This window comes from Mammaliicoccus sp. G-M28, from assembly GCF_022386595.1.
GTDB lineage: Bacteria > Bacillota > Bacilli > Staphylococcales > Staphylococcaceae > Mammaliicoccus > Mammaliicoccus fleurettii.
The window spans coordinates 115,344-173,014 of the sequence record NZ_JAJNIF010000001.1; the positions used below are offsets into that span (position 1 = coordinate 115,344).

At 30.6% G+C, this 57,671-nt stretch carries 55 protein-coding genes (1 of these 55 only partly in view); 9 read left to right on the top strand and 46 right to left on the bottom strand.

What is annotated here, in order from left to right; all coding sequences use genetic code 11:
* On the top strand, positions 1–47 hold the 3' portion of the coding sequence (locus LQ609_RS00535; protein ID WP_078356313.1) for a phosphoribosyltransferase domain-containing protein. It extends 1,351 nt beyond the left edge of the window; the window shows 47 of its 1,398 coding nt (coding positions 1,352–1,398); its start codon lies off the left edge, out of view; its stop codon occupies positions 45–47.
* Positions 48–107: 60 nt separating this feature from the next.
* Here the strand turns inward: LQ609_RS00535 and LQ609_RS00540 are convergent, their stop codons facing one another.
* From LQ609_RS00540 to LQ609_RS00555, 4 genes are all read right to left on the bottom strand, one after another.
* Positions 108–914, bottom strand: a complete 807-nt coding sequence (locus tag LQ609_RS00540) for a Cof-type HAD-IIB family hydrolase (protein WP_078356312.1) — start codon at positions 912–914, stop codon at positions 108–110.
* A 70-nt stretch (positions 915–984) separates the two neighbouring features.
* Positions 985–1,896, bottom strand: a complete 912-nt coding sequence (thrB, locus tag LQ609_RS00545; protein ID WP_078356311.1) for a homoserine kinase — start codon at positions 1,894–1,896, stop codon at positions 985–987.
* Positions 1,893–2,957, bottom strand: coding sequence for a threonine synthase (gene thrC / locus LQ609_RS00550; RefSeq protein WP_115337496.1), 1,065 nt, complete (start codon positions 2,955–2,957; stop codon positions 1,893–1,895). The genes thrB and thrC overlap by 4 nt, the downstream gene beginning before the upstream one ends.
* 1 nt (position 2,958) lies before the next feature.
* Positions 2,959–4,236 (bottom strand): homoserine dehydrogenase, encoded by a 1,278-nt coding sequence (locus LQ609_RS00555; protein ID WP_078356309.1) that lies wholly within the window; start codon positions 4,234–4,236, stop codon positions 2,959–2,961.
* Between the two features lie 197 nt (positions 4,237–4,433).
* Here LQ609_RS00555 and LQ609_RS00560 point away from each other — a divergent pair, with 197 nt between their 5' ends.
* Entirely contained in the window at positions 4,434–5,807 is a 1,374-nt protein-coding gene (locus tag LQ609_RS00560) for an aspartate kinase (RefSeq protein WP_239734220.1), read from the top strand.
* A gap of 382 nt (positions 5,808–6,189) precedes the next feature.
* Here the strand turns inward: LQ609_RS00560 and LQ609_RS00565 are convergent, their stop codons facing one another.
* From LQ609_RS00565 to LQ609_RS00580, 4 genes are all read right to left on the bottom strand, one after another.
* Positions 6,190–6,783: a hypothetical protein gene (locus LQ609_RS00565; protein WP_078356306.1), complete on the bottom strand. Its 594-nt coding sequence runs from the start codon at positions 6,781–6,783 to the stop codon at positions 6,190–6,192.
* Between the two features lie 81 nt (positions 6,784–6,864).
* Positions 6,865–7,194 (bottom strand): nucleoside triphosphate pyrophosphohydrolase family protein, encoded by a 330-nt coding sequence (locus LQ609_RS00570; RefSeq protein ID WP_239734221.1) that lies wholly within the window; start codon positions 7,192–7,194, stop codon positions 6,865–6,867.
* Between the two features lie 4 nt (positions 7,195–7,198).
* On the bottom strand, positions 7,199–8,083 hold the full coding sequence (locus LQ609_RS00575) for an NAD(P)-dependent oxidoreductase (protein WP_239734222.1): 885 nt from the start codon (positions 8,081–8,083) through the stop codon (positions 7,199–7,201).
* 148 nt (positions 8,084–8,231) lie between these two features.
* Positions 8,232–8,771, bottom strand: coding sequence for an N-acetylmuramoyl-L-alanine amidase (locus LQ609_RS00580; RefSeq protein WP_239734223.1), 540 nt, complete (start codon positions 8,769–8,771; stop codon positions 8,232–8,234).
* Positions 8,772–8,900: 129 nt separating this feature from the next.
* Here LQ609_RS00580 and LQ609_RS00585 point away from each other — a divergent pair, with 129 nt between their 5' ends.
* Positions 8,901–9,824 carry a diacylglycerol/lipid kinase family protein gene (locus LQ609_RS00585; RefSeq protein WP_239734224.1) on the top strand — a complete coding sequence of 308 codons (924 nt, stop codon included), beginning with the start codon at positions 8,901–8,903 and terminating at the stop codon, positions 9,822–9,824.
* A gap of 139 nt (positions 9,825–9,963) precedes the next feature.
* Here the strand turns inward: LQ609_RS00585 and LQ609_RS00590 are convergent, their stop codons facing one another.
* The 4 genes from LQ609_RS00590 to LQ609_RS00605 all read right to left on the bottom strand — a co-directional run bounded on the left by LQ609_RS00590 (position 9,964) and on the right by LQ609_RS00605 (position 12,035).
* Positions 9,964–10,167, bottom strand: a complete 204-nt coding sequence (locus LQ609_RS00590; protein ID WP_078356303.1) for a TM2 domain-containing protein — start codon at positions 10,165–10,167, stop codon at positions 9,964–9,966.
* A gap of 185 nt (positions 10,168–10,352) precedes the next feature.
* The gene (locus tag LQ609_RS00595; protein ID WP_078356302.1) at positions 10,353–10,562 is read right to left on the bottom strand and encodes a hypothetical protein; all 210 of its coding nucleotides are present in this window, start codon (positions 10,560–10,562) and stop codon (positions 10,353–10,355) included.
* Positions 10,563–10,758: 196 nt separating this feature from the next.
* Positions 10,759–11,499: a sulfite exporter TauE/SafE family protein gene (locus LQ609_RS00600; protein WP_078356301.1), complete on the bottom strand. Its 741-nt coding sequence runs from the start codon at positions 11,497–11,499 to the stop codon at positions 10,759–10,761.
* A gap of 47 nt (positions 11,500–11,546) precedes the next feature.
* Positions 11,547–12,035, bottom strand: coding sequence for a GNAT family N-acetyltransferase (locus LQ609_RS00605; RefSeq protein WP_239734225.1), 489 nt, complete (start codon positions 12,033–12,035; stop codon positions 11,547–11,549).
* A gap of 131 nt (positions 12,036–12,166) precedes the next feature.
* Here LQ609_RS00605 and LQ609_RS00610 point away from each other — a divergent pair, with 131 nt between their 5' ends.
* Positions 12,167–12,649 (top strand): MepB family protein, encoded by a 483-nt coding sequence (locus LQ609_RS00610; RefSeq protein WP_239734226.1) that lies wholly within the window; start codon positions 12,167–12,169, stop codon positions 12,647–12,649.
* Between the two features lie 42 nt (positions 12,650–12,691).
* Here the strand turns inward: LQ609_RS00610 and LQ609_RS00615 are convergent, their stop codons facing one another.
* From LQ609_RS00615 to hflX, 5 genes are all read right to left on the bottom strand, one after another.
* A complete protein-coding gene (locus LQ609_RS00615) occupies positions 12,692–12,931 on the bottom strand; it encodes a hypothetical protein (RefSeq protein ID WP_115337499.1) in 240 nt (79 codons plus the stop codon).
* Between the two features lie 174 nt (positions 12,932–13,105).
* A complete protein-coding gene (glnA, locus tag LQ609_RS00620; protein WP_078356297.1) occupies positions 13,106–14,446 on the bottom strand; it encodes a type I glutamate--ammonia ligase in 1,341 nt (446 codons plus the stop codon).
* An 18-nt stretch (positions 14,447–14,464) separates the two neighbouring features.
* Positions 14,465–14,821, bottom strand: a complete 357-nt coding sequence (locus LQ609_RS00625) for a MerR family transcriptional regulator (RefSeq protein WP_016912283.1) — start codon at positions 14,819–14,821, stop codon at positions 14,465–14,467.
* Between the two features lie 87 nt (positions 14,822–14,908).
* Entirely contained in the window at positions 14,909–16,156 is a 1,248-nt protein-coding gene (locus LQ609_RS00630) for a methionine gamma-lyase family protein (protein WP_239734227.1), read from the bottom strand.
* Between the two features lie 11 nt (positions 16,157–16,167).
* Positions 16,168–17,406: a GTPase HflX gene (gene hflX, locus LQ609_RS00635; protein WP_239734228.1), complete on the bottom strand. Its 1,239-nt coding sequence runs from the start codon at positions 17,404–17,406 to the stop codon at positions 16,168–16,170.
* A 108-nt stretch (positions 17,407–17,514) separates the two neighbouring features.
* Between hflX and LQ609_RS00640 the strand changes: the two genes are divergently transcribed.
* Entirely contained in the window at positions 17,515–17,988 is a 474-nt protein-coding gene (locus LQ609_RS00640) for a glutathione peroxidase (RefSeq protein ID WP_078356294.1), read from the top strand.
* A 67-nt stretch (positions 17,989–18,055) separates the two neighbouring features.
* On the opposite strand, the gene hfq is transcribed toward LQ609_RS00640, so the two are convergent.
* The 18 genes from hfq to LQ609_RS00730 all read right to left on the bottom strand — a co-directional run bounded on the left by hfq (position 18,056) and on the right by LQ609_RS00730 (position 40,030).
* The gene (gene hfq, locus LQ609_RS00645) at positions 18,056–18,283 is read right to left on the bottom strand and encodes an RNA chaperone Hfq (RefSeq protein ID WP_078356293.1); all 228 of its coding nucleotides are present in this window, start codon (positions 18,281–18,283) and stop codon (positions 18,056–18,058) included.
* 13 nt (positions 18,284–18,296) lie between these two features.
* Entirely contained in the window at positions 18,297–19,226 is a 930-nt protein-coding gene (gene miaA / locus LQ609_RS00650) for a tRNA (adenosine(37)-N6)-dimethylallyltransferase MiaA (RefSeq protein ID WP_078356292.1), read from the bottom strand.
* The gene (locus LQ609_RS00655; RefSeq protein ID WP_158079015.1) at positions 19,219–20,166 is read right to left on the bottom strand and encodes an alpha/beta hydrolase; all 948 of its coding nucleotides are present in this window, start codon (positions 20,164–20,166) and stop codon (positions 19,219–19,221) included. Before LQ609_RS00655 ends, miaA begins: the two co-directional genes overlap by 8 nt.
* Before the next feature lie 169 nt (positions 20,167–20,335).
* Complete coding sequence (locus LQ609_RS00660) at positions 20,336–22,012, bottom strand: glycerol-3-phosphate dehydrogenase/oxidase (protein WP_078356290.1); 1,677 nt, start codon at positions 22,010–22,012, stop codon at positions 20,336–20,338.
* A gap of 116 nt (positions 22,013–22,128) precedes the next feature.
* A complete protein-coding gene (glpK, locus tag LQ609_RS00665; RefSeq protein ID WP_107509961.1) occupies positions 22,129–23,622 on the bottom strand; it encodes a glycerol kinase GlpK in 1,494 nt (497 codons plus the stop codon).
* A gap of 26 nt (positions 23,623–23,648) precedes the next feature.
* Complete coding sequence (locus LQ609_RS00670; protein WP_078356288.1) at positions 23,649–24,467, bottom strand: MIP/aquaporin family protein; 819 nt, start codon at positions 24,465–24,467, stop codon at positions 23,649–23,651.
* A gap of 195 nt (positions 24,468–24,662) precedes the next feature.
* On the bottom strand, positions 24,663–25,196 hold the full coding sequence (locus LQ609_RS00675) for a glycerol-3-phosphate responsive antiterminator (protein ID WP_078356287.1): 534 nt from the start codon (positions 25,194–25,196) through the stop codon (positions 24,663–24,665).
* A gap of 9 nt (positions 25,197–25,205) precedes the next feature.
* Positions 25,206–27,206, bottom strand: coding sequence for a DNA mismatch repair endonuclease MutL (gene mutL / locus LQ609_RS00680; RefSeq protein WP_078356286.1), 2,001 nt, complete (start codon positions 27,204–27,206; stop codon positions 25,206–25,208).
* 14 nt (positions 27,207–27,220) lie between these two features.
* Positions 27,221–29,746, bottom strand: a complete 2,526-nt coding sequence (gene mutS / locus LQ609_RS00685; RefSeq protein ID WP_078356285.1) for a DNA mismatch repair protein MutS — start codon at positions 29,744–29,746, stop codon at positions 27,221–27,223.
* A 117-nt stretch (positions 29,747–29,863) separates the two neighbouring features.
* Positions 29,864–30,295, bottom strand: a complete 432-nt coding sequence (locus LQ609_RS00690; protein ID WP_078356284.1) for a YlbF/YmcA family competence regulator — start codon at positions 30,293–30,295, stop codon at positions 29,864–29,866.
* Complete coding sequence (miaB, locus tag LQ609_RS00695) at positions 30,296–31,831, bottom strand: tRNA (N6-isopentenyl adenosine(37)-C2)-methylthiotransferase MiaB (RefSeq protein WP_078356283.1); 1,536 nt, start codon at positions 31,829–31,831, stop codon at positions 30,296–30,298.
* A gap of 96 nt (positions 31,832–31,927) precedes the next feature.
* Positions 31,928–32,437 (bottom strand): GNAT family N-acetyltransferase, encoded by a 510-nt coding sequence (locus LQ609_RS00700; RefSeq protein WP_239710357.1) that lies wholly within the window; start codon positions 32,435–32,437, stop codon positions 31,928–31,930.
* Between the two features lie 13 nt (positions 32,438–32,450).
* A complete protein-coding gene (locus LQ609_RS00705) occupies positions 32,451–34,295 on the bottom strand; it encodes an ABC transporter ATP-binding protein (RefSeq protein WP_078356281.1) in 1,845 nt (614 codons plus the stop codon).
* The gene (locus LQ609_RS00710) at positions 34,292–36,016 is read right to left on the bottom strand and encodes an ABC transporter ATP-binding protein (RefSeq protein WP_239734229.1); all 1,725 of its coding nucleotides are present in this window, start codon (positions 36,014–36,016) and stop codon (positions 34,292–34,294) included. The genes LQ609_RS00705 and LQ609_RS00710 overlap by 4 nt, the downstream gene beginning before the upstream one ends.
* A 127-nt stretch (positions 36,017–36,143) precedes the next feature.
* Entirely contained in the window at positions 36,144–36,434 is a 291-nt protein-coding gene (locus LQ609_RS00715; RefSeq protein ID WP_078356279.1) for a thiamine-binding protein, read from the bottom strand.
* Positions 36,435–36,508: 74 nt separating this feature from the next.
* A complete protein-coding gene (locus tag LQ609_RS00720) occupies positions 36,509–37,375 on the bottom strand; it encodes a 2-oxoacid:ferredoxin oxidoreductase subunit beta (protein ID WP_107510023.1) in 867 nt (288 codons plus the stop codon).
* A complete protein-coding gene (locus LQ609_RS00725) occupies positions 37,376–39,133 on the bottom strand; it encodes a 2-oxoacid:acceptor oxidoreductase subunit alpha (protein ID WP_078356277.1) in 1,758 nt (585 codons plus the stop codon).
* 105 nt (positions 39,134–39,238) lie between these two features.
* Positions 39,239–40,030 (bottom strand): TIGR00282 family metallophosphoesterase, encoded by a 792-nt coding sequence (locus LQ609_RS00730; protein ID WP_078356276.1) that lies wholly within the window; start codon positions 40,028–40,030, stop codon positions 39,239–39,241.
* 172 nt (positions 40,031–40,202) lie between these two features.
* On the opposite strand from LQ609_RS00730, the gene LQ609_RS00735 reads away from it, so the two are divergent.
* Positions 40,203–40,421 (top strand): hypothetical protein, encoded by a 219-nt coding sequence (locus LQ609_RS00735; RefSeq protein ID WP_078356275.1) that lies wholly within the window; start codon positions 40,203–40,205, stop codon positions 40,419–40,421.
* A 63-nt stretch (positions 40,422–40,484) separates the two neighbouring features.
* Here LQ609_RS00735 and LQ609_RS00740 read toward each other — a convergent pair whose 3' ends face one another.
* The 4 genes from LQ609_RS00740 to LQ609_RS00755 form a co-directional block, all read right to left on the bottom strand.
* A complete protein-coding gene (locus tag LQ609_RS00740; RefSeq protein ID WP_239734230.1) occupies positions 40,485–42,791 on the bottom strand; it encodes a CDP-glycerol glycerophosphotransferase family protein in 2,307 nt (768 codons plus the stop codon).
* A gap of 234 nt (positions 42,792–43,025) precedes the next feature.
* A complete protein-coding gene (locus tag LQ609_RS00745) occupies positions 43,026–43,187 on the bottom strand; it encodes a hypothetical protein (protein ID WP_239734231.1) in 162 nt (53 codons plus the stop codon).
* Between the two features lie 151 nt (positions 43,188–43,338).
* Positions 43,339–45,210, bottom strand: a complete 1,872-nt coding sequence (locus LQ609_RS00750; protein ID WP_239734232.1) for a glycosyltransferase family 2 protein — start codon at positions 45,208–45,210, stop codon at positions 43,339–43,341.
* Between the two features lie 13 nt (positions 45,211–45,223).
* Positions 45,224–46,291: an acyltransferase family protein gene (locus LQ609_RS00755; protein WP_078356272.1), complete on the bottom strand. Its 1,068-nt coding sequence runs from the start codon at positions 46,289–46,291 to the stop codon at positions 45,224–45,226.
* Positions 46,292–46,624: 333 nt separating this feature from the next.
* On the opposite strand from LQ609_RS00755, the gene LQ609_RS00760 reads away from it, so the two are divergent.
* Genes LQ609_RS00760 through LQ609_RS00770 form a run of 3 tightly spaced genes read left to right on the top strand, consistent with a single transcriptional unit; the run spans position 46,625 to position 47,894 of the window.
* Positions 46,625–46,951, top strand: a complete 327-nt coding sequence (locus LQ609_RS00760; RefSeq protein ID WP_078356271.1) for a hypothetical protein — start codon at positions 46,625–46,627, stop codon at positions 46,949–46,951.
* Positions 46,938–47,348 carry a YolD-like family protein gene (locus tag LQ609_RS00765; protein WP_078356270.1) on the top strand — a complete coding sequence of 137 codons (411 nt, stop codon included), beginning with the start codon at positions 46,938–46,940 and terminating at the stop codon, positions 47,346–47,348. The genes LQ609_RS00760 and LQ609_RS00765 overlap by 14 nt, the downstream gene beginning before the upstream one ends.
* Positions 47,349–47,372: 24 nt before the next feature.
* Positions 47,373–47,894 carry a GNAT family N-acetyltransferase gene (locus LQ609_RS00770; protein ID WP_078356269.1) on the top strand — a complete coding sequence of 174 codons (522 nt, stop codon included), beginning with the start codon at positions 47,373–47,375 and terminating at the stop codon, positions 47,892–47,894.
* A 121-nt stretch (positions 47,895–48,015) separates the two neighbouring features.
* Here the strand turns inward: LQ609_RS00770 and LQ609_RS00775 are convergent, their stop codons facing one another.
* From LQ609_RS00775 to pgsA, 7 genes are all read right to left on the bottom strand, one after another.
* Complete coding sequence (locus LQ609_RS00775; RefSeq protein ID WP_078356268.1) at positions 48,016–50,175, bottom strand: bifunctional glycosyltransferase/CDP-glycerol:glycerophosphate glycerophosphotransferase; 2,160 nt, start codon at positions 50,173–50,175, stop codon at positions 48,016–48,018.
* Between the two features lie 24 nt (positions 50,176–50,199).
* A complete protein-coding gene (locus LQ609_RS00780; protein ID WP_239734233.1) occupies positions 50,200–51,687 on the bottom strand; it encodes a glycosyltransferase in 1,488 nt (495 codons plus the stop codon).
* 160 nt (positions 51,688–51,847) lie between these two features.
* Positions 51,848–52,639 (bottom strand): HAD family hydrolase, encoded by a 792-nt coding sequence (locus LQ609_RS00785; RefSeq protein WP_239734234.1) that lies wholly within the window; start codon positions 52,637–52,639, stop codon positions 51,848–51,850.
* Between the two features lie 167 nt (positions 52,640–52,806).
* Positions 52,807–54,366, bottom strand: coding sequence for a ribonuclease Y (gene rny, locus LQ609_RS00790; protein WP_078356186.1), 1,560 nt, complete (start codon positions 54,364–54,366; stop codon positions 52,807–52,809).
* A 216-nt stretch (positions 54,367–54,582) separates the two neighbouring features.
* Entirely contained in the window at positions 54,583–55,623 is a 1,041-nt protein-coding gene (recA, locus tag LQ609_RS00795) for a recombinase RecA (protein ID WP_237687696.1), read from the bottom strand.
* A gap of 211 nt (positions 55,624–55,834) precedes the next feature.
* Complete coding sequence (locus LQ609_RS00800) at positions 55,835–56,983, bottom strand: CinA family nicotinamide mononucleotide deamidase-related protein (protein ID WP_115337516.1); 1,149 nt, start codon at positions 56,981–56,983, stop codon at positions 55,835–55,837.
* 57 nt (positions 56,984–57,040) lie between these two features.
* Positions 57,041–57,622 (bottom strand): CDP-diacylglycerol--glycerol-3-phosphate 3-phosphatidyltransferase, encoded by a 582-nt coding sequence (gene pgsA, locus LQ609_RS00805; protein WP_078356183.1) that lies wholly within the window; start codon positions 57,620–57,622, stop codon positions 57,041–57,043.
* Positions 57,623–57,671: the final 49 nt, after the last annotated feature.

Genomic DNA, 57,671 nt, shown 5'->3' on the forward strand with positions numbered 1-57,671 from the left:
TCGTTATAGAAATGACTTCAATTTCATTTAATGAAGATCGATATTAATAGACAAAAATAAAAATACAGATAAAACCATTGTTAATTTATGGTTTTATCTGTATTTTTTTATTGATTCAATAATTTTTCTAATGCTGTTACAATACCATCATGGTCATGATCATCTGTTACTACATCAGCTATATCTTTTATCGTATCGTTAGCATTACCCATTGCTACACCTACAGCTGCTTTTTCTAACATATCTGAATCATTTAAACTGTCACCAAAAGCGATTACTTCTGAGAAATCTGCATTGATTTGGTCAAATAGTTTCTGTAATGATTTACCTTTTGATACTTGTCCATCCATAAATTCTAAAAAGTACGGTTTACTTATTGTAGAAGAAACTTGATTATTGAATTTACCATTAAGTTCACTGTTCGCTTTTGCAATATTTTCTACATAATCTACGCCCATTACTTTAGGTACATCTCCATCAATAACCTCTTTAATATCTTCAACTTTTTTCATTGGTAGTCCTGTTAACTCACTTTCAATATTCATATAGTCATGCGTTCTATCATGTATAATTTGATCATTTAAATATGTTAAGTAAAAGAAATTATGCGTTCTACAATAGTCGATAATTTGGTATGCATCATCCCGACTAATTGTTTGTTTAAACACAACTTCGTTATCTTGTGCATCGATTACGTAAGCTCCATTATAGCTCACAATATATCCACCATTATTTTTTAAATCAAGTGCGTCAGCATGCTTCATCATACCGGCTGTAGGTCTACCAGAAGCAAGTATCAATTTCATACCTTGTTTTTGTTTTTCTTTTAAATATGTACTAGTTTTTTCACTTATTTCATTTTTTGAAGTTAAGAGTGTATCATCCATATCCATTATTATGTATTTATAAGCCATGTTTATCTCCTTAAAATATAATGATGCTTACATTCTATCATATATAGAATATAAGCATCTCAATTATCGTCTATAAGTTAATTATTTTTTGACTAACTCCATATCGATTGATAGTTACTAATTCTGATTCACAATCTTGGAATCTATTTTGTAATTCTCTTACGAGTTTACCACTCAATTCTTTTTTAATTAAAGTTAACACAGTAGGTCCTGCACCACTAATGACAGTTGCATAAGCTCCATATTGTAGAGCAAGTTCTTTAATGTTTTCAAAGTCAGGAATTAAATGTTGTCTATATGGCTCATGAAATCCATCTTTCATCATCATTTTGCCTGCTAACTCATAATTATGCTGAATTAAAGCACTAATCATCGTATTGCTAATTGCACTATATTTAACAGAGTCTTTTAAAGTTAAAGTTTCAGGTAAGACTTTACGCGCTTTTTCCGTTGATAATTCATATTCTGGAATAGTTGCAATAACATCGACTTTAGGAATATCAATATATGATACATCTGTTTGTTTCACGTCAGGATCATATACACCAAGGACTAGTCCACCATAAATCGTTGGCGCAACATTATCTGGGTGACCTTCAATTTCAGTAGCAAGTTGTAATAATTCATATTTAGATAGCTTCAAATTCGCAAAATAATTTGCTAGAAATAAACCTGTCACAAGCGCTGAAGCTGAACTTCCTAATCCTCTTGCTAAAGGAATATCGCTATACATTTTTAAATTTAAAGCGGGCATACTTTTAGAAAACTTTGCTGTTGCAGTTTGAGCAATTTTTGTAATATAGTGTTGCTCATCGTTTGGTAATCCTTGTAAATGTGGACCAATGTGTTCAAAATGCCATTGTTTATCTTCTGATAGATGCGCTTCAACTTCTAAATATTTATCAAGAGCCATTCCTATAGAATCAAAGCCAACTCCTAAATTAGCTGTTGATGCTGGTACTTTAAGCTTTAATTTCTTCATTTTAATGCACGCTCGATATAATCTATAATTGCTTGTTCATCATTCTCTAATGGCGTGATTGGAGAGTCTAACAAATCGATTGCAGTATCAGGATCTTTTAATCCATTACCAGTTAATATAGCAACAACAGTTTGATTTGGCTCTAATTTACCTTGCTCATGTAACTTTAACAAACCAGCTATCGATGCATTACTTGCAGGTTCACTAAATACACCTTCTTTGCTTGTCATAAGCTTGTATGCTTTTAAGATTTCATCATCTGTCACACTATCTATTAATCCATTAGATTCATCTCTTGCCGCTTCAGCTAGTTTCCAGCTTGCTGGATTACCAATTCTAATAGCTGTAGCTACAGTTTCAGGATTTTTAATAACTTTACCTTGAACGATTGGTGAAGCTCCTTCAGCTTGGAATCCACACATTACAGGTAAACCTGATTGTTTTAAGTTATCAAATTCTTTGAAGCCTTTCCAATATGCAGTAATATTCCCTGCATTTCCAACTGGTATAGCAAATAAGTCTGGTGCTTTACCATCAAGTTGTTCAACAATTTCAAAGGCACCTGTTTTTTGTCCTTCTATTCTATATGGATTTACAGAATTAACTAAAGCAATTTCGCCTTTTTCTGCTACTTTTTTAACAATATTTAATGCTTCATCAAAATTACCTTTAATTGAAACAATTTCTGCACCATACATCACAGCTTGAGCTAATTTACCAAGCGCGATTTTACCCTCTGGAATAACCACGATCGCTTTCATTCCAGCTCTAGCAGCATATGCAGCAGCAGATGCTGAAGTATTACCTGTAGAAGCACAAATAACTATCTTCTTGCCTTCTTCTTTAGCTTTTGCAACTGCCATTACCATACCTCTATCTTTAAATGATCCAGTAGGATTAAGACCTTCAAATTTAGCAAATAAATTAATATTTAACTTATCCGACAAATAGGGTAAATGTATTAATGGTGTATTTCCTTCATTTAAAGTTAATTTAGGTGTACCTTCATTTACAGGTAAATATTCTTTATAATTGTGAATTAATCCTTGCCATCTTCCCATTCTACTTGTCTCCTTCTATTGGATAATATTTAACAATATTTATACCATTTTCTCTTAATGTCTCAATTGGTAATTCATCAATACCTCTAATAACGACTCCATAAGTATTTTCTGTACGCTGTTCTACTTTTACACTTCTATGAAACTCTATAGCTTTTTTAATCTCATCTCTTAATTCATCTTCTTCTTTGTCATTTTCAACAATTATGAAGTGGCTGCTTTTTAATGGGAATTTAACAACTTCTTCTTCAACGATTTCTTTAGTTTGCTCAGTTTTCAGTTCAAAATGCGGAGGCAAAGTATGTAAATCAGATTCAAATTGTAAGGCTACATTTAATAAATCAGAAACTACTGCACTACCTGTAGCTAGACTACCTGCTCCTTTACCATAAAACATTGTATCTCCAACTGCATCACCAATAACGTATATTGCATTATACTCATCTTCAACATGCGCCATTTGATGGCTATTTGGAAGTAATGTAGGTTTAACACTGGCTAAGACTTTACCATTTGCATATTTACCTTGCCCTATTAATTTTATTTTGTAGCCTAATCTTTCAGCAACTTTAATATCTTCTATTTCTACGTCGGAAATACCTACTCTTTCAACATCATTCAACGATATAACTCTATTAAATGATAAATAACTCGTAATCACAACTTTACGAGCTGCGTCTACACCTTCAACATCATCTGTTGGATCTGCTTCTGCATATCCTAAATCTGTTGCAAGTTGTAAAGCTTCTTCATAAGATTTTCCTTCACGAGTCATTTGACTAAGAATGAAATTAGAAGTTCCATTAAATATACCCATAAACTGATTAATGTTGTTTGCATTCAAACCGTTATTAATCGCATTTACAATTGGTATACCTCCAGCAACGCTTGCTTCATATTTTAGTGCAACTTTATTTTTTTCTGCTAAGTCTTCCAATACTCTTAAATGTACTGCTAGCAAATCTTTGTTTGCTGTAATGACATGAATACCTTTTGATAAAAATAACTTTAACCATTCAACAGTAGGTTCTATTCCACCCATTACTTCAACGACGATATCTAATTCATCGTCATTTAATATATCGTCTATATTGTCAGTTAAATGATAACTAGAAGTATTAATTGCTCTTTTCTTGCTAACAGAGTTAACAAGAATATGTTTAATATGTATAGATTTACCTATTGTGTCTTCTATTTGCTTTTTATTTTCTTCAACAATCTTTACGACGCCTGTTCCCACAGTGCCGAGACCTAATACTGCTACATTTAATACTTTCATTTTCTCACTCACCTTAAATATATTGTTCTTGTTAAAAATACAAATGTCTACTTGAAATAGACTCAACTTTATTATAGTATAAATTCATTAAAGTTTTTTGTAAAGTTTGAATAATTAGAATTAATAGTAATATTATCATTATTTCTGGCTTTGTAAAGAGCTACAATTACATTACCCCCAGTAAAAGGACTGATAAAATGAAAGTTTCAAAATTTGGCGGAAGTTCCGTCGCAAACAGTGAACAGATTAAAAAAGTATTAAACATCATCAATTCTGATGATGAAAGAAAAATTGTTGTTGTATCTGCACCCGGAAAAAGATTTAAAGAAGATGTAAAAACGACTGACTTATTAATACGCTTATACGACAAAGTAATAAATAAATTGGATTATTCAAACAAACTACGCCAAATTATCGAACGTTATGAGGAAATTGTTAAAGAGTTGGAAATGGATTATTCTATTTTAGATGAGTTGAAAAACGACTTAGTATGTTTAATAGACACATACAACAATCAACCTGAAAGATTATTAGATGCATTAAAAAGTTGTGGAGAAGATTTTAACGCCCGTATTATCGCTCAATATAATAATCAATTGGGGTTCCCCACTCGTTATTTATCACCTAAAGAAGCAGGCATTATCGTTACTGATGAACCTGGAAATGCAATGATATTAGAATCCTCATATGAACAGATTTATCAATTACGTCAATATGATGAAACACTTATTATTCCTGGATTCTTTGGCTATTCTGAAAACAATGATATCGTAACATTCCCTCGTGGTGGTTCTGATATTACAGGAGCTATTTTAGCAAGGGGTATAAAAGCTAGCCTTTATGAAAACTTCACAGATGTATCAGGTATTTTCCGTGCAAATCCAACAGTCGTTTCTCAACCGGAAGTAATTCCAGAAATTACTTACAGAGAAATGCGTGAGTTATCATATGCTGGATTTGGTGTTTTCCATGATGAAGCTTTAGAGCCATTATATAAAGATCGTATACCTGTTGTTATAAAAAACACAAATAGACCGACTGATACAGGAACATATATTGTCAGTGAACGAGATGTATCAAACTTATCTCAAATCGTATCAGGAGTGAGTTGTGATAAAGGTTTCACTATTATAAATGTTAAAAAATATTTAATGAACAGAGAAGTTGGCTTCACTAGAAAAATATTAAGTATTTTAGAAGATGAAAATATTTCTATCGAACATATACCATCTGGAATTGATAATTTGAGTATTATCATGAGAACAACACAAATACATGGAAAAGAAGAACGTGTTTTAAACAAGATTAGAGAACAAATTAAAGTTGATGAACTAACTATTGACTATGATTTAGCAATATTGATGATTGTTGGAGAAGGGATGAATAAAGCAATTGGTACAGCAGCCGGAGCAGCAGCTGCTTTAAGTAAAAATAAAATTAATCTTAACATGATTAACCAAGGATCATCAGAAATATCAATGATGTTTGGAATTGATCAACAATATTCTGATATCGCTGTTCAAGCAATATATAAAGAGTATTTTGTTAAAGAAACGACTCAAATTATATAAGCTAATGATAAGAGCTTGGAGCATATTTCCTAACTCAAAAAAATAAGCATGTCACGTAACTGATTTTTAAAGTTTACAGTGATATGCTTATTTATTTATAAAATTCCACGATTTTGTTCGTGCATTTGCCAGGGGGTATGGTTCGAGCCTGTAGTCTCTCACGCATACTTTTCCCTCAGGCGTCAGCACTTTACAAAATCGCACTCAATATCTATTTTTTTATAAAATCTTTCGATTTTGTATGTGCATGCTTGCCTAGGGGTATGGTTCGAGCCTGTAGTCTCTCTCTCATACTATTCCCTCAGGCGTCAGCACTTACAAAATCGTTATAATTATCCATATAAATACAAAAAATAAAACATGACCCAAACAATGGTCCCATTTATGTATCTGATAATATAATTTGATTAACCTTTTCTTTGCCTATTACTTTTCTTAGCATAAAAAATTGATAATAGCTTAAATGTTGTATTAGTCTTTGATATTTATAAATATCGTCTTGTCTAAGTTCATGATATAGTTTATACATCATTTGGATCTCTGGACGTAAATACTTAATATCTTTTTCTAGACTATGAAAATATATTTTATAATCTTCAACTTCTATATTATGATCGTGACTAAATTGCCATTTCTCATCTTTCGTTTCATAAATATAAACTTTAATGATCTTACATTGTGCTTTTGTATCATAAACATAATATTTTTTATAATTATAAAGTTCTTCAAGGGATATTTCTTCCAGTTCATCTAATGGTGTTTTGACTACCAACTGATATTGGTGTTTTAAAAAATAATTGGATAGTATTTCCACTTCTTCTCTGCTAACCGTAATACTCATTATTTCTTTTGTATATGTGTATTCATTTAGAAATAAATCAATAGCACATTGTCCACAAACAATATATTGTAATGGGTAGTCAGACATTATCTGCTTTAATTCATCTATTGATAAATATTGTTCGTTTCCTTCCAATTCAGTTACCTCCTAAGAAAGCGTTTTCACTCCTTTTCATTTTATCAGTTTTGTAATAATTATCCAATAGATTTTTATTCTTTATTCTTTACGATTTAGTGAATCTTCTTTTGTAAAACCATTTGGGTAACGTTCTTTTAATTTTTCTATATTGGCTACACCTATTTCATTTAAATCTATATTAAGTGCTGATGCACAACAAGCTATATACCATAGCACATCTCCAAGTTCTTTTTTTAATTCATGCACATCTAAATCATGACCATGAAACTGATGTTTTTTGATTATATCTGCAACTTCTCCCACTTCTCCAGTTAAGCCTAAAGCACCGTTTACTAAGCTTTGTTCAGAATCATTTTTGATATCCGACATCGTTCTTAATGCAAGTTCTTGATATTTATTTAATTCCACTTTATTACCCCTTTTTAATTTGATTTTTTAACAACTGGATGACAGATTGCGTCCCATTATCATCGAATCCCGATTTACTTAGTGCATCATAAACTTCTTTAGCCTTTAGTAATCCTGGCATAAATAATCCCATTTTTTCACTTTCTTCAATCGCAATTTTCATATCTTTAATAAAATGTTTAACATAAAATCCCGGCGCATAATCTTCTTTGACCATTCTTGGTCCTAAATTAGATAATGACCAACTACCTGCCGCACCATGTTCAATTGAAGCAAATACTTTATCTATATCCAAACCTGCTTCTTCTGCGTAAATTATTGCTTCTGCTACACCTAACATGCCAGCTGCAATTGCTATTTGATTTGAAAGTTTAGTATGTTGACCATTACCACTTTTACCTTGATATACAACATTTTTACCAATCACATTGAAGATATCCTCAACTTGACTAAACGCTTCTTCATCTCCACCTACCATGATTGTTAATGTAGCATTTTTAGCGCCAATATCACCACCAGAAACAGGGGCATCTAAACTTTTAACATTATGCAATTTTGCTTCATCATATATTGTTTTGGCTAACGCTGGACTAGAAGTAGTCATATCAATAACTATACTTCCTGCCTTAGCATGATTTAAAATACCATCTTTATTTAAATAAATCGATTCTACATCTTTTGGATATCCCACTATTGAGATTATGACATCACTTTTCTCTGAGAGAACTGCAATACTTTCACACCATTTAGCACCTAACTCGACTAGTGAATCTGCTTTAGATTTCGTTCTATTAAACACGTTAACTTTATATCCATCTTGTATTAGATGTGCTGCCATAGATTTCCCCATAACACCACTACCTACAAAACCAATTGTTTTTTTATTCATCTAAAATGCCCCCTACTTTTTTCTAATACAATCATTATACCTATTTATCAGAAAAATCTAAAATATCGAGTTTTCTACTTCCCATATAACGATTAGAGGCTGAGACAATTAATTTGTCCCAGCCTCATTATAGAAACTTTTTTACCATTTAATTCAACATGTATTGCTTGATTTGACTTATGAAATAGTCTTTTAAATCATTAATGACCCATTCATCTGGTATCCCATCAACTGTTGTCTTCCAATTAGTATGAATTTCAAAAGAACGGTGTGGACATTCTGTTTCACTGAATTCAAGATGTAATTTCACTGTGTCTCTATTTGGTTCTAAATTATAATCTATCATATCTGAAGCTATAACTCTAAACGTTTCCTGTTCATTTAATAAAAATTCTTCGTCCTTACTTGAAAGAGATTCTAACACTTCATAACCTAAATATTGTTCATTGCCTATTTGATTTGCAGTGTGCCAAGCTATATTTTCAGTATCAATTGCTTGCCATTGCCCATTTCGATCAATATAATAATGCGCAATTCCTTGCACGTATCTTTCTTCAGGTGCATTTATTAATACTTCTCGCCATTCATTTGCATTCAATTCACTTGCATCATTATGAATAACAACACCAAGTAAAGGTTCGGTTCTTTTCTGCATTTCGTAATTTATATAATCATTTTCTGATGCCATCGTTATCCTCCCCTTTTTTATATAAACTTTTATTTATTTTAACATAAATAATTAATTAACTTGAAACTGTTTATACTACGCAATAAATGGTAATGTAATACTAGGAAGATAACAGGAGGTTGTATGTATATGACGCATCATTTTCATAAAGGAATTTTATTTTATCACGAAGCAGCTGGACAGGGTAATATTTTCAAAGAACTTGGACAAGTTACTGAAAACTTAACACAGCTTTGTGATGACTTAACTATAAAATTAAGTAAAGAAGAAGGACAAATAAAATCATTTTGTAAAGAAATAGCTGAAAATAATCACGTAAGTACCTATGATGTACTTTTCATTTTAGGTGGAGATGGAACATTAAATGAACTCATAAATGGTGTTGTAGAAAATAATCTTCAAATACCAATTGGAGTCTTACCAGGAGGGACTTTTAATGATTTTACAAAAACATTAAACCTTTCTCAAAAACCAATGCAAGCTTCTCAAGATTTATTAAATAGCCAAATAAAATCATTTGATATTTTAGATGTAAATGGTACATATGCACTCAACTTTGCTGGAATCGGATTAATGGTACAAAATGCTGAGAATGTTCAATCCAACCAAAAAGAATTATTAGGCAAGTTCAGTTATGTATTTTCTACAATAAAAACAGTATCAAATCCCGAAATTTATAAATATAAATTAACAGCAGATGGAAAAGAATATTCAGGAGAAACTTCAATGATATTAGTAGCCAATGGCCAAAATGTTGGCGGCAGTAAAATACCATTAGAAGATTTATCTCCAAATGACGGTAAAATGAATATATTTATCTTCGACAATCAAAACTTTAGTATTATTAACGACTTTTTCAAAGTTAAAGATAGCATGAATTGGAATGAAATAAGTGACAGTATTACACATATTTCTTGCGAATCAGCAACTTTAGCAACAGATCCAAATGCAAAGTTAGATATAGATGGAGAAATTCTATTTGAAACACCTGTAAATATCCAATTATTAAAAGACCAAGTTAAACTACTTTATTTAGATATCAATAATCAGTAATTCAAACTATATTTATAAGCAATTTCTTGCTAAAGTGCTTATAACACAGCTATGAAACTAAGATTGATAACAAAAAAACAGTAGCAATTCATTAGTTCATGAATTGCTACTGTTTTTTAATTAATATTTCAAAAACTTATTAAACCTGAATATTTCCTTGCTCATCTGCTGGTTTAAGTAGCGCTAAGACAGCACTAATAATTGCTATTACTTGTGGGATTCCCGTCCAACAAAATACTAAATGTAGCAAACCAGAAATAGGTTTTTGTGCATAAAATTTATGAACACCAAAGTTACCTAATAATAAAGCTAACGCTATATATATCCATTTATTAACTAACATAATAACCCTCCTTCAACTATAAGAACATTATATAATCTATATTATATTAATACCCTAATAAAACCTAACAATATCATGTGTTAAGTGACAATTTTGTAACATACATAATTTTAAAATCTAATTTTTGGATTTCTATATAACAAAAAAAGCCACCGACTTTGTCGACAGCTTTTTATTTAATTTCCCTAGTTCCCTAAATAATCGTTAAATTCAGCTATAAATTGTTCTTTATCATTTGATGATGGATATTGTAAACCACCTAATATAACTGACTGGCTACTTACAGTAATAAAATCATAATCAATAGAATGTTTCAAAAATATATTTTTTGCATCTTCTTGATTGTATTCATTCTCTAGGTTCTCAAATACTATAATCTTCTTATCAAAAAACATGACTGCCTCCAAATAAAACTTAATATATAAAGCTTACAAAACAATATTAAGTGAATCTAGGGTTAATTGATGTAAATTAATACTCACTTTGTTTATATACATTTTAAATGTAAAATAACAAAACAAATTTAAATGTTTTTTAATGATTATGGCCGTTTATGATTTATTAATGTATTTTTCACACTAGTTGTTCACATTATTTTATAATCATAACAATACCAAAACAAATTAATAAAATATATATATACTTTATTAATACTTGTTGATTAATCTTAGTGTTAATAATATGTCCTACCCACAAAGTTATAATAAGTAATGGTAAAATCATAATGAGTAAATACCATAAAGAGCTCGACCAAAACCCAGAAACACCATGACTAAATACTATAAAACACCCCGTAATGAAAAAGTGAACTTGAGAAATATTCTTTAAATCTGTTACATGCCATTTTTTTAAAGTACCGTAAACAATAATGGGTACACCATGACTATTATATGCACTACCTAAGATACCTGAAACGAGTCCTGCTATATAATCATATAACTTCGGTATTTGTTTATTTATTTGATAGATGTTTCTATAATGATTGATTAAGTTTATGGTTCCGTACAATAAGATGAAAATACCTAATACTTTAATAATGACATCTTCATTTGCCCATTTAACGATTAATATACCAACTGGAGCACCAATAATTGAACCAACCAACAATCTTCTTACAATTGACCAATTGAGATTTCTTCTGCTCTTAATAAATACAGGAAATGCTACCAACAAACCAACAATTGCAACAATCGAAACTGATAATTTAAAATCAATACTAAAAAGTGACAATAATGGCATAGTGACTAATGCTTCACCAAAACCAAAAATACTACGCACTAATGCGCCTAATAGTATTGATACGATAACTAATATCAAAATTGTAAAATCCATAATATCCCCTTTATTAATACACTATTAAAAAAACACTATATTTCAGCTTATTTCAATAAAATTTGATAAAAGGCTAAATCCAGCCATTTATCAAATTTATAACCTACTTTTTCAAGTGTACCTATATGTTTAAAACCTTTTTGCTTATGTAAATGTATACTACCTTCATTAGATGAATCAATACCCGCAACCATTGTTTTATAGCCATCAACTTTCGCAAGTAAAATTAAATGATCTAATAATTGTTTAGCAATACCTTGCCTTCTAAATTTAGAACTTACATAAATAGAATGTTCAATCGTATATTGGTATGCTGCCCAATTTCTAAACGGACCATATGAGGCAAAACCAGCAATCTCATTATCCTTTTCATAAACTATAACAGGTAAACCAGATTCTACTTTACTATAGAACCATTTTTTTCTTTCCTCAAGATCTGTCTGTTCATAAGTATATACAGTTGTTGTATTTAAAATAGCATCATTATAAATATCTAAAATAAACTTCAAATCATCCTCAGTTGCATTTCTAATCATGACTTGACCTCCATCGCACCTCTAATTTATTTAATCATATCAATCCAACATGAAAAGTAAAGAGCTTATTATAATAAATGATATACTTATAAATATTAAAATATAACAAAATAATTAAAGGACTTGATGAGTTGTTTGAATCAATTACATTAACAGAAGAAATATTAAAGGAACTACACCTTATTGAAAATATGAAAATAGAACCATTAAATATTGAATATGAGAGTTGTCATTATCAAATAAATGATAAAACATATAGAAGTAGACGCGCAAAAAAGACACCAAATAAACAGGGTTACTTTGTAGTATTTTGGATAAAAGACGAAAATAATAAAAATAGACCTTACACATATGAAGAAACATTAGATAAACTTATCGTTACAATAATTGATGAAAGAAAAAAGGGGCAATTTGTTTTTCCTAAGGATCTATTATACAAGAAAAAAATAATTAGCAGTAACAACATAACAGGAAAAATGGCTATGAGAGTATATCCAACTTGGGAGGATAACTTAAACAAAACCGCTTCTCAAACACAAAAATGGCAAAAAGATTATTTTATAGATTTATCAGATAAAGTTGATATTAGAAGATTAACTGAATTATATTATTAATTGGTTTAAGTCTAGTAAAAATTATTTATATTTCATTACTTATTACTTTAAAAGTAAAGTAGCAATACTAACCACTAGTGATGCTATACCAATTATTGCAGGTATACTAATTCCTATCCAAAATCTGGTTGTCGTAACTTTATTATCATTTATCTCATTTTTCAACTCACTAATCGCTGTTTTTATTTCTGACTTAAGTGACTTCTCAAGCATATTTAATTTGGTATCCATATGTTTTTGGTGTAGCTTGAATTCAGGTCTTGTTACATAATCGTTATTCATAAAGGTACCTCCAATTTGTAAAGTTTGTTTATGTAAGAATATAGTAACATAACACGCATATTATATTCTTTTTATTTTATATTATAATATTATAGAATTGAAATCAAGTTAATATCGTTAAATTTTTGTAATAAAAAACCCCCTCAAAGCATTGAGCTTTGAGGGGGTAAGCAATTAATATTGCTTCATATATTGTTCTCTTTCCCATTCAGATACTTGGGTACGGTAGTAATCCCATTCTAATGATTTAGATTGTATGAATTGGCGATAGATATGATTTCCTAATGCTTTTTTAACAACTGGATTTTCTTTCATTGCTTTAACAGCTGTATAAAGTGTTGAAGGAAGATCTTGAACGCCTACTGATTCACGTTCTTCTCTATCCATTTCATAGATGTTTTGATCTACTGATTCTGGAGGTGTTAATTTATTTTTAATTCCATCTAATCCAGCTTCTAAAATTGTAGCTAATGCTAAATATGGATTAGCTGCTGGGTCAACTGATCGAATTTCAACACGAGTTGATAATCCGCGTGACACTGGAATTCTCACTAATGGTGAACGGTTTTGTCCACTCCATGCAATATAACATGGTGCTTCATAACCTGGAACTAAACGCTTGTATGAATTTACTAATGGGTTACATACTGCTGTAAACCCACGCGCATTTTTCAAGATACCTGCAATAAAGTGGAAAGCGTCATCTGTTAACTGCATTTCTCCATTTGGATCGAAGAAAGCATTTTCTTTACCATTGAATAAAGAAACGTTAAAGTGCATTCCGCTTCCGTTTACACCAAATAATGGTTTTGGCATGAATGTTGCATGCAAATTATGTTTACGAGCGATTGTTTTTACAACTAATTTGAATGTTTGAATGTTGTCACATGCTGTAATTGCATCAGCATATTTGAAATCTATTTCATGTTGACCTGGTGCTACTTCGTGATGACTTGCTTCGATATCAAAGCCCATATCTTCTAATTCTAATACGATATCACGACGACAGTTTTCACCTAAATCTGTTGGTGCTAAGTCAAAATAACCACCATTATCATTTAATTCTAATGTTGGTTCTCCTTTTTCATCTAATTTGAATAAGAAGAATTCTGGTTCAGGTCCTAAGTTGAAATCTGTAAATCCTAACTCTTCCATTTCAGCTAATACACGTTTTAAGTTTGTACGTGGATCACCAGGGAATGGATTACCGTCTGGACTATAAATATCACAAATTAATCGTGCTACTTTCCCTTTACCTGCTGTCCATGGGAAAATTACCCAAGTATCTAGGTCAGGACATAAATACATATCCGATTCTTCAATTCGCACGAATCCTTCAATTGAAGAACCGTCAAACATCATTTCATTGTTTAAAACTTTTTCTAATTGTGAAATTGGTACCTCTACGTTCTTGATTGTTCCTAAAATATCAGTAAATTGTAATCTTAAATAGCGTACGTTTTCTTCGTCAGCAAAACGAAAAATATCTTCCTTTGTAAATGTTTGTTTAGCCATGTGATTATCCTCCAGTTTTTATTTAAAAAATCTTGATAAATCTCCACGATTAAGTGGTCCTTCTGTTTTAGAAGTTCCTCTAATTACACGTTCTCTCATCTTCAGTTCTTCATCAGAAAGGTCATTTTGTTCTTGTAAAAGAATTTGTTTTATACCTTTCATATTAAATCCCTTTTCGATAAGATTTTTAATTTCAAGTAATCGCTCTAAGTCATTTAAAGAAAATAACCGTTGATTACCTTCAGTCCTTTTGGGTGAGACTAGTTCGTTGCTTTCGTAATATCTGATTTGTCTTGCTGTTAGCTCAGTTAACTTAATCACTACACCAATGGGAAACACGGCCATGTTTCTTCTAATTATGTCTCTAGACAGCACGACCGCCTCCTTCATTTAAGAACTTAAAATAAATTTAGCACATAAATTTTCAGAAAACAAATAAATGTTAGAAAACCTTACATAAAATTAAAGTTTAACAAGTTGACTGTTTATTAAATTTTCTACCGCTCTTTTAATTGCAATTTTAACATGTTCATATGTTAATCCACCTTGTATATATGCTTCATATGGCGCTCTAATAGGACCATCTGCAGTTAATTCAATTGATGATCCTTGTATAAATGTACCTGCTGCCATAATGACATCATCTTCATAACCTGGCATATAACTAGGCAAAGGACTAAAATGCGCATTGATTGGGGATGCATGTTGAATCGACTGACAAAATGCTATCATTTGTTCTTTTGTTTCAAAAGTAACGGACTGTATAATATCTGTTCGCTTATCTTTATAGTGTGGTGTTGTTGCCATTTTTAATTTCTGTAATAATAGTGAAGTAAATAGTGCACCTTTTAAACTTTGACTGACTACATGTGGCGCTAGAAAGAAACCTTGATACATATCTGGCAAGTTTCCTAAAGATGCACCCGCTTCTTTGCCGATTCCTGGTGCTGTTAAACGATATCCACAACGTTCGATTAATTCTCTTTTACCTGTAATGTACCCGCCTATTTTTGCTAGTCCGCCACCTGGATTTTTAATAAGCGATCCTGCCATAATATCAGCACCTATTTCAATAGGTTCTCTATCTTCAACAAATTCTCCATAACAGTTGTCTACAAATATAATCATATCCGGATATTTCTTTTTTATATGTTTTATTGCATATTCAATTTGATCGATTGTTAATGAAGGTCTAGAGCTATACCCCTTTGATCTTTGGATTGCAATAACTTTTGTACATTCATTTATGCTTTTTAACACAGAATCTATGTCTATTTCATTATCTTTTAAAGGAACTTCATTATATAAAATACCTTGCTCCAAGAAACTTCCGATTCCGTTTCCATTAACGCCAATTACTTCTAACAGCGTATCATATGGTGTACCTGTTATATATAACAACTCTTCACCATATTTAAGCTGACTATTAAGTGCTAATGTGATAGCATGTGTGCCTGAAATAATTTGAGGTCTTACTAAACTATCTTCAGCTTTAAATACCCTACTATAAACATCTTCTAAATGATCCCTACCAATATCATCATAACCATAACCAGTTGTACCTACTAAATCAGATTCAGTAATTTTCACATCATGAAACGCATCTAATACTCTCTCTTGAGCAATTAATGCATTTTGTTCTATCTTATCAAAATATGGTCTTAATTCTGTTTCTACATCTGTAATTAAATTGTTTAATTTTTGTTCCATTTTTCAACCTCTTATTTCTGTTTATATCCTTTAACAAGATATGAATTTGATGCTTCATCAAAATCCATTGTCTCAACTAAAGTATGTGTTCTTTGCCAATATAATTGATCAGCATTTGATGACGGAATCGTCATTTCATAATATTCCATTGTTTCTTCTATCATTTGTACTAATTTTTCTTTCATTATAACTTTATCTTGAACATTTTTTGCAGAAACAAAAATTGAATGTTCTGAAACAGCTAAATGCGCTCCTTGAACCATATCTTTTTTATTAAATACAACGAGCATTGGGATATGTCCCATCTCTAACTGATTGACTAATAACATAACTGTTTCATATTGCTCCATATGATGTGGATGACTTGCATCAACTACATGAATTAACAATTGAGCATATTTCGCTTCTTCTAATGTTGATTTAAAAGCTGCAATAAGTGTCGTTGGTAACTTTTGAATAAAACCAACCGTATCTGAAATTATCACATTAAATCCATTATTTATTGTAATTGCTCTTGATTTTGGATCTAGTGTTGCAAAAAGCAAATCTTGTTCAAACGTTTCGTCATTAGATAACTGATTGAACCATGAAGACTTACCAGCGTTTGTATACCCTATAAGTGCAACTTGATATGCTTGATTGTGCTGTCGTCGCTCTCTATATCTTGAGCGGTGTGAAACAATAGTTTCTAATTGATGCTTTATTTCATTCATTCTAGTCCGTATATGTCTTCTATCAGTTTCTAATTTTGTTTCACCAGGTCCTCTTGTGCCTATCCCTCCACCAAGTCGAGATAAACTTTTTCCGTGACCTGATAACCTTGGTAGCAAATAATCTAGTTGGGCTAACTCAACTTGTAATTGCCCTTCTCTACTAGATGCTCTTTGAGCGAAAATTTCTAGTATAAGCTGCGTTCTGTCGATTATTTTCGTATTAAATAACTCATCTAAATGTTTAGATTGTCCAGTTGTTAACTCGTCATTTGCAATTATGGCATTAACATTTAAGTCATTTAATTCTATATATTCAATCACTTCTTCAATTTTCCCTTTTCCAAAATAATACTGTTGGTCCGGTCTGTCTCTTTTTTGAGTGAATATTTCTATCACTTCAAGTTTACTTGTAGCCGCTAAAGATTCTAACTCATCAACTGTTGATTGAAAAGTAGCTTCATCAATTCTTTTATCTTGAAATGCTAATAAGATTACCTTCTCAGTATCATGTTTAGTAGATTTCATATCATTCTTCATTTTATCACGCTCTCTTTAATTATATTTTAACATATAAATCAGTATGCATATTGATATGACTTTTATAAATTTACGACTATAATGGTAATAAGAAAAGGAGTGATTGCAATGTCAATTTATGACTTCGAAGTTGCGAAAACAAACGGTGAGAGATATTCATTGTCTGAATATAAAGGGAAAGCAATTTTAATCGTTAATACTGCTAGTGAATGTGGTTTCACTCCACAATTTGAAGGATTAGAAGAGCTTTATCAAGATTATAAAGATAAAGGCTTTGTCGTACTTGGTTTCCCTTGTAATCAATTTGGCAATCAAGAACCTGGAGACTCATATGAAGCTTACCAAAACTGTAAATTAAACTTTGGTGTAACTTTTCCAATGCATGAAAAAATAAAAGTAAAAGGTTCTGAACAACATCCACTATATGAATACCTTACGCTTGCGAAAAAAGGTATATTAAATGGAGCTATTAAATGGAACTTTACTAAGTTTTTAGTAAACAAAGATGGTGAGGTCGTTAATCGCTTTTCTCCACAAAAAAGTCCAGATCAATTAAGAAGTTCAATAGAAGAATTATTATAAATTTAAGAGGTTCTAAGATAGTATATTAAACTACTATCTTAGAACCTCTTAATTACATCACAGGACTTTATTCATTGTCTTTATTTTCTTCGTCTTGTGTATCTACGAAAGTTGAAATAGCATGTTTGTAAATTAGATTTTCTTTCCCTTGAATATCTAAAAGTACAACATTATCGTCAAAGTTGACAATTTTGCCTTTCATTTGAAATCCATTCAGTAAAAAGACTGTTAATTCAGTACCATCTGATTTGAATTTCTCCAACAATACTTCTTGAATATTTTCTTTCTCTGCCATATGACTTTCCCCTTCACTTGGATAATTGGATTACGTTGTCTGCGATTTCTGATAAAGACTGTTTATCCCGTTGAAACCAAGTAACATTCATTTTATTTTTAAACCATGTCATTTGACGTTTGGCATATCTACGTGAATTTTGCTTGATTTGTTCTTTTGAAGTTTCTATATCTATTTCTCCCTTTACAACAGGTATTAATTCTTTGTATCCAATTGCTTGCATACTTTGAGAATTTTCATACCCTTTCTCAACAAGATTAGACACTTCTCTTAATAATCCTCGCTGCAACATCATGTCTACACGCATATTAATTCTTTCATATAATATTTCGCGCGACATTTCTATCCCAATTAATATTGTACTATATTTTCCAGAAAATGTCTGGCTTTTCTTTCGTTCACTTAAAGTTTTTTTTGTTTTTAAGTAATATTCAATTGACCTTTCAACTCTTTTGCGATTGTTTGGATGCACTGTTGACGCAGTTTCTGGATCAATTTGATAAAGATAGTCATGCAATTCATTATTTTTGAAATTAGATAATTTATTTAATTTATTATTTATAATTTCCATTTTTTCAGAACTTATTTCTTCTTCTTCAAGCTGATAATCATATAATACTGACTGAACATATAGCCCAGTTCCACCAACTAATATAGGTAACTTACCTCTATTATGAATATCCTCAACTACTTTTGTAAAATCTTGTTTAAACTTGTAGACAGAATAAGGTTCATCGGGTTCATAAACATCAATTAAATGATGGACTACACCCTCTTTTTCTTCTTCTGTAACTTTGGCAGTACCAATGTCCAAGCCTTTATATATTTGAAAAGCATCACCATTTATAATTTCACCATTTAAAGCTTTAGCCAATCTAATACTTAATTCAGTTTTCCCTACAGCAGTTGGTCCAACTATTGCAATTAATGGTTTATCATTCATTTGAAGATTCCTCTTTTTCTAATTGTTTAATTTGTAAATTCAACCAATTATATAAATGTTCATAAACGGCGTATTGATTCGTTTCAAATAAAACTTCATGACGTTTATTCTTATATAGTTGCACTGTGACATGTTTAACACCTGAACGTTTATAAATAGATGCTAATTGTTTAATACCTTGTCCAAAACCACCAAAATGATCTTCTTTACCTGATACAAGTAATATAGGCATATTTTTATTTTGCACCTTTATGAAATTTGATTTTTTAGTTTGGACTGTAGCTCTAACTGTCTCTAAAAGGATTTTGTGTGATACTGGAAATCCTGCAAATTTATCTTGCTCATATAGTTCACGGTTCTCATCACTTTGACTAATCCAATTATTATCTTTGTTTAAATCTTTATGTTGACGGTTAGTAGTTTTGAATGCAATATTGTTAATAAATTTAGACTTAGTACGACTTCCCAAAAATAAATTCACTACTTTTAGAGCGTATAAGTTCATTTTGCCGCGTAAATTCGAATAAACTACAGTACCAGATAAGATTAATATATCAACATCATCTGGGTAATCATGTACGAATTTTCTTGCAATTAGTGAACCCATTGAATGACCTAGTAATATATAAGGTAAATCAGGATTCAATTCATTTTTAAATGTATCTCTTATTTCTTTAGTATCATCAACTAAATCTTGTAATGAATTGAAATGACCTCTCGTTGATTCTTCAATGTTAATACCATGTCCACGATGATTATGACGAATAACATGAAAGCCTCTTTTACATAAATACTCAACTATAGCGTCATATCTATCTTTATGCTCAGCTACACCGTGCAATATATGTATAATGCCTATAGGTTTTTCATCTGTTTTATCTATGGTAACTTCTAACGTCTGTTCTGTTGACAGAGTAATTCTATGATTAAAACGTCTCAAAGACATACGCCTCCCTTTTGAATCATTATATCAAATTCTATACTGATAAAAATATATTACCTGCTTTCTCTGATAAATAAAAAAGCTGAGACAATTAAATGTCTCAGCTTTTTTATGCGCATGCTTTTCCCGCAGGAGTCAGCGCAAAAAAATACCAAATATTAACAAATTATTTTATGATTGCTGGTTGATCGTTTGGATTAACCGCTTCTTTAATAGCTTGTTCTAATTCATCTTTATATAAACGTTTACTGTCATTATCATAATTTAATACTTTTGCCATTACTTCAACAATAGCATCTTTATGTTCTAATACGTAACTAATATCAAAGTATAAACGTCCTGAACGACGTACTAAGAAGTCTGTTGGTTTATGAACCATTTCTTTTTGAATACTATAAATCACTTCTGCGTATACTTCGATTGGCAAGTTTACATCCGCAACTTGTGTAGCGTGAGCAATTTCAAATACTTCGTCAACGTTTGAACCATATTTTCTAGCTAAATAACGTGCAGCATCTTCAGAAAGGTTGTAGTTTTTAGCTTCTTTAACTTTGCTTTCTACAAATGATTCATAATTTTTACTACCACCAACGTTACCACCAGAAATGTAAGTTTCTTTAGTGTTACAAGGTTTAAATGTTAATTTGTAATCTTCTTTAAGACGTTTACTTAATAAGTCAACAATGTCTTGAGCCATGTGACGGTAACCTGTTAATTTACCACCTGCAATTGTAAGTAATCCTGAGTCACCTTCCCATATTTCATCTTTACGAGATATTTCTGAAGGATCTTTACCTTTTTCAAAGATTAATGGTCTTACACCAGCCCATGTAGATTCTATATCTTTATCTTCAACTTTAACTGTTGGGAACATATAGTGAATCGCATCTATTAAATATTGACGGTCTTCTTCTGTAACTTTAGGTGATGATTTATCATTGTCATATATTGTATCAGTTGTACCAACATATGCTTTTCCGTCTCTAGGAATAGCAAAAATCATTCTGCCATCATTTTCAGTATCAAAGTAAACAGCTTGTTGTAATGGGAATTTACTTTGGTCGATGACAATATGAACACCTTTAGTTAATCTAAGTTGTTTATTGTTTGTTGAGTAATCTTTCCCTCTTACTTCATCTACCCATGGACCTGCTGCATTAATAACTCTTTTACCTTTAATTTCAAAAATTTCATTCTGTAATAAGTCAGTAGCTTCTATACCAGCAACTTTGTTCTTTTTGTTGTATAAAAATTTGTTTGATTTTGCATAGTTAATAATATCAGCACCGAATTCACGTGCACGTTTCATAACTTCAATTGTTAAACGAGCGTCGTCTGTACGGTATTCAACATAATAGCCACCCGCTTTTAAGCCATCTTGCTTAACTAGAGGTTCTTTGTTAATAGTTTCATCTCTATTTAACATTGTACGACGTTCTGATTTTTTAACTCCTGCTAAGAAATCATATACTTTTAAGCCGATAGAAGTTGTGAAAGGTCCCATACTTCCACCTTTATGCAATGGTAATAACATCCATTCTGGTGTTGTTACATGTGGTCCATTTTCATAAACAATTGCTCTTTCTTTTCCTGTTTCAGCAACTACGCCTACTTGGAATTGTTTTAAATAACGTAATCCACCGTGGACTAGTTTAGTACTTCTTGAACTTGTACCTTGAGCAAAGTCTTGCATTTCTACTAATGCTACTTTCATTCCACGTTGAGATGCATCTAATGCAATACCTGCACCAGTAATACCTCCACCTATAACGACTACATCATATTCTGTATTCTTAAGTTGATCTTTAACCTGGTTGCGGTTTAACGCTGATAATTGTTGCATAATCATTTCCTCCTATAAAATGTAAAAAAATGAGAGACTCATCCCTACAATAAATTGTACGAACAAAGCCTCTCACGTCTCTACGGAATATTAACTTACCTTAATGATAACACAACTTAATCTAATTTAAAAGCTTGAGTGGCTTTTACTGCAGTTTTCCAACCTTTGTAAAGTTTTTCTCTTTCTTCTTCTTCAAGTTCAGGTTTGAATTCTGTTTCTAATTTCCATCTTTGTTGTATTTCATCTTTTGATTTCCAGAAACCTACCGCTAATCCAGCTAAGTAAGCAGCACCTAGTGCAGTAGTTTCATTTACTTCAGGTCTTTCAACCGGTGTGTTTACAATATCTGCTTGGAATTGCATTAAGAAATTATTCTTAACTGCTCCGCCATCAACTCTTAATGTCTCAACATTAATACCAGAGTCTTTTTCCATTGCTTCTAACACATCTCTTGTTTGATAACATAATGACTCTAATGTTGCTCTAATGAAGTGTTCTTTTTCAGTACCACGTGTTAATCCGAAAATGGCACCCCTAGCATCAGCATCCCAATATGGTGTACCTAAACCAACGAATGCTGGTACAACATAAACGCCTTCAGTAGATTTAACACGTTTTGCGTATTCTTCTGAAGCTGGAGCAGATTTAATCATTCTTAATCCGTCTCTTAACCATTGGATTGCAGATCCAGATACAAAGATACTACCTTCAAGTGCATAGTTTACTTTTCCATCTAAACCATATGCTAATGTTGTAAGTAATCCACTATCAGATTTCACTGCTTTTTCACCTGTGTTCATTAACATGAAACCACCAGTACCATAAGTGTTCTTAACATCTCCACTTTCGAAACAAGCTTGGCCAAATAATGCAGCTTGTTGGTCACCAGCTACTCCAGCAATCGCAATTTTTTCACCGAAGAAATGATGTTCTTGTGTATAACCATAAACTTCACTTGATGGTTTAACTTCAGGTAACATTGATTTTGGAACATCAAGATATTCTAATAATTCTTCATCCCATTTTAAGTCGTAAATATTATACATTAATGTTCTACTTGCATTTGAATAGTCTGTTACATGCGTTTCTCCAGTAAATTTCCAAATTAACCATGTATCAATTGTACCGAATAGTAAATCACCGTTTTCAGCTTTTTCTCTAGCACCTTCAACATTATCTAGAATCCATTTTACTTTTGTACCTGAGAAGTAAGGATCTAATAACAAACCTGTTTTCTCTTTAAATATTGGTTCTAAATCTTTAGATTTCAAATCTGCACATATGTCTTGTGTTTGTCTAGATTGCCAAACAATTGCATGGTATACAGGACGACCAGTATTTTTATCCCAAACAACTGCTGTTTCCCTTTGGTTAGTAATTCCAATACCTTCAATTTGGTTAGGACTAACGTTATTTTCATTCAACACACTAGAAATAACTGCTAGAACAGATGTCCAAATTTCGTTTGCATCATGTTCAACCCAACCGCCTTTTGGAAAGTATTGCTTAAATTCACGTTGGCTAACAAATTTGATAGTTCCCTCTTTATCAAATAGTATAGCTCTTGAACTTGTTGTACCTTGGTCAATTGATAAAATGTATTTTTCCATATTAAACACTCCTATAAATTTGTTTGTTACAGAATTTCAGAAACTTCACCTTTTAGTAATGCTTTATTCAATACAATACCGAATAATACGACAACAACTGTAAAGATGAGTGAGAAAATAACTAAACCATTAACAACCCCGTTAAATAAAATGTTGTACAATGCTGCACCAAGCATACCACCAGCAATAGGTCCTAAAATTGGAACAACTGCATATTTCCAGTTTGAACTTCCTTTACCTGGAATTGGTAATAACATATGCATAATACGTGGACCAATGTCACGAGCTGGGTTAATTGCATAACCAGTCGCACCACCTAAACTTAAACCAATCGCTACGATTAATAAACCTACGATAAGTGGATTTAAACCGTCAGTAAATTTATTAGCTCCTATAAACAATAATCCCATAACTAAGATCATAGTTCCAATAATCTCACTTAAGAAGTTGGCAACATAGTTTGGATATGAAGGTCCAGTAGAGAATACTGCTAATTTCGCACCTTGATCTTCAGTTTTTTTCCAATGTGGTAAATATGTAGCCCATACAAGTGCTGCACCAATCATGGCACCGATCATTTGAGCAATGATGAATGGAACGACTTTAGACCATGGGAATGATCCGTCAATTGCAAACCCAAGTGTTACTGCAGGATTTAAATGTGCTCCCGAAACATTACCAGCTGCATAAACACCTAGCATAACAGCAAGCCCCCAACCTAACGAAATAACGATCCAATCTGCACCTTTACCTAACGCACCTTTAAGGTTAACGTTAGCACATACACCGCCACCAAATAATATCAAAATGGCTGTACCAATTACTTCCGCTAAAAATTCACTCATATTAAACACCCTCCTAATATTTTTCGTGCTAATACATAAAAATCCCTCTACGAACTTACAACTATACCTATTATTCGCATAATTAATTATACAAATTTATCGCATAGTGTTTTGTCATAGAGGGTCTCATTTACTCATCTCATATATTAACTTAATTAGAAGTATAATACTATATGAAAACGTTGTCAAATCGATTTACCAAATTGATGTATCACTAGACGTGATATATTGGGCACCGCTTTCAATAGCAAGTTCAATTTCTTGTTCCGTATTTATTAATCCACCGGCAATTATACGTTTACCTGTTTGGTCACTGATTTCTTTAATTACTTTAGTTGCAACACCTGGCAGCACTTCTACTAAGTCTGGATCCGACTGTTTAATCAATTCAATGCTTCTACTCAATGCGGTACTATCTAAGATAAACACTCGTAATATCGTTAAAGTATTTAACTTTTTCGCACGTCTTATAATTTTTGATTTAGTTGAAATAATGCCATGTGGTTTATATTGTTGTATAACATATTCAACAGCAGCTTCATCATTAGATAAACCTTTTATAAGGTCTATATGCAACATAACTTCTTTATCATGTTTTTTTATTTGTTCTAAAATCCCTTGCAAATGACCTATATGAGTATCTAATAATACGCAACGATCATAGTCCATCTTAAAGAATTTTTCCATATCTTTCATAGATCGAATAGCCGGTAATATATGTTTATTCATCTTATCCTCCTACATGACTCTTTTAAATAATTTTTCTAACTCATAAGTTGTTAATTCAATAATAATTGGTCTACCATGTGGACAAGTAAATGGATCAGTTGTATCTCTTAATTCATCAATCAAATGACTCATCTCATGATTTCTTAAGTAGTGATTAGCTTTAATTGATTTTTTACAACTCATCATAATGGCCGCATCTTCACGCAATTTTTTAATATCTACTTTTTCATGTTTTAATACATAATCAATCATATCTTTAATGATTTCTTCTGCTTCAATATGTGGCAACCAAACTGGATATTCACTAACCATATAATCATGATGTCCAATTGGTTCTAAGAATATGCCCGCTTCTTCTAAAGGATGCAAATATTTTTCAATAATCATATGTTCGTCTCTTGAAAAGTTAAATGTTAATGGCAACAATAAACTTTGAGTTTCATTCGTTACTTCCCCAATTTTCTCTTTAAAGAATTCATATTTTATACGTTCTTGAGCGGCGTGTTGGTCAATCATAAACATTCCTGTATCATTTTGAGCAATAATATATGTTCCATGTACTTGACCAACTACCTCCATATAAGGAACTCGCGGTGTATTTGATTTAGTCTCTTCATTTTGTCTTTGTTCATCATTGTCATTTGTATTTTCTATATCAACAGCGTGTTCGTATTCGTTATTATTAATCTCTGTTTTTTCAATATCAGCTTGCTCATCCTCATGTTGAATGTACGAATGTTCTGTGTTTGTATCTATATCTTCATTTATAAATGAATGGTTATCTTTTTTATCTTTAAATTGCCATTGCTGTGAGTTAGTACTATTCGTTGAATTTTGTTTGTAATTATTTTCAAACGTTTTATTGAATTCATTTGTTTCATCTATCGTGTCATTATCAATTTGACTTTGTTGTTTCACTGGTTCCTGACTACGTTTAGCTTCAAAATCTAACTTCTGCTGTTCAAAAATCTCTTTTTGTGATTTTTTAGGCTTATGGTTATCTAAAGAAGTGCCTGGTATTAGAGACATTCCTCTAAAGGCTTCTTTAATTTTGTTATTAATTAAATCATAAAGTAATTGTTCTTTTGAAAGTCTTACTTCTAGTTTAGTCGGATGTACGTTTACATCTACTAATATAGGATCCATTTCAATATTAATATAGACAATAGGATATCTGCCGATTGGTAACAGTGTATGATAACCTTCGATGATAGCTTTATTTAGAACAAAATTCTTAATGTATCTACCATTAATAAAAATAGAAATATAATGTCTATTACTTCTCGTATGTTCAGGTTTGCAGACGTAACCTTTCATTACATAATCATCTGTTTCACCATTGATTTCCACTAAATCTTTAGCTATTTTCATGCCATAAATTTCTGCCATCACTTCGTTCGTTTTACCAGATCCATTAGTTGACAGCACTGTTTTATCATCAGATACAAGATTAAACGAAATATCCGGATGGCTCATTGCCATTCTATTTACGATATCTGTAATCTTACCTAATTCTGTATATAGACTTTTAACATATTTCAACCTTGCTGGCGTATTATAAAATAAATCTTTCACAAGTATGTCTGTACCTTTTTTAGCTTTAGCCGGTTGTTGTTTAATAATTTCACCGTTTTCAACTTGTACTTCATGTCCAAGCATACCATCAGTACATGTCTTCATAGTCACTCTACTTACAGATGAAATACTCGCTAATGCTTCACCTCTAAAGCCTAAAGTACGTATGTGAAATAGGTCATAGTCATTATTTATTTTACTTGTTGCGTGTCTTCCAAATGCTTTATTAATGTCTTCTTCTTCTATACCAGTTCCATTATCTACAACTCTAATTGATTGTATCCCTGATTCCTTTATAGTTATATCTATTTGAGTTGCTTGTGCATCTATTGCATTTTCCAATAATTCTTTCACGACAGAAGCAGGTCTTTCTACAACTTCTCCAGCGGCAATTTTATTGGCTAAAGATAATTCAAGCTCTTTAATTTTTCCCAATGCACTCACACTTTCTATTTAAGTTGATTTTGTAATTCTTGAAGTTTTGTTAATGCTTCTATAGGCGTTATATTCATCAAATCTATTGATTTAATTTTCTTCTCGATTTCAGACGGGCTATGTTCTTCAAACAATTGGAATGCAGGTTGGTCAAATTTTTCAACTTTACGTTCTACTTTTGTATGAGATTCTAATTCCTGGAGAATAGTATGTGCTCTTTCTATAATTTCATCAGGTAAATCAGTTAATTTTGCAACATGTATACCATAACTTTGGTCAACCGCGCCTTCTTTAACTTTATGCAAGAAAATGAGTTCTCCTTGGTATTCTTGTGCTGCAACGTGAATATTTTTAAGTCCAGATAAAGTTTCATCAAGATGTGTAAGTTCATGATAGTGTGTAGAAAATAATGTCTTTGCCTTTGTATGATGATGTACATACTCAATCATAGATTGCGCTAATGCCAATCCATCAAATGTTGATGTACCTCTACCAATTTCATCAAAAATAATTAAACTGTCTTCTGTTGCACCAACCATTGCCTTTTCCGCTTCTAACATTTCAACCATAAATGTACTTTTACCTGATACTAAATCATCTGCAGCACCAATTCTTGTAAATATTTGATCAAATATAGGTAATTGCGCGTAATCTGCTGGTACATATGCACCCATTTGAGCCATAATGCTTATAATCGCAATTTGTCGCATATAAGTACTTTTACCAGACATATTTGGGCCAGTTATTAAGTATATAAACCCTTCTTGATCTAAATAGCAGTCATTAGGCACATAATCATTATGATCCATTACTCTCTCAACAACTGGATGACGAGATGATTTTAATGATAAAGTTTTGTCTTCACTAAATATTGGTCTTGTGTAACGATTTTTTTGTGCTATTTCAGCAAAACTTTGTAGACAATCTATCTCTGATAACAATTTCGCTTGTGTTTGTAATTGTTCAGTAAATGCCTTAACTTTCTGTCTTAATTCAAGGAATAACTGATATTCTAATGCTATCGCTTTATCCTCTGCACCTAAAATAATAGATTCTTTTTCTTTAAGTTCTTCCGTAATAAATCTTTCAGCATTTGATAATGTCTGTTTACGTTGATAACCGAGTGCATCAGTATCTATGTTATTTAAATTAGCTCGAGTAATTTCTATATAATATCCGAAAACTTTATTAAAGCTTACTTTTAATGATTTCACACCAGTTCTTTCTCTTTCTTTCAACTGTAACTCTGCAATCCATTGTTTACCATTTGTAGATGCTTCTTTATATTGATCAAGTGTTTCATGGTATCCTTTTTTAAATATTCCACCTTCTTTTACTGAGATTGGCGGATCTTCAACTAAGCTTTCTTCAAGTAAATGTTCTAAATCTCTTAACGGTTTAAGCTCTTTAAATCTTTCAATTGAATTTGAATCTAGTCTTTCTATAATTTCCTTAATATACGGAATTTGTTTTATTGAATAATTTAATTGAATTAAGTCTTTAGCATTCACATTACCATAACTCACTCTTCCAACTAGTCTTTCTATATCATATACCATATTCAAGTAACTTCTTAACTCATCACGTTCGATAAATCCGTTGACCAATAGTTCAACAGCATCTAATCTTTGTTCAATATCTCGTTGTTTAATTAATGGTCTATCAATCCATTGTTTTAATCTTCTTGCTCCCATTGGCGTTTTTGTGTCATCCATTAACCATAAAAGTGTTCCTTTTTTTGATTTAAGTCTAATACTTTCAGTTAATTCAAGATTTCTTTTAGCATAAAAATCCATTTTCATATAATCTAGTGCTCTATACACCACGACTTCTTCTATATGAGGCATATCTCTTTTACCATTATCATGGATATAATTTAATAAATAATTTAATGATTTCTTTTGAGCTTGAGAAGTATTAGTTACAACTTCGTAATCACGTTCATCATAACTATCTACAACAGTGATTGTTTCAGTTATAAGTTGAATTTGTTTATACAAATTATTTGGCAAAATTTTATTCACTATAATTTCATTCGGATGAATCGTTGTAATTTCATTAATCAAAGTTGTTTCATCAATGAATGAAGTTACCTTTAACTCTCCTGTCGTTACATCACAATAACTTAAATGAAACTCACCATCTTCTTTAATAAAACTTAAAATATAATTATTAGCCTTTTCATCCATTCCTTTTTGGTCCATAACAGTACCCGGTGTAATAACTTGTACAACTTCTCTACGAACCATACCTTTAGTTTGAGTCGGATCTTCCATTTGCTCACAAATTGCTACTTTATAACCTTTAGATATTAATTTTTCTATATATCCCGAAGCAGAATGATAAGGTACACCACACATAGGAATTGGATCTTTTTTAGCATCTCTTCTAGTTAAAGTAATTTCTAAAACTCTAGATGCTTCAACTGCATCATCATAGAACATTTCATAAAAGTCACCTAATCTAAAAAATAATAATGTATCTTGGTATTGTGATTTTATCTTTAAATATTGAGCCATCATTGGCGTTGGTTTAGACATCTATTTTCACGTTCCTTTTTTTAACTTTCGATTTATCTATTTTATCAAAACTTCTAACAATAAACGAGTAAAAAAAAATCATTAGCCTACGCATTGGCAGACTAATGATTATGTTTATTAATGTGAACAACTGCTCGTATTTGGTGCATTATTCACTGCAGCACCTGTTTCACCAGTAAGCTGATTCCCACCTGTTGATTCAATAATTTCATTTGTAACAGTATGACTAATTGAATGAGACACCATTTGTAACAGTTCATTTACTTCTACTTGAGCTTCTTTAAATTCACTTACGATTGGCATTTCATCTAATTCTTTTTCTATATTTTCTATTTTAGCTTCAACCATTGCTAATGCTTTTTCTTTACCATAGTTTTGGAAATTGACAGCTTGTTTTTGTAATGATTTTAAACTCGCCATTTTTTCTCTTACAGTTTGATTCTCATGTATTTGAGCTTCAGCGCGTTTAAAGAAATCTACTTCTTCTGTTTCAGACATCATTTTACCTAATTTTCTTGCTTGATCAAGAATATCTTCTTTTGTATACATTTAATGTACCACCTTTTCTTTAGATACAATCTCTATAAATTCACCATTTAATGAATATTGCTTAGCTTCAGTTATTTTAACTTTTACTATTTTTCCTATTACATCTTTTGAACCTTTAAAGTTAACTAATTTATTTTTTTCAGTATATCCAGCTAATACTTCATCATCTCTTTTACTAGAACCTTCGCATAATACATATACTTCTTGTCCTTCGTATGGTATCAATGATTTAGCTGTATACTCTCCAACCACTTTATTTAATCTTTGAAGTCTTGCTTTTTTCTCTTTGTCAGGAACATTATCCTTCATTTTAGCTGCTGGCGTACCTTCTCTAGGTGAATATACATACGTATATGCATGTTCAAATCCAACTTCATGATAAAGTTTAATCGTTTCCAAAAATTGTTCTTCTGTCTCATTAGGATAGCCAACAATGATGTCAGTTGTCAATGCAACATCTGGTATTGCTGCTCTAATCTTTTGAACTAGCTCAAGATAACTTTCACGAGTATATTTACGACCCATAATTTTTAGTACTTGATTATTACCAGATTGAACAGGTAAATGTATGTGAGGTACGATATTTCCACCATTTTTAATCACTTCAATTAATCGATCATCAAAATCCCATGGATGACTCGTTGTAAAGCGAACTCTTGGTATGTCAATTTTAGTCATATCATTTAATAAATCACCTAGACCATAATTTAATCCTTCAATATCTTTACCATATGCATTTACGTTTTGACCTAATAGACATATTTCTTGATAACCTTGTCGTGCTAAATCTCTAACTTCAGCAATAATTTCTTCTGGCATACGACTTCTTTCTTTACCACGTGTGAATGGTACGATGCAATACGTACAGAACTTATCACATCCATACATTATATTTACCCATGCTTTTATTCTACCATTTCTAACTTTAGGTAAATTTTCAATAACATCTCCTTCTTTTGACCACACTTCAACTACCATTGCTTTAGACATATACGCTTCTTCTAAAATTTCTGGCAATCTATGAATATTATGTGTACCGAAAATCATATCAACATTTTGGTATGATTTGAGAATTTTATTTACAACTGATTCTTCTTGAGACATACATCCACATACACCAATTAAACAGTCTGGTCTTTCTTGTTTAAGATGCTTTAAATTACCAATCTCACTAAATACTTTATTTTCAGCATTTTCTCTTATTGCACAAGTATTAAGTAAAATCACATCTGCATCATCAACAGAATGAGTTGGTGCATATCCTAACGCTTGGAATATTCCCGCCATAACCTCTGTATCATGTTCATTCATTTGACAACCATAAGTTCTAATATAGAATTTACGACCTTTCCCCATCCCTCTATGTCGCTCATCTATTTTAAAATCATCATGATATTCAATTTGTGATTTACCTCTTTGTTTAGCTTCCTTTAAGTTTGGAGGTTGATAAACATGTTCGAAGTATTTGCTATAATCTTTTTCTAAATTAGGTTCTGTCTTCGCATTAGCACCATGTTTTCTTTGCTCTTCATTCAATGTCAAAACCCTTTCTGCCCATATATTTACATCTTTATATTATATTAGAGTTCAACACAAAGTGCAAAAAAGTTTAAATATTTTCACAGTTAACATTTATTCAAGATTAATCCAAAATCTTTTTGTAATTTCGTTGTCATCTGATATAAAAGGTTCTGCTTCAACACCATTGTTATGAATAATAACCTTTTGACTTGCTAAATTATTTTCATCACATGTTATGAGCGCTTTTTCAACTGATTCTTCACGTAATTCTATCAGTGCATACTCTAACAATTTTGTTGCATACCCTTTACCTCTTTCACTTTTTCTTACCCCATAACCAACATGTCCGCCTTTACTTTCCAAGAATTCATTTAGTGCATATCTAATATTTACAGCACCTACAATATGCTGATTATCTATTAAGACAAATGTTTTTGCTTTTACAAAGTCTTTGTTAATTGGATTAATTGCTTCTTTTTGCATCATTAACATTTTTTTGAATCCACCATGGTGTTTTACATCAGTTGACCATGGAACCACGCTTTCTTCATTTTCATACCATTCACTTATATACTCTGTAAACATGCTTTCGATATCTGTATTTATTTCTCTAAATTCCATAAATTCACCCTCTTTAATGTAGTTCTTTAATTTGTTCTTCGTCATTCGCATTTAGCATATGATAATAAATGCCTTGTTGCTCTATTAAAGCTTGTTGTGTACCTGATTCAATAAGTTCTCCGTTTGCCAATACAAATACTAAATCTGCTTTTTTAACAGTATTCAACCTATGGGCAATAATAATACTCGTTCTACCGATCATTAAAGTTTCTAAAGCTTCTTGAATTTTTATTTCTGTCACTGTATCTATACTACTTGTCGCTTCATCTAACAGTAAGATTTTAGGGTCTTGTAACAAACATCTTGCTATTGATACAAGTTGTCTTTCCCCTTGTGACAATGAGCCGGATTCCCCTTTTAAAACAGTTTCATAACCACTCTCAAGCTCTTTAATAAATTCGTGTGCATTTGCTTTTTTAGAAGCCTCAATTACTTGTTCATAAGTTGCGTTTGGTGTGCCATACATAATATTATCTTTTATCGTTCCATCGAATAAATATGGGTCTTGTAACACAACACCTATTTCTTTCCTTAAAGACTTTCGCGTCATTTTATTGATTGGAATATCATCTATAAGAATTTTTCCACTTTGTACATCATAATAATGTAATATAAGTTGAACAATTGTTGTTTTACCAGCTCCAGTAGCACCAACTAATGCTACCGATTCACCATTATTTATTTTAAAGGACAAGTCTTTGATTGTTGGATTTTTTTGAGTCTTATCATACTTGAATACAACATTTTCGAATTCAATAGTACCTTTTATATCTTCGTAATCTGATGCATCGTCTTCATCTTTTTCAACTGGTTCATTCATAATATCAAATACACGTTCAGCACCGGCAATAGCTGATAATACAGTATTAAATTGGTTTGCTAAATCTGATAAAGGTCGTGTGAATTGTCTCGCATATTCTGCAAAAATAACTATAACACCGACTGTTACCCCAGCTGCATTATTTAAAGCTAAAATACCACCAATTCCTGCTACGATAGCAAAACTTAAATTATTTAAGTAGTTCATTACTTTTGGTATCATGCCGCCAATTGTCGTTGACCAGAAACTATATTCTTTTACATTTCTTGCTTTTTCATTGAATGTTTCCATTACATATTTTTCTTGAGAAAATGCTTTAACCACTGTTTGACCGTTCACAATTTCTTCAATATAGCCATTCATAATACCGAGTTGTTTTTGCCTTAAAGCATATAATACACTCGTACGTGCTGTAATCCATCTTAAACTCACGAACATGATTGGAATGATCGTCATAGTTAATAGTGTGAGTAACGGACTTAAATAGAGCATTATTGAAAGTGTACCTATTAATGTCACTACACTAGAAGTAAATTGAATAAACGATGAATTTAAAACTTGTGATACATTTTCAATATCATTTTGCATTCGACTCATTAATTCGCCATGTTGCTTCTTATCATAATATGATACTGGCAACTTTTGAAAATGTTTAAAAAGTTGATCTCTTAATAAATAGACTGTACGTTGTGCAATGCTCACCATCATAAATGACCCAATATATGAAGTTATGGATAATGATACATAAACAATCAGTATGATTACAATATATTGAGGGAGACCACTTAAATCTTTAGGTATAACTTTTGTATCGATTATACGACCGATTAAAAATGGTCCAATTAGACTCAATATTGAAGCACATACAATCATAAATATTACGATTATCAATTGAATTCGCTTTTCATCAATTAAATTCCAAATATTAAGTAATGTTCCTTTAGTATCACGTGCTCTTTTTTTCTTTTTCGGATTCTTTTTTGAAAAATCTGCAGCTTTGAAAACAGGCTGATGACCATAAGGTTGTTTTATACTCATGATGAACTCACCGCACTTTCTTGACTATTGGCGATTTCTTTATAAAGTCTTGATGTTGCTAATAGAGACTCATGTGTATCTATTGCTTCAATCCGTCCATCTACAAGTAACATAATTCGATCAGCGGTCTTAGCTGTTGAAATCTTTTGAGTCACTATTAACTTCGTTGTATCTTCATCTTCTAATGCATCCCATAAAGCCGATTCTGTCTTAATGTCTAATGCTGAAGTAGAATCATCTAAGATTAATAACCCCGGCTTTCTTACGAGAGCTCTAGCGATTGACAGTCTTTGTTTTTGACCACCTGATAAAGTTACGCCTTGCTGACCAATTAAAGTGTCATACTGATTATCAAAACGCTCAATAGATTGATGAATTTGTGCTTTTTCAGATGACATTTCTAATTCTTCTATTTCTGCAGACGGATCTCCAAACTGCAAATTCTCATATATTGTTCCTGAAAATAAAAGTGCTTTTTGAGGTACATAACCAATAGCATCTCTTAAAGCTTCTATATCCCAGTCATTCACATTTTTGTTATTTAATAATATTTCGCCAGATGTTGCTTTGTACATTTTAGGTATTAAACTTAATAATGTTGACTTGCCTGAACCAGTAGCACCCATAATCGCAAAAGTTTCTTTAGGTTTAACATCAAAACTAATATTTTCTAATACAGGATTATGTGCATTTGGATATGTAAATGAAACATCTTTAAATGAAATACTATAAGCATAATTTGAAGAATGGTTTACTTCGTCATTTATCACTCGTTCATCTGATTCTGTAATTAGCACTTCTTCAATGCGGTCACTTGAAGCTTTCATTCTACTTAATGTCATAATTAAAAATGCTAACATACCAAAGCCACCTTGCATTCTCATTCCATAATTTAAAATGGCAACGAGCTTACCTATTTCTAATGTAGATTGATTTACCATATCTGAACCAAACCAAATAACAGCTAAAATACCACCATTTATAATCAGTAATAATGATGGATTGATAAGTTCCATAAGTCTTAATGCATATGTATAATTGTGTCTAATATCTTTAATTTTTTCTTTAAACTGACTTGTTTCCCGTTCACTCGTTTGACTTGCTTTAATCAATCTAACTGCTTCCAAATTTTGTTGGAAAAATCTATTCATTTCATCAAACTTTCTTTGAATTTTAGTGAATAGTTTAGATCCCGTTCGAGCAATTATAAAAATAATTATAAAAATAATTGGTGTACCTATAACTAAGTAAATCGCTAACCTAGGTTCAACAACAAAGCTCATTATTATACTACCAATAATCATCAATGGTGCTCTTAACATAATTCTAATTGACATATAAACTGCTTGATCACAATTGTTTACATCACTTGTTAATCTAGTGATTAAGCTAGACGTTTTAAATTTTTCTAAGGTTGCTAAAGAAAAAGTTTGTATCTTGCTAAATTGGGCAGTCCTTAAATCATAAGCAAATGCTTGACTGACATGACCTGCTACGAAGCTATTCCACACACCAGAAACTAGTGCAGCTAAACCTGTTACAAGCATAATTGCTAAATATAAATAAACGTGATTTAAATCATCCTTCAAAATACCGTTATCTATAATTTCAGATATAAAAATTGGTTGAACTAATTCTACTGCTAGCTCTACTAACATTAATATTAAACCTAATGCGAATAGCCATTTATATGGTTTAATAAATTTAAGTACTGTCTTCAATTTGCTCGTCCCCTTTATTTCATAAAACGAAATATTTCTATAACATTCTCCTTTTTATTTTAACTTCTACTTAACTTTAATTATGATTCATTTTCATACAATTAAAAATAATATTAAAAAAAGTGGTTTATTCTTTATATTTTTCTGTTAAAGATTCCATAGTTATACCTTCTGGAACATGATAAAACTTTATTTGAGAAATAATACTTTCACATTCAAGTTCAGCCATTCTTTCATTTATTTGCTCTATTAAAATCAAACAAGCATTCATTTCTCCTTCAATTGTCGTTTCTAAAGGATGAACTTCATATTTCAATCCAGATTGGTCGATTACTTTAATTGCCTCATCAACTAATGGTATAACTTCTGTTTCATTATGTTTGGGAATAATTTGAATGCTCATTAACGTATTTGTCATTTTATGTTCTCCCTTCAATTTAGAAAAAAAGCCCATAGATAAATCTATGAGCTTAAAGTGTGACTATTATACAATTATTTAAATTGAGAAACAAGTTCATCAAATTGATTTTTTTCAAGTTTTAATGATTTTTTAACAAGAGGTTCTTCATCAAATTGCTCTATTTGAGATTCATATGATGGTGTTTCTTTATCTTGATAAATAATACCTGTAATCATAGATTCTGTATCAAGCACTGTTTGCATAGCTTGAGCTTTATTTGAATTATCGTAATCTTCAATATCAGCAAGTTTCGTTAAATTCTCTTTAAACCAATCATACGTGTTAATTTTGTTGTATGTCACACATGGTGAGAATACATTAACAAAAGAAAATCCTTTATGATTAATCGCTTCTTCAATGATATTTGTTAATTCTTTAATATCACTTGAGAAACTTTGTGCTACAAAAGTCGCACCTGATGAAATAGCAAGTTCTAAAGGCGCTACATTTTGTTCAATGTTTCCTTTCGGAGTTGATTTAGTAACAAAACCCTTTGCAGAACTTGGCGATGTTTGTCCTTTAGTTAATCCATAAATTTGATTATCCATTACAATATAAGTCATATCCATGTTTCTTCTTAAGGCATGAATCGTATGGCCCATACCGATTGCAAAGCCATCACCATCTCCTCCAGATGCTATAACTGTTAGGTCTTTATTAGCCATTTTAACGCCTTGAGCTAACGGTAATGAACGACCGTGTATAGAATGGACACCATATGAATTTACATATCCACTTAATCGTCCAGAACAACCGATACCTGTAATAAGTGCAACTTCTTCTGGTTCTAGCCCTACATTAGCTGCAGCCTTTTGAATTGCGGCTTGTACTGAGAAATCTCCACATCCTGGGCACCAGTTTGGTTTAACATTATTTCTAAAATCTTTGAATGTTGCCAATTATATCAACTCCTTCAAATTGCTTACTATTTCTAATGCTTTATCTTCAATTTCATGTGGTAAGAATGGTGTACCATCATATTTTGTTTGGTTTATGATTTTATTTTGATGATTTATATTCATTTTAATAATATTAGATAGTTGACCTTGATAATTATGTTCAGCTACTACTACTTTTTTAGCTTTATTGAATGCTTCTTGTACAACGTCTGAAGGAAATGGATGTAATTGTCTTATTTGAATATGATTTACTTTAGCGCCTTGATGATCCAATCTAGAAATCGCCTCATCAATTGCTCCAGCAGTTGAGATAAATCCTACATAAAGAATATCCGCTTCATCATATTTTTCATTTGATTCAACTGGCTCATCGATTAGCAATTGAGCAGTTTTTCGCATACGTTTATCCATTTGCTTTTGTCTATTTTCAGCACTTTCAGAAGGCTTACCTTCTTCATTATGTTCTACACCTGTAACATGGTGGATTCCACCTTTAGTTCCAGGTAATACACGAGGTGAAACACCTGAATCAGTTAATGCATAACGCTTAAAGTATGCTTTATCTTCTTGTGCTTCTAAATCACCTTCAACTAATGCTCCACGACGAATTTCAACTTTATCATAATCTAAAGATTCAACTGTTTGTTTACCTAATGACAATTGTAAATCTGATAATAAAATTACTGGACATTGATATTCTTCAGCTAAGTTAAATGCTTCTACCGTTAAATAGAATGCATCACTTGCACTTGTTGGCGCTAACACAATTTTAGGAATATCACCATGTGTACCATAAATCATTTGCATTAAATCAGACTGTTCTTGTTTAGTTGGTAAACCTGTTGATGGGCCACCACGTTGTGTATTAACTATAACAAGTGGTGTTTCAGTCATACCTGATAAACCAATAGATTCCATCATCAATGATAATCCTGGTCCTGCTGATGATGTAAATGAACGTACGCCAGCATAGTTAGAACCAATCGCCATAGTACATGCTGCAATTTCATCTTCAGTTTGGATAACAGCACCACCTAAAGCAGGTAGGCGATCTATCATGTATTCCATAATTTCAGAAGCTGGTGTAATTGGATAAGCTGCCATAAATCTAACGCCTGCTGCAACTGCACCTAAACCAATTGCATCATTACCTATCATGAATAAATGACCTTCTGAATCAATAGGTTCTAATGTATGTTCGCTATTTAAACTTTCCATTTCTTCTTTCATTAAGCGATAGCCTTCATTTAAAGCTTGTATATTTAAATCTACAACACTCTCGCCTTTTTTACCGAACAAATCTTTAATTAATGATTCAAATACTTTTGTATCTAAATTCATAACTGCACATGTTGCACCTACAGCAACCATATTTTTCATTAAAGCAGTTCCTAGTTCTTTAGCTACACCTGTAAACGGAAGACTTACTAATTGAGCTTTACTATCTTCAGGATTTTGTGGTTTAGCTTTTTCATCAGCAATTATTATACTTCCTTCAAGCATTTCACCATAATTTACATCTATTGTTTCTTGGTCGAATGCAATCAATATATCTAAATCGTCACTTATAGCTCTAACTGGCTTCGACGATACTCTAATTTTATTGTTCGTATGACCGCCTTTAATTCTACTTGAAAAATGACGGTATCCGTATAAATAATATCCTTGGCGGTTCATAGCAGTTGCAAAAATTTCACCTGTTGATTCAATTCCTTCACCTTGCTGTCCGCCAACTTTCCATGAAATTTGTGATTTCATTTTATGGCCTCCCCATGTAATATCTCAATTTATATCATAACAAAAAAAGCCCTTTAATCCTATGAAATTAAAGGGCTTTAGTAAAAATCAGTCTAATGGACGATACTATTCAAATGGATGATCATCGTTAATTAAAACTCTTTGAATTTTTTTAGCCTTACCTTCTGCATTGAGATCAATAATTACACCAGACAATACTTTTCTACCTTCATCTGGCAAATTATGACGTTGTGGCAAGCTTGTTATAAATCTTTCTATAACTTCTTCTTTTTTAATGCCAAGAATACCATCATAGTATCCTGTCATTCCTACGTCCGTAATATATGCTGTACCACCATTTAACACGCGCTCATCAGAAGTTTGAATGTGTGTATGTGTTCCAACCATAGCACTCACTCGCCCATTCAAATACCAACCCATTGCATTCTTTTCAGACGTTGTTTCAGCGTGAAAGTCTACAAATATATATGGTGTTATTTTCGATGCTTGTTCAATTAGTTCATCTGCTTTTTTAAATGGGCAATCTATTGCTGGCATGAATGAACGGCCTTGTAAATTAATAATTGCAATATCTTTATCATTTACTTTAATAATTCTCATACCTATTCCAGGTGCTTCTTCAGGAAAATTTGCAGGTCGTACCATTCTGTTAGCTTGACCTATAAAATCGTATATTTCCCTTTGACCATATGTATGGTTTCCCATTGTTAAAAAGTCAGCACCCATACGTAATATTTCTTTATATAATTTTTCTGTTAATCCTTTGCCGTGAGCAGCATTTTCTGCATTCACAATGGTTAAAGTTGGTTTATAACTTGCTTTAATTTTTGGTAAATAATTTTCTAATTGCTCTCTTCCTAATTTACCTACAATATCACCTATAAATAAAATTCTCAATATTGACATCCTCTCTATACACTATATATTCTAATTCAAAACAAAAATTTTTAAAAGAGATGATTAATATTTTTTTATTAGGGTATTTATAAAATGGACGCTATATAGACATGATTGAAATATGATTGTTTTGTTAACGTTACAAAATCTTACTAGGAGTGTTTATTTAAACATGGGAATTGAAATTCAACCAGAAAAATTTGCAGAATTAGTGGTTAGTGCAAATCCGTCCGTAGAAGAAAATGCAGAAGATATTGCGAAAGACTGTTTAGAATTATACGTTACAGCATTTAAGCTTGCTGAAAAGTATGGTAATTGTGGTGTTAATTCACAAGAAACATCTAACGTCTTAAAAGAAGCTTTAGAATTAGAACTGAACTTAACACATTAATTAATTATAAAATATTAATCCAAAATAACATCTCTACAATAATTGTAGAGATGTTATTTTGGATTATTTCATTATAAAGTTTACAATATTTTCTGTTGTTCCGATTTTGTCTGCATCTAATAGTCTATTCGTAATATTGTGGTAATCAATTTCTTTGTTCTCTAATAACTGTCTTGCTAAAATGCGTTCATCATTACTTGCAATTTCAATATTTACAAGTTCAAATATATCGAAATAAAAACCGATTTGTTGTGAATAATCTTCCGTATCTTCTTGTAATAAGAATATTGGTTTATTCAAATGTGCAAAGTCGAAAATTGTTGAGGAATAATCTGTAATCATAGCTTCTGAAATTAAGTATATTTCTTGAATATCTACAAATTCATTATAAAAACAATGGATTCGTTCACTCAATTCACTATATATCCGTCTTAAATGAGCTTCATTAGGATGTAATTTAACTATAATTTCATATTCTTCCGGCAAATGTTCAAGTAAAATGATCAGATTAATTTTTGATAATATTTCTCGTTTCTCTTTTCGCCATGTAGGACAGAATAATATAAATTTCTTATCTTTATTTTTAGTAAAGAAGTACTTAGAACGAACGCGATCGCTTTCTTCTTCATTACTTTGTATTAAATATTCATTTCTAGGTGCACCAAGCTCAAGTACTTGTAAGTTTTTATTCTCTTTAAGATCAAATGAGGACTCCAATAGGATTGTATTTATAGCCGAAGAAGTAAGTAAATAATCCCACTTTTTCATTCTCGGTCTAAATGCTTGAACTTGTTCTTTTCTTTCAATTTCATCCCCTAAATCATTCAACATTCTTTTTAAAGGGAAACCATGCCATGTTTGTATAAATATTTGTTCTTTATGCTTAAATACTCTATCTAAAGTATTTCCATTCACTATTACATATTTACATTCTCTAAATGTTCGATTATAAATTTCACTACCGAATCTTATAGGAACTAAATTATAACTTCTAACCTCCATATCTACCAATGCATTTCTAGAACTTACGTATACCTCTTTTTCAGGAAAATGTTTTTTAATATAAATTCCTAAATACTTAGGATCTCCACTAAAATTATTACCATGAAACGACTCGATAAACACTTTGTTATGCGAAGGTTTAATTTGATCATATATTTGTTTCATTTTATCTATTTTTCTTTTTTCATATTTCTCTTTAGCAAAATTAAACACTTTTTCATTATTTAAGACTACTCTTAATAATGGCTTTGTTTTATATTGCTCGTATAAATCTCTACCATATTCAAGCTTTGACTTCTTCCCATTATTGCTCTTTGAAACTTTTGTATTAACTGAACCTCTTTTAAGTTCATTCATACACCCAATTGATGACTCAATGAAATCATTCGCATAATCTCTATCTATAAACGTATCTTTCATCAATGCTACATCTGCAGCTCTTTGTTCTTTAGTATATTTATGATCAATAAAGTCAAGTAGTCGTTTGCAATCGTCTTGTATATTTTTTTCTAAAAATTCAATCGCATGATATTTTTTATAAATTCTTTGAAGAACACCATCTTCACCAGCGTAAATAAAAGCTTTATTTCCTTCAGCAATTGCTTCTAATATAGAATATCCCAACGTTTCATATGGTGAAGAAGAAATATAAATATAATTCTTCGGTTCTCTCTCATTAATATGTATATTATCTTCTAAATGATAATACTGAATTAAGTTCTTATACAATATTTCAGACGGACCATACCCTTTTATATATAACTGAATATCGTCATGCCCTTCAATGTTAACAATTCGATTCATCAATTTTATTACATATGAAATGTCTTTAATATTATCTTCAAAACGAGCTTTAATTAACAAGTTTCTTTTTGTTACACTTGCTTCTTCATTTAATTCAATATGTGATGCATCTACATATTGGTTGAAAACATTCGTAACTTTAAAGCGTTTCATAAAATCATTTTTAACATCCATTGTACTTACTCTAAATGCATCGATAGAGTCCATCGCTAAATCTTGACCATCATTTATATAAGCTAATGGCGCATGAATCTCACCTACAATTTTAATACGATAATCTATCGATTTAATTTCTCTTGCTAAATAAAAGAAAGTTTCTCTCGTCAAAATAACTAAATCAGCTCCGACTAAGTCATGAGCATCCTCAAATAGTTTGAAATTCAAATTTTTATCAAATAATTGTTCATTGATCATGATGTTAAACTTTGCAGTTTTATCAAATTCTTTAAAATTATAATACGTAACCTCATGATTAGATTTAATAAAAGATTTGATTAAGTTGATGTTGCTTCTTGATGTTCCACCTTTTGCAAAAAGATTGAACCCTAGAATTTTAATATTCATTCAATCTCGCCCCTCTTTTAATTGGAGTTAACAATTTAATTTTTTCTCTATATTAACACTAATTTAATATTTAATCTATATATAACAACAATTTATGACATAATTGATAAAAATTTTATTTTATTCTAATAAATACAAAAAAGGAGATAACCTGAGTTCAAGTTATCTCCTTTATATAAACTTTAATGTTACGTTTTTTTATCCCTAGTTAGCAGCCTTAAAAAATTACATATCCTATTCTTTAACAGGTATTAAATCAATTAATACATTCATTATATGGCTTACTATCCCTATAGTAATCGCTATCAGCAAATCTTGAACAATAAAGCAATAAACTAGAATTCCTATTAAGTGACTTATGATTAAATTCATAAATATATATTTTAAAGTCATCATTTATCATTGCCCCTTCAACATCAATATACCACGTTTTCATTAATCGTTTATTGTTTAAGTATTAATTTTTATTTAAGATGATTTAATCATTAATAAAAAACTCCACCAACGACCTTGTTGGTGGAGTTTTTTAGAATTTGTTTACCATTAACTACATAGTGATATCAATAAAGTCTTTATTAGCTGTTAAATAATTACCATCTTCTGTAACAAGTCGTGGTGTTGAGTTATTAGTATAAATAATATTACTGATTTTTATGTTTTCACCAATTTTTAGTATTTTAATCGGTTCATTTTTAAATGATCTCGAATCATATAATTTACAAGTTTTTTTAACTTTTACTTCACTTGGCACTTCAGTTATATACTTATGGTGATTTTTTTCATCAATATGTGTGACAAAATCTTTATTAGCAGTCATTATACTACCATCTTCTAAGACTAACCTAGGTGTACCGTTAGAACTATATTTTATTTCAGTTGGAACAACTTTTGATCCTGGCTCCAAGTTCATAATTGCTTCTTTAAATTCAAGGTCTTTATATATCTTAGTTTTTTTAAGTGTAATTAATGAATCAGATATGTTTGTAAAATATTTATTTTTTTTATTTTCTTTCAATCTATTTATAAACTCTACCTTGAAACTTTGTCTTTTCATTTTAAACGTTTCATTATTACTTGGATATGAAGCATAAACCAACGTACTATCCATTTCACCATGATCTACACATAAATTTACATCTAAAGCTTCTAATTGATCGAATTGTTTTTGATTTATATAAATTTTGTCATTTTTATAATCAAAGTCTATGTATTGAGTATTTAACACATTATTAATTTCAACTAAGCTTAGGGCAGTAATATTAATATGTTCTGGTTTTAAAACTTTTATTACTTCATACATCTCTCCATTTATGTATTGGGTACCCTCATAAATTGGATAACAATCTACAGCGATAGGGTTTATGATGTCATAATTATTTTCTAATTCTTTATAAACCGCATCATTTTGGACATAAAAACGCCAATTCCCATATACTACATCATGTGTGAATTTTAAAAATTCATCTTCATTTTCAGATTGGTATAGTTCATACATAGCTGTAAAAATTTTATTTTTTAAAAAATCTTTTGTTTGGAATCCATGTTCTTTTAGTATTTCTTCATTTTCATTAAATAAAATGTAAAATTCTTGTTTATTATCAGATTTCAAGAATGTCTTTGTATGCAAAAATCTTCTAAAGAAGTCAACTTCGACCATTCTAGATAAAGCTAGTTTTTTTAGTGGTAATGGTATATCTGCCTTACAAATTCTTTTTGTGATTTCTTTATTTAAATAAGCTTTGTCCAGTACAGATGTTTCTTTTACAAGTGAAACATTTTCGTCATATCTATTCACGTGATACACCGGAATTGTAGACATTGTAATATTACTAATCTTCGAAATGAGCTCAATGAAAAATAGTTTATCTTCTCCAAATTTCATATGTTCAAACTCTATTTGATTATCTTCTACAATACTACGCTTAAATACTTTCCCAGGTGGTCCAACTGCTCTAAAAATTTTCTCTATTTCCTCAGGTTTCAAATTAGAACTATCTTTATATGCTGTAAACCTTGCATGAAATGTAATATTTTTATTTGTATGCTTATAACTTTGACCTAAACCAAATTCAGCATCGTCTTCATTAACTTTATTAATAAATTTTGGGAACCCTTCTGTATCTAACCAATCATCGGCATCTAATAATGTTAAATACTTTCCACTTGCTTCTTTCATGCCTATATTTCGTGGTTCTGAAGGACTACCTGTATTATTTGGTAACTTAATGATTTTTATAAATTCAAATTTTTCTACATAACTTTCTATTATTTCAACGGAATGATCTGTTGAGCAATCATCTACAAAAATTGCTTCAATCTTCGAGTGATCTATATTTAAATTAATTAATGATTCTATACATTTCTTTAAATAAGGTTCTTTATTATATACAGATACTATAATCGAGACTAACTTCCCCATCATTTTTCCCCCTTTAATCTACTTGATTATTTTTATAACTATTATAAAACGACTCATACTTAACTTTTCCAATACCGCCAACTATATATTTCCCAAATTTTGTTAAATTAAACAAATATGTTATACAAATTGCAAAAGTAACAGTCAATGTAAACGTAAATAATATATTAAATGCTGGATTATCATGTAATTTCCCTAATCTATGAACAATAAAATAGTGTATTAGATAAATAGAGAACGAATAATTACTAATGAATATAAAAAATCTTGGAACATACTTAGTATAAGATGATATTAAAAAGAATACCAGAATAATCATAGTAACATATAGAGGTGTATCTATACGTTTTGAATCTACTAAAGTTAGCCAACCAGATAAATAGTTGAACACAGTTATTACAGTAACAATTAAAGTACCGACTAGAATATGAACACTGTATCTTTGTATATTAGCCATGAATGTTTCATAGTAGTAACCCATATAAAAGCCTAATAAGAAATAACTTAGCCAACCTATAAAGACCATCCATCCTTCTCTTTGCCACATCCAATTTAAATAAAAGGCATCAGGTGCATCTATAAATGTTCGCATTGCCCAAAATAGGCTCGTTATAATTAATGAATAAAAAATCATCTTTATAGGATTCAACTTCACTAAATATTTAGCGAATAACATATGTAATGCGTAAAATTGAAAAATAATGATAATAAAATAAGTTAATGTTCCACCGTGAAACATCATAAAATTAACTGATTCCATATATTCTTTCAGGTTTTCAGGATGACCATACACATAAGCTAGCCCTAAATTGATAATAATATAAGGAATTCCTAAAATAAGTAACTTCTGCTTCACAAAGCCTTCTTTAACTTCTGTCTTATAATGCTTAGCTAATAAGAATTCAGAAATAAACACAAATATAGGTGTTGCATATAGTAATAATAATTGAAAAACTCTTAATAAATAGCCTTCATTTGGCATTTCAAATTTATAGAATGTTGTTGTTATAGTATGGATCATAACAATACTTAAACATGCCATTGCTCTCATCCAAAATATAACTGATGTATATACTTTCATAAATGTACTCCTCTTTAATTTTAACAATTATCTTACTATAGGATTTTTTACAAATAGTTAACAAATGCTAAATAATATACACTAATTATAACTATATATTGTTAAACAAATCTAGAGTAAATTTTTTTGACGAAAAATTTTCTTGTAAATAAAGATAAATATAATATTTTGAAAGCTTCTAGTAAAAGTAATAGCCTCACATTCTAAGTGTTATATTTGAAGCATTTGAACAATTTAATTAAGTTATTCTATTTAAATTTTTAACTTAACACTTTACAAACACGAACACTTGTTCGTATAATGAAGATAATAATTCTACGAGAGGTGTTAATTATGAATAAGTATATAAACTTAATGATTAATAAATTTGAATCTTATATTTACATGTTAGATAGCATTGAGCCAACTAATGACACCGCAAAATTTTTAAACGACAAAGTTATTTATAAAGAAATAAACAATGTTTGTAATTATCTTAAGTCATTTAATAGTCGAACAGAAAAGTTCATCTTATATTCAGATTATTTAGAGTTACTATGCACAGTTTATGATGACGTACAGTCTTCACATACTCAAAGAAATACTATGATTGTTGCATTAAACAACTCGATTCATCGCTTAAATAAAATAAATAAGGAACTTGCATATGAAAGTCATTAATCCGAGTATGCCTGAACCATACAAATATGAATCTGATTATCGAAAAATACCAAATAAATATCTTCAACAAAACATACCTAAAGGCCGTGGTATGATTAAATGGGCACCATTTGCGACAATGCCACAACAATACGAAACGATTAAACAGTTTATAAGAGATCAAACAAAGGTTGATAAACCTATATTAGAGGACACTGCATTAAACGATTTAAATCATGTTTTAGCAGAGAAGATATTCTATAATCCAAAAGCATCAATTAAATATTGGGATAATGGTTATTTTAAAGAAGTAGACTGTGAAATAAATAAATTTGATAGTGAACGAAATAAGTTAGAAGTGCTTAAAAATAATGAGTTGCTAAAGCTAAATATGGATTGCATTGTAGAGATAGAATAAGCGTTAATAAGGGGGTTTTCTACTATGGTAAATATAGAGAAAATAATAAATGAGAATCAAAAAGCACTTAAACTGCCCAATGAAAAGTTTGAATTATACGGAAAATTAATCGTTACAAGAGCAAATAATTTATGGAATTATCATGAAATTTTAACTGAAACTGAAACAATGGTTTTTCCAGATGAAAATTATCAACTAGACATAATTAATCAAAATGGATTTGCACTTGGTGCTTTTGAAAATAATGAATGTGTAGGTTTAGCAATTTTCGAAAATAATTGGAACAAATATCTATATCTAAGTGATTTAAAAGTGGCTTCATCACATCGCAGAAAAAATATTGCTTCAATGTTGTTAGATGCAGCAATATCAGAAGCAAAAACAAAAGAAATATATGGACTATATACAATTGCGCAAGACAATAACTTAAGCGCTAATCACTTTTATTTACGTTATGGATTTGAAATAGGCGGATTAAATACGAAAGACTATAGTTTCACTAACCAAGAAGGTAAATATGATATATATTATTATTTAGATTTTTAAAATAAAAATAAGCATATCACTAGAACTGATTACTACAGTTTTACAGTGATATGCTTATTTTTATAAGAACAACCAAAAAGTACAAATCAAATTTCTTTAACACATATACATGTCCCAGACACTATTTTGTATTGTTAAATATATAATCACCTATATATTTAGATGATTCTCCTTTTTCTAAAGAACAGAATTTCTCATAAAACTTCTCTATCTTATCTTTATATTTTTCTTTATGTTCGTCAATATTTTTTAACTCTTCTGCTAATTTAAACTCATCTGTTATAATTTCACCTGGTAAGTCAGTCATATAATTCATATAGAATCCTCTTAAACCTTTATCATACTTTTCAATATCATAAGCAAAAAAGAATTGAGGTTTCTTAAGAATACCAAAGTCAAACATAACCGAAGAGTAGTCTGTAATTAAAGCATCAGATATTAAGTATAATTCAGAAATATCATTATAATTAGATACATCAATAGCAAAGTCTTCATATCCATTTAAATCTAGAGCATTAGAAATCAAATAGTGCATTCTAAGTAATATGACATATTCGTCACCTAACTCTTTTTGTAAATTTTCTAGATTAATTTTTAAATCAAATAGATACTTTCCTTTTTTGACAAATTCATCATCTCTCCATGTAGGAGCGTACATAATGATTTTTTTTCCTTCAGGTAAATTCAAATCTTTTTTTATTTGTTCGATATATTCTTGATCATTACTTCTATTAACTAATACATCATTTCTAGGATAACCAATTTCCATCGTTCTTTCTTCATCCATCCAGAAAGCAGTTTTAAAAATATTTGTTGAATATCTGTTTGGAGAAACTAAATAATCCCATCTTGATGTTTCAGCATAAAAATTCTTTTTGTAATTAGACGTAGTTGTACCTGGCATTCTAACAACTTTCATATCGTTAGCTAATCTTTTTAATGGTGTACCGTGCCAAGTTTGAATATATATTTGATTTTCTTTCTTGTTTAAATAAAGAGGTAGTCTAGCATTGGTAACCCAAAACTTTGCTTTAGAGTATGCATCGTAATATTCTTTAGATCCTTTTTTAACTTTCTCAGCATTTCCGATAATTACATTTTGTTCAGGTTTGGCAAATACCCAAATGTAATTTAATTGAGGATAGTTTCTTTGCATATATTCATATATATATTTAGGACTATCACTATAATTTTTGCCACCAAATGATTCAAATACAATTGTGTTTGAATCTACACCTTCTTCTTTATCAAACAATTGATATTTAGAACGATTTTTCAATTTATTATTTTGTAATATATTTTTCACATGTCTACTTACATATCTAAGATTATTAACATACTTTGCATTTTCGATCGCATTCATAGATAAAAATAGTATCTCTAAGTTGTACAAAATTTTAGAGTCTTTCATTAAGTCCCACTTTAAAGATTTAACAACCTTAACTAATGGTTTCTCAAGGGTATTGTATCTCAACTCAATATCTTTTAAAGATGGATCGAAACCATTTTTGATTTCTTTTTTCATTTTATTAGTTAAGAAATGAATTACTTTTTTATTATCAGTTCTTTCAATAGAATCGAAATAGCTATTAACATAGTCTTCAAATGTTAATATAAATTCTTGGTCAGTTAGAGTATTTCCTTCAAATGGATCGTATACTTCACCTCTATAATAAAACGGAAAATCAAATATTCTGGCAAATCTTTCAACATACTTCATATAATCAAGTACAAATGAAGCATCAGTGTATATTTTTAAATTTTCATTAAATCTAATGTTATGCGCTTGTATAATTGCATTTTTAAATAAAATATTACAAACAGTATTCTTTCTTAAAAATGAATTAGGATTAGAATTTTGAGTTAAATATTCAACTCTTACTTTATCTTTATTAACGTATTGTGGTTTATTCATAGTGAATTTGTGTATAGGTGCTACTAATCCATCCAATCCGTTAACTTTAGATAAATAATACTCAACTGAATAACTTGCTAGTTGGTCGTCTGCGTCTAAAAACATAACATATTGTGTATTTACATGTTCTAAAGCAATATTTCTAGCATGTGCATGACCTGAATTATTTTCTAATGTAATAAAATTAATGTGTTTATCATAGGTATTAATCGACTCTTTAACTAAATTAGCTGATGAGTCAGTTGAACCATCATCGACAATAATCAAATCAAAGTTTTGATTTCTTTGACTTTTTATACTTTCTATACAATCTAATATATGATCTTTATTATTATAAAATGTAATAATAATCGATAATTTATTCATTTTTTCTCCCCATTTTTTCAAACTTTAATATTTTAATTCATCTAGTAAGTTTTGATAATTATTAATTGCAGATTCTAGACTAAATCTATTATTCAATTTTACATCTTTCAAAGGTATATTTCTAGCATTTTCCATAGCTGTTGCAAGTTCGTCAATATTGTCTTTTTCTACTAGAATGCCATTTTTATTATTTTCTATTAATTCACTTGAACCATATTTAATATTGTAAGATAAAACTGGACATCCATTATTTAAACTTTCCATTATAGTAAGTCCAAAACCTTCAAATTTACTAGTTAAAATAGAAGCAATTGAATTTTCGAAAACTTTTTCAGGATTACTAGTGTACCCTTTAAATTCTACATATTCATTTAAATTCAATTCTTTCACTAGTATTTTTAATGAGTTCAACTCTCCATTTTCATCTTTACCATATATAAGTAATTTTGAATCATTACCTTTACTTATATATATACTAAAAGCTTTAATAATATGATCAATTTGCTTTTCTTTTGAAATTCTACCAACGTAACAAAATTGATTGTTTTTCTCGTTAATTTCATGAGATTTCATTTTCTCAACAAAATGTGGAATTACTTTGAATTTATCATCTTCAATCTCGAAGTCTTTTTGAATATCTTTTTTTTGATAATCAGTAAGAACTATATACTTATCAATAATATCATCACTATTTAAAACCAGCTTATAAGAACCTCTAATTCCTCTTTCCACTAAATGAGTGCTATGAAACACAGCTACCCTTTTTAAATTTTTATCACATTCTATTAATGATTTATCCAATAACCTAGCATCATTAAACACTATTGAATCATCTTCAAGAACATTATTGAAATAATAAGTAAACATCTCTTTTTCATTTCTAAAAAATTTAGCTGGTCTATTACCTTGATAAAACGTTATATACAAAATTTTATTCTTCTCAACATCAGAATAGTATTTTTTTAAATATATATATCCTACCTTATTATAATATTCTTCGTATAATTTATTATAACTTGTTGGTGAATAGTTAGTAATTCTATGAAGCACACCATTTCTTGTATACTCTCTTCTTTCCAACCTTTTACTTGATATAGGCGACATAAAATCTTCGAACAGCAAAATTTTAGTACCAAAGTAAAATTTTCTATATAACACATATTCATCCTTATTATAGTATCTAACAATGTTTTTATTAATTTTTTCATTTAAGTGTTCAATAGTGTACTCTGTTTCTTTCTTTTTTTTAGTAAAAATTGTTGGACTAGAATATTTTTCAAGCAATTTGTCGTTAGATAGCCATTCATAAATATTTTTTATTTCTAAAGAATCACTTATGATATTTCTTTTCTTAAAGTCATCATAAACATTAAAATAATCCGGATTATAATTAGTAGTGTGGATAACAGACTTTTGGTTTAGATGTTCTTCTAAAAACTTGATTCTGTACAATAAGGATTTAGTTCGACCCCCATGTATCTTTGGTAGTATCGATGTAATAGTATATAACATAAAACTCCCCCACTATTTAATTTATAACAATATAAAAAAGTCTCACTCATTCGAGCGAGACTATGATTATCTACGATGTTTAACTTATATATAGTAAACCATAATATTAAGAAAATGTAAATTATCATATAAAGTCATTAACTGACTTTAGTTAAGTTATTTACACTAATAATTCTAAAGTTTTAATAACTCCACTTTTATTATTATTTACTGAAATTAGATTTGCTGCTTCTTTTAGTTCTGGATATGCGTTATCCATTGCTACTTTATACTTAGCTGATTTAAATAAGTCGATATCGTTTAAACCATCTCCAAAAGCAATTGTTTCAGATGGATCTATATTTAAAATACTTTGTATTCTATTTATAGTCGTTCCTTTATTAACACCTAATGCTGTAATATCAATCCAATAATGTTCAGAAGCAACTATATAAACCTCATTTTTAAAGTAACCAATTTGTTCGGCTGTATTCTTACATTTCCCTTTAATATCATGAACTGTAATCTTTAAGAAATCACTTTTTATTTCTACAAAATCTTTTATGTATTTCACATTTTGATATGATCCATGCACAAATTTACGTTCTTCTTCTGAAGTAGATTCTAAAACATAAGCAACTTCTTCTGTACAAGCTATAATAGTCTGTTCTTCATCTATTTCTTTTAACGATTCAATAATATTTAAGCCTAAATTATTATTGATAGTAGCTGTATATAGAAATTCTCCATTATACTTTATACGTGTAGCACTATCTCCAATAATAAAAGTATTGTTACTCAAATCTCCTACAATATTTTCGACTCTTTCGCATTGCTTCCCAGTACAAAATACAAATCTAATATCTTTAGAATCCAGATTTTCCTTTAATGCTTTAAATGCTTCTCTATTAAAATCACTATTACTATCTAAAAAAGTCCCATCCATATCTGTTACAACTAATTTAATATCCAATTTAATACCCCTTTTTATACGGTTTAATTATATTGTACCGGTATAATTAAAAATGTACAAATGATTTTGTTTATATTAATATCCCGCTATTATAAAGTGTCACCCATTTATAGATAACAAAAAACCCTCTAACCGTTGTGGTTAAAGGGTTTTAAATTTAAGGGCAACTATTTAGCGTATTCGGTTGCTCTCATCTCGCGGACAACTGTCACTTTAATATGCCCTGGATATTGTAATTCACCTTCTATTTGATCTTTAATATCTCTTGCTATCCTATGTGCTTTCAAGTCGTCAATATCTTCAGGAGAAACAATTACTCTAATCTCTCTACCTGCTTGTATTGCAAAGGCTTTTTCTACACCTTGATAACCTTCTGATATTTCTTCTAATCTTTCTAAACGTTTTACATAATTTTCTAAAGTTTCACGTCTAGCTCCTGGTCTTGCAGCACTTAATGCATCTGCTGCTGCTACCAATATAGAAATGACTGATGTTGGATCTACATCCCCATGATGTGAGTGTATTGCATTTATGACTGTATCATGTTCATGATATTTCTTTGCAAGTTCTACCCCTATTTCAACATGGCTACCTTCAACTTCGTGATCAATAGCTTTCCCAATATCATGTAATAAACCTGCTCGTTTTGCTAAAGTGACATCTTCACCTAATTCAGCTGCTAACATTCCTGAAAGTTGTGCAACTTCTACAGAGTGTTTCAGTACACTTTGGCCATAACTTGTACGATATTTCATTCGTCCTAAAATTTTAACCAATTCTGGATGTAAGTTATGAATACCTAATTCAAAGGTAGCTTGTTCACCTGATTCTCTCATCAGTTCATCAACTTCTCTTCTCGCTTTTTCAACCATATCTTCAATTCTACCTGGATGGATACGTCCATCAGATACTAAATTAGTTAAAGCTGTCTTAGCGATTTCTCTACGAATTGGGTCAAATCCAGATAAAATGACTGCTTCTGGTGTATCGTCTATTATTAAATCTACACCTGTCAATGTTTCTAAAGTACGTATATTTCGACCTTCACGACCGATAATACGACCTTTCATTTCATCGTTAGGTAGATTAACAACTGATACAGTTGACTCAGAAGTATGATCTGCAGCTAATCTTTGCACTGTTGTTGCTAACAGTTCTTTAGCTTTCTTATCTACATTTGTTTTTAGTTCGCGTTCTTTGTCTTTTACAAGTACAGCAATATCATGTGACAGTTCTTCTTCAACTTGTGAAAATTGCTCTTTACGAGCTTCTTCACGTGTTAGTCCGGAGATGCGTTCTAGTTCTTGTTCATGTTTCGTTATTATTTCTTGAACATTACTCTCTTTTGCATCTACCTGTTGTTGTCGCTCTTCAATTTTAGCTTCTTTGTTTTCTAGAATTTCATCTTTTTTGTCTAAAAGATCAGATTTGCGCTCTAAGTTCTCTTCTTTTTGAAGTAATCTTGCTTCTTGCTTTTGTAGGTCACTTCTTCTCTCTCGTATTTCACTATCAAGATGATCTCTAATTTGTTGATTTTCTTCTTTTGCTTCAATCAACTTTTCTTTCTTTAGGCTCTCAGCTTCTTTATTAGCCTCACTTATTATATAGTGAGCAGACTGACGGGCTTGATCTTGCTTTTTCGTTAAGCTATTATGTGCGAAAAAGTATCCTACAACAACACCTAGAATAACTCCTAGCAAAATGAGTAAGAGGGTTAATAAGTCCACATAAACACCTCCTTCTATCTAGGTTCTATGTCTTATATATACAAAAATATGATTAAATGGAACATTGGAATCATACAACTCAATTGTACGTTTAAATTTGTACAAGTGTCAAGGACATGGACTTTATTTTTAATACTCTTTTATAAAAAAACATTCTACAAATCTACTTTAAAAAAAGTGATTCATAGAATGTTTAAATTTATAGATAAACACAGTTTAGTCTAATAAAGTTTCTTGTCCTGGACTTCCTGTCTTTTCAGCTTTGTCTTCCTTTTTAGCTTTGTCTTCTTTTTTAGCTTCTTCTTTCTTCTTACCATTGAAGCCTAATTCATCTCTTAAAAGACCATCAATTTCTTCAATAATTGCTGGATTTTCTTTTAAATAAGATTTAACATTTTCTTTACCTTGACCCATACGTTCTCCATTGTATGAATACCAAGCACCAGATTTATCAACAAAATCATATTCAACAGCTAAGTCTATTAACTCACCTTCACGAGAAATACCCTCACCATACATGATATCTACTTCTGCTACTCTAAATGGTGGTGCAACTTTATTTTTAACAACTTTAATTTTAGTACGGTTACCTACAACTTCTTGTCCTTGTTTCAATTGTTCAGCACGACGTACTTCTAAACGGACAGAACTATAGAATTTAAGTGCACGTCCACCAGGTGTAACTTCTGGGTTACCAAACATAACGCCAACTTTTTCACGAATTTGGTTTATAAATACTGCAGTTGTATTAGATTTAGAAATTGCTCCTGATAATTTACGCAAAGCTTGACTCATCAATCTTGCTTGTAAACCAACATGAGTATCTCCCATTTCGCCTTCAATTTCTGCTTTAGGTGTTAAAGCAGCAACTGAGTCAATAATTACGATATCCACAGCACCACTTCGTACAAAAGCTTCAGCTATTTCTAATCCTTGCTCACCATGGTCAGGTTGAGATAAGTATAGGTTATCAATATCTACGCCTAAGTTCTTAGCATAAACAGGATCTAATGCGTGTTCAGCATCAATGAAAGCAGCTACGCCACCTTGTCGTTGTGCTTCGGCAATAGCATGTAAAGCTACTGTCGTTTTACCAGAACTTTCTGGTCCATATATCTCTATGATACGTCCTTTAGGATATCCACCAACACCTAGTGCTTTATCAAGTGTGATAGATCCACTAGAAACTGCAGATACTTCTCTACTTGTATTATCCCCTAGCTTCATTACTGCCCCTTTACCAAAGGATTTTTCCATATTCTTAATTACTGTATCGAGTGCTTTCTGACGGTCGTTCACGCGATAACCTCCTATATATATAAAATGAATTTACTTGTTTAATTAGCTATTATTACTATATCTGGTTTCGTTCTAAATTGCAAGCATAAAGCGAATATTTGTTCGTGTTTTTGTGTTCGTTTTTTGAAAATATGCGAACATAGGTACCGATATTATTAAATTATGAATCTCATCGTAATAAGTTTAAATATTCAATAAGTGCTATATTGCTTATTCTATCACGTCTTCCAGCATATGATTGGCTTAACGAAGAAATAAATTTTTTGTTTTTTTGCTTATGCGAAATATAAACTGTAGACTCTTTATCATCTTGCAATAATAAGATGGTACTTTCTACTTTAAATACTTCTTTTAACTTTTTAGTGATTTCTTCACTCGTATCATTTTGTGCAATATTAAGTACACTGTCTGACCAATCATTTTTAACTGTATAAGCTTTTAAGTACTCTTCACTTTTCTCACTAAGCTTTAACCTTGAATATAGTACTCCATCAGTTATGCCGTCATAAATTACAAAAGGTTGATCTAATTCATTAAATACCGCTTCTTCAATTGACAAATCATCACTGCCATAATAGTACTTACCAATTCTACTTAGAATTTCTTCTTTTACAGGCTTGATTAATTCGAGCGCTTTTTGTTTCGTTTCTGTATTTGCAGTTATTCTTAATGAAACTTCATGTTGACCTGCTAAAGGAGCTATTGTAGGATTCGTTTGATTATCTATTATATCCATCAATTCCGTTTCTAGACTTGATTCACCTATTCCAGTAAACTTTAATGACTCAGAGAAAATCACACGCGCTTCATTCAAGAAATATGGTATAAGATATTGATTAACCATAGGCTGAAGTTCTTTTGGTGGACCTGGTAACAATACAATTTTTTTGTCATCTAACTCCAAATACATGCCTGGAGCCATACCGACATCATTATTTAATACATCACTACCTTCAATAACAAGCGCTTGCTGTTTATTATTAGGCGTCATAGTGCGATTTTCATTTTTAAAATATCGCTCTATATGATCCATGGCTTGTTGATTTGTTTCAAGACCTCTCTCTAACACTTGTGCTACCGTTTGTTTCGTCAAATCATCCTTAGTTGGTCCTAATCCTCCAGTGAGAATAACAACATCATGGTTAAATAATTCTTCTTTAAAAGTTCTTTCTAATCTTTCCGGATTGTCACCAACTGCAACATGTCTCACAACACTAGCACCAAGTTCGTTTAATACTTTTGAGATAAATTGAGCATTGGTATTCGCAATTTGTCCTAATAATATTTCAGTACCAACACTTAATATGCTCACTTTCATATATGTTCCTCCTAAAGAAAAACCTACAAACTCAATGTTGTAGGTTGATTGTCATTATTATTTTGATCCTTTAAATACATCTCTACCATTATAAAAATACTCTATTCCAGATAAAATAGTAAAGAATGTAGCCACATACATTAGCCATTGCCCTAAATTAATTTGCCATAAAGTAGAGAAAGGTTCTTGTAGTAAAATAAATACAATAGCTACCATCGTAACCGCCGTTTTAATTTTACCTAATTGACCTGCTGCACTTACAAATCCTTGTTCTATTTGCAATAATCGTAACCCCGTTACTGCAAATTCTCTCGCTATAATAATGATTGCGATAACAGAAGATACTTTATCTAGTTCTACTAATGCAATTAATGCACTAGCTACTAATAATTTATCAGCTAATGGGTCTAAAAATTTCCCCATGTTTGTTACAAGTTCCCATTTTCTAGCTAAATAGCCGTCAAACCAATCTGTAACAGAAGCTAAAATAAAGATAATACCTGCTATAAATTGTTCTACTCGCATTTCTTGACCGAACAAAAAGCTCATTTGTCCCATATTAAAATCAACAAGTAAAAATAATACAAAAATAGGTATTAAAATAACACGTAATACCGTTAACTGATTAGGAATATTCATATTCTTTCTCCTTCTTTTCATACAAACACATAATAATACTATTATAAAT

Bases quoted from the DNA above. Each gene is read 5' to 3' on its own strand.
- LQ609_RS00675 (WP_078356287.1), bottom strand. From the start codon at position 25,196: ATGAATAAACATATATTACCGGCTATTCGATCTATGAAAGATATGGAA.
- LQ609_RS00590 (WP_078356303.1), bottom strand. From the start codon at position 10,167: ATGTTAGTTAATAAATGGATATATATAGCGTTAGCTTTATTATTAGGT.
- LQ609_RS00600 (WP_078356301.1), bottom strand. From the start codon at position 11,499: ATGGATTTTACAATTTTGATATTAGTTATCGTATCAATACTATTAGGC.
- LQ609_RS00690 (WP_078356284.1), bottom strand. From the start codon at position 30,295: ATGTATACAAAAGAAGATATTCTTGATCAAGCAAGAAAATTAGGTAAA.
- LQ609_RS00740 (WP_239734230.1), bottom strand. From the start codon at position 42,791: ATGAATATTAAAATTCTAGGGTTCAATCTTTTTGCAAAAGGTGGAACA.
- LQ609_RS00595 (WP_078356302.1), bottom strand. From the start codon at position 10,562: ATGTTTTTTGATAAGAAGATTATAGTATTTGAGAACCTAGAGAATGAA.
- LQ609_RS00735 (WP_078356275.1), top strand. From the start codon at position 40,203: ATGGGAATTGAAATTCAACCAGAAAAATTTGCAGAATTAGTGGTTAGT.
- LQ609_RS00760 (WP_078356271.1), top strand. From the start codon at position 46,625: ATGAATAAGTATATAAACTTAATGATTAATAAATTTGAATCTTATATT.
- hflX (WP_239734228.1), bottom strand. From the start codon at position 17,406: ATGAAGAATGATATGAAATCTACTAAACATGATACTGAGAAGGTAATC.
- LQ609_RS00765 (WP_078356270.1), top strand. From the start codon at position 46,938: ATGAAAGTCATTAATCCGAGTATGCCTGAACCATACAAATATGAATCT.
- LQ609_RS00775 (WP_078356268.1), bottom strand. From the start codon at position 50,175: ATGAATAAATTATCGATTATTATTACATTTTATAATAATAAAGATCAT.
- thrC (WP_115337496.1), bottom strand. From the start codon at position 2,957: ATGGGAAGATGGCAAGGATTAATTCACAATTATAAAGAATATTTACCT.
- LQ609_RS00715 (WP_078356279.1), bottom strand. From the start codon at position 36,434: ATGACAAATACGTTAATGAGCATTCAAATTATTCCCAAACATAATGAA.
- LQ609_RS00615 (WP_115337499.1), bottom strand. From the start codon at position 12,931: ATGAATAACGATTATGTAACAAGACCTGAATTCAAGCTACACCAAAAA.
- LQ609_RS00540 (WP_078356312.1), bottom strand. From the start codon at position 914: ATGGCTTATAAATACATAATAATGGATATGGATGATACACTCTTAACT.
- LQ609_RS00770 (WP_078356269.1), top strand. From the start codon at position 47,373: ATGGTAAATATAGAGAAAATAATAAATGAGAATCAAAAAGCACTTAAA.
- LQ609_RS00575 (WP_239734222.1), bottom strand. From the start codon at position 8,083: ATGAATAAAAAAACAATTGGTTTTGTAGGTAGTGGTGTTATGGGGAAA.
- LQ609_RS00700 (WP_239710357.1), bottom strand. From the start codon at position 32,437: ATGGAATTTAGAGAAATAAATACAGATATCGAAAGCATGTTTACAGAG.
- LQ609_RS00745 (WP_239734231.1), bottom strand. From the start codon at position 43,187: ATGATGACTTTAAAATATATATTTATGAATTTAATCATAAGTCACTTA.
- LQ609_RS00660 (WP_078356290.1), bottom strand. From the start codon at position 22,012: ATGCAACAATTATCAGCGTTAAACCGCAACCAGGTTAAAGATCAACTT.
- LQ609_RS00755 (WP_078356272.1), bottom strand. From the start codon at position 46,291: ATGAAAGTATATACATCAGTTATATTTTGGATGAGAGCAATGGCATGT.
- LQ609_RS00560 (WP_239734220.1), top strand. From the start codon at position 4,434: ATGAAAGTTTCAAAATTTGGCGGAAGTTCCGTCGCAAACAGTGAACAG.
- glnA (WP_078356297.1), bottom strand. From the start codon at position 14,446: ATGGCTAAACAAACATTTACAAAGGAAGATATTTTTCGTTTTGCTGAC.
- miaA (WP_078356292.1), bottom strand. From the start codon at position 19,226: ATGAATGATAAACCATTAATTGCAATAGTTGGACCAACTGCTGTAGGG.
- LQ609_RS00750 (WP_239734232.1), bottom strand. From the start codon at position 45,210: ATGGGGAAGTTAGTCTCGATTATAGTATCTGTATATAATAAAGAACCT.
- mutS (WP_078356285.1), bottom strand. From the start codon at position 29,746: ATGTCTAAACCAACGCCAATGATGGCTCAATATTTAAAGATAAAATCA.
- LQ609_RS00705 (WP_078356281.1), bottom strand. From the start codon at position 34,295: ATGAGTATAAAACAACCTTATGGTCATCAGCCTGTTTTCAAAGCTGCA.
- LQ609_RS00555 (WP_078356309.1), bottom strand. From the start codon at position 4,236: ATGAAAGTATTAAATGTAGCAGTATTAGGTCTCGGCACTGTGGGAACA.
- LQ609_RS00630 (WP_239734227.1), bottom strand. From the start codon at position 16,156: ATGGAACAAAAATTAAACAATTTAATTACAGATGTAGAAACAGAATTA.
- LQ609_RS00640 (WP_078356294.1), top strand. From the start codon at position 17,515: ATGTCAATTTATGACTTCGAAGTTGCGAAAACAAACGGTGAGAGATAT.
- hfq (WP_078356293.1), bottom strand. From the start codon at position 18,283: ATGGCAGAGAAAGAAAATATTCAAGAAGTATTGTTGGAGAAATTCAAA.
- LQ609_RS00725 (WP_078356277.1), bottom strand. From the start codon at position 39,133: ATGAAATCACAAATTTCATGGAAAGTTGGCGGACAGCAAGGTGAAGGA.
- LQ609_RS00580 (WP_239734223.1), bottom strand. From the start codon at position 8,771: ATGGCATCAGAAAATGATTATATAAATTACGAAATGCAGAAAAGAACC.
- LQ609_RS00780 (WP_239734233.1), bottom strand. From the start codon at position 51,687: ATGTTATATACTATTACATCGATACTACCAAAGATACATGGGGGTCGA.
- LQ609_RS00800 (WP_115337516.1), bottom strand. From the start codon at position 56,983: ATGAAAGTGAGCATATTAAGTGTTGGTACTGAAATATTATTAGGACAA.
- LQ609_RS00670 (WP_078356288.1), bottom strand. From the start codon at position 24,467: ATGAGTGAATTTTTAGCGGAAGTAATTGGTACAGCCATTTTGATATTA.
- glpK (WP_107509961.1), bottom strand. From the start codon at position 23,622: ATGGAAAAATACATTTTATCAATTGACCAAGGTACAACAAGTTCAAGA.
- LQ609_RS00605 (WP_239734225.1), bottom strand. From the start codon at position 12,035: ATGATTAGAAATGCAACTGAGGATGATTTGAAGTTTATTTTAGATATT.
- pgsA (WP_078356183.1), bottom strand. From the start codon at position 57,622: ATGAATATTCCTAATCAGTTAACGGTATTACGTGTTATTTTAATACCT.
- recA (WP_237687696.1), bottom strand. From the start codon at position 55,623: ATGGAAAAATCCTTTGGTAAAGGGGCAGTAATGAAGCTAGGGGATAAT.
- thrB (WP_078356311.1), bottom strand. From the start codon at position 1,896: ATGAAGAAATTAAAGCTTAAAGTACCAGCATCAACAGCTAATTTAGGA.
- LQ609_RS00585 (WP_239734224.1), top strand. From the start codon at position 8,901: ATGACGCATCATTTTCATAAAGGAATTTTATTTTATCACGAAGCAGCT.